The sequence below is a fragment of the Salmonella sp. 741265116_PST genome, from assembly GCF_046567715.1.
In the GTDB taxonomy this organism is placed as follows: domain Bacteria; phylum Pseudomonadota; class Gammaproteobacteria; order Enterobacterales; family Enterobacteriaceae; genus Salmonella; species Salmonella enterica.
Map to the genome: position 1 here is coordinate 1 of NZ_JBKFPH010000020.1, position 57,671 is coordinate 57,671.

Here is a 57,671-nt window from a genome sequence, read left to right on the forward strand (position 1 = left end):
AGCACAACCAGTAGATCACAAAACTCTATGCCCGTCCTTTTTTACCCGCCCATTACTGGGGATTCCTCAGCGCCGGGGCGGGGTTTTTCTTCAACTTCCAGGCGATTACGCGCGAACGAAGTCGATGTGAGTCAGCTTCGGTTTGTAAGCGTGACGCTGTACAGCCTGAGCTTTAACTTTAACTTCTTTACCGTCAACAACGAGGGTCAGAACTTCGCTGTAGAATTCAGCTTTAGCTTGCATGTTCATAACTGCATCGTGATCCAGTTCGATAGCAATCGGGGCTTCTACACCACCGTAGATGATTGCCGGGAACTTGTTAGCGGCACGCAGGCGGCGGCTCGCACCCTTACCCTGCTCTTTACGTACTTCAGCGTTGATAGTAAACATTTAAATCTCTCTTTAATAATTCCTGCTACAGGCGACCCAGCAACAGGTAAGTGATCTGCTTTGCGTATGCAAAAGCGGGCGAGATTCTATACTCAAACGGCTGGTACATCAATCAAAAGTACGATTAACCGCGTAATTCATGTGCCCGACGAAAGCGTCCTTCATAATCGAAGACCTTTTCACGGACCTGCCAGTACTGGCCTTTCATCCGCGCGATCACAAAATCGGGATGCCGCAACAGCGCCTGCTGCGCGACAATATCCGCCGCCGTGATCCAGCGTAAAGGAACGCCGGGCGTGCGGGTATGCGGGCGAATAAATAGCTGTTCAAAAGCGGTACGCTGGGCGGGCGTGTGCAAGCGGAAGCGCTCACTGACATCCGCGCCGTCCTCGTCATAGTAAGTGATTTTCAGCCATTCGCCTTTCTCATCCTGCCCATGCTGCATCGTCATTCCGCTACAGCGCAGGACTAACGCATCCTTGAGCCTGAGCGCCGCTTTTAACATATCGTCCGGGTCGACCAGAATGGCGTCACATTCCCGGCAGCGTCGGGCGGCAATATCGTTTTCGGCATTACACTGCGGGCAGTTTTTGAAGCGAAAGCGAAAATCGCACTGCTCGCGATGGCCGTCGTCATCCTCAAACCAGCCCTGGCAGCGACGGCCAAAGTGTTCAATCAGCGTGCCGTCGGCAGTGGTTTTCCCCCAGAAGGTGTTGGCAAAGCCGCAGGCCGGGCAAAATACCTGGACAGGGACGTTATCGCTTTTTCCCTTCGGGCTACCGACCTCCGGGGCATACAGGTCGTGCGGGTTGCCTGCGTAATCAAGAATCAGGCAATCGGTCTTTCCCGGCGCAAGGCGCAGACCACGCCCGACAATTTGTTGGTAAAGACTAACTGACTCCGTGGGACGTAGAATCGCGATGAGATCAACGTGTGGGGCGTCAAAGCCGGTGGTCAGCACCGAGACGTTAACCAGATAGCGAAAACGCTGCGCCTTGAAATTATCAATCAGCGCGTCGCGCTCGGGCCCTGGCGTATCGCCGGTAATCAGCGCCGCGTCGTCCGCCGGAAGCAGACCGACAATCTCTTTCGCATGTTCGACCGTGGCGGCGAAAATCATCACGCCTTTGCGCGTTTGCGCAAATTCCATAATCTGGCTGATGATGTGCGGCGTAATCCGCTGCTGCTTTTTCAGCTCGCGGTTCAGATCGGCTTCGCTGAACAGCCCATTGCTTTGGGCCTGCAGGCGGCTGAAATCGTATTGGACCACTGGCATATCAAGCCGCTCAGGCGGCGTCAGATAGCCGTGTTTAATCATATAGCGCAGCGGCAGTTCATAAATACAGTCGCGAAACAGAGCGTTGTCGTTGCCGCGCACCATACCGTGATAATGAAATTGATAAATCCAGCCTTTTCCGAGGCGGAAGGGCGTGGCGGTGAGCCCAAGCAGACGTAAGTGAGGATTAACTTTACTCAGGTGAGTGAGGATTTGCTGATACTGACTATCTTCATCGTCACCGATGCGGTGGCATTCATCGACAATCAACAGCGAAAACTCCTCCTGGAAGGCGTCAAGATTACGCGCCACCGACTGTACGCTGCCGAACACGACTTTGCCCTGACTCTCTTTACGTTTGAGTCCGGCGGCGAAAATATCCGCTTCCAGCCCCAGCGCGCAATATTTGGCGTGGTTCTGCGCGACCAGCTCTTTCACATGCGCCAGCACCAGTACCCGTCCGCGGGCGACGCGCGCCAGTTCGGCGATCACCAGGCTTTTACCTGCGCCGGTCGGCAGAACAATCACGGCGGGCGTACGGTGGCGGCGAAAGTGGCTGAGCGTGGCGTCTACGGCTTCTTGCTGGTAGGGGCGGAGTGTAAAAATCATGGTCTCACTACGTTAAACGGTTCCGGGAATAGTATGCCATGAATCATTTCCCTTGAGGGATATAGTTAGCCCGCTATACTGAGCGGATAGCAATTCCCTTTTTTCGGGTAGAATGCCCGATTTCCGTATTATTACAGGCTAAATCACACACATGCGACTTGATAAATTTATCGCTCAGCAGCTTGGCGTCAGCCGCGCTATTGCCGGGCGTGAAATTCGTGGTAACCGCGTTACCGTCGATGGCGACATCATTAAAAATGCGGCCTTCAAACTGCTCCCGGAACATGCGGTTGCGTATGACGGCAATCCCTTAGCGCAGCAACACGGGCCACGCTATTTTATGCTTAACAAGCCGCAGGGATACGTTTGTTCAACCGATGATCCCGATCATCCAACGGTACTGTATTTCCTGGATGAGCCGGTGGCGTATAAGCTGCATGCCGCAGGACGTCTGGATATCGATACTACCGGTCTGGTGTTAATGACAGATGACGGTCAGTGGTCGCACCGCATTACGTCGCCGCGCCATCACTGTGAAAAAACCTATCTGGTGACCCTGGAGTCGCCGGTGGCCGACGATACGGCAGCGCAATTTGCGAAAGGCGTGCAGTTGCATAATGAAAAAGATCTCACTAAACCCGCTACGCTGGAGGTGATAACGCCTGTGCAGGTCCGTTTGACCATCAGCGAAGGCCGTTATCATCAGGTGAAGCGGATGTTTGCCGCAGTAGGCAATCGCGTTGTGGAACTGCACCGCGAACGGATTGGCGCCATTACGCTGGATGAGAATCTGGCTCCCGGCGAGTACCGCCCGTTGACTGAAGAAGAAATCGCCAGCGTCGGCTAACTATCTCGTTAAATTCAGGAGTTCGATGTGACCACCCGGCAGCACTCTTCCTTTGCCATTGTCTTTATCCTTGGCCTGTTGGCCATGTTAATGCCGCTGTCGATTGATATGTATCTTCCAGCGCTGCCGGTGATTTCTGCGCAATTCGGCGTGCCTGCCGGTAGCGCGCAGATGACGCTCAGCACCTATATTCTGGGGTTTGCGCTGGGGCAGCTTATCTATGGACCGATGGCGGATAGCCTCGGGCGTAAGCCGGTCATCCTGGGCGGGACGCTGGTATTTGCCGCTGCGGCGGTCGCCTGTGCGTTGGCGCAGACTATCGATCAACTGATCGTGATGCGTTTTTTCCACGGTTTAGCGGCCGCGGCGGCAAGCGTCGTCATCAATGCGCTGATGCGGGATATTTATCCAAAGGAAGAGTTTTCGCGCATGATGTCATTTGTCATGCTGGTCACTACGATAGCGCCGTTAATGGCGCCCATTGTCGGCGGCTGGGTGTTGGTATGGTTAAGCTGGCACTATATCTTCTGGATACTGGCCATTGCGGCGATTCTGGCGTCAGTCATGATCTTTGCTTTGATTAAAGAGACGCTGCCTGTTGAGCGGCGTCAGCCTTTTCATATTCGTACCACAATAGGTAACTTTGCCGCGTTGTTTCGCCACAAACGCGTACTGAGCTATATGCTGGCGAGCGGGTTTAGTTTTGCCGGTATGTTCTCTTTTTTGAGCGCGGGGCCGTTTGTCTATATCGAAATTAATCATGTTCCGCCGCAGGATTTCGGCTACTACTTCGCGTTGAACATCGTATTTCTGTTTGTGATGACGATTATCAACAGCCGTTTTGTCAGACGGGTAGGGGCGCTAAACATGTTTCGGGCCGGGCTATGGATTCAGTTTGCGATGGCGGTGTGGATGGTTTTCAGCGCGCTGATGGGCATTGGATTCTGGGCGCTGGTGGTCGGCGTTGCGGCGTTTGTCGGCTGTGTGTCGATGGTTTCGTCCAATGCGATGGCGGTCATTTTGGATGAGTTTCCGCATATGGCCGGAACGGCGTCTTCGTTGGCGGGCACTTTCCGCTTTGGTATTGGCGCTATCGTCGGCGCGTTGCTGTCGCTGGCTACCTTTACCAGTGCGTGGCCGATGATTTGGTCGATTGCGCTTTGCGCCGCCTGTTCCATTCTGTTTTATCTCTACGCCAGCCGTCCCAAAAAACGGTGACGGGCGCGCTGTCCCTCAATGGTGCCGAAGAATGCGCAGGCGGCGTTGGGGGACGCTATCCGCTACACGATGGCAAAGCCAAACGACTTTCATAGTTGATGTATATCAATTACCAATTCATCATTTTCCTCCTTTATGTTTATTTTATGTAAAATCCATTTATGTAAAAAGTCACATCATTGTAGTTAAAAAGGTTGAGTTAGATCGCAGAAACGGGTACATATAGCCCGCCGCTATCTCCGCGTCGGTAAAACTATTTTAACTCCCGCTTGCTGTAGAGCCACTGACGGAGAGAAGGGCGTTAGCAATCTGTTTAAGGACGGGTTGTCAATGATGTGTTAATATAAATGTAAGTAAATTGTGAAGTAATTGTGCTTCCGGGGAAAGAAAGTGAATACATTACAGCTCTCAATTGTTCACCGTCTGCCGCAAAACTATCGCTGGTCGGCGGGTTTTGCGGGGTCAAAGGTTGAACCGATTCCGCAAAACGGGCAGAGCACCGAGAATAGTCTGGTGGCGCTTAAACTGTTGAGTCCGGCAGGCGATAGCGCGTGGTCAGTGATGCATAAGCTCAGCCAGGCGCTAAGCGATATTGAAGTTCCTTGCTCCGTGCTGGAATGCGAAGGGGAACCGTGCCTGTTCGTTAATCGTCAGGATGAGTTTGCCGCCACCTGTCGGCTGAAAAATTTCGGCGTGGCGATAGCGGAACCTTTTTCTAACAATAATCCTTTTTAGGCGTCAGCTTAACGCGAGTAGCTGACGCGTATAGGCCTGTTGCGGTGCGGTAAACACGCGCTCGCATTGCCCCTGTTCAACCACCTCCCCCTGCCGCAGCACGATAACCTGATGGCACAGCGCGCGTACTACATGCAGATCGTGGCTAATGAAGATATAGGCCAGACGGTGCTTTTGCTGTAGCGATTTCAGGAGGGCAAGAATCTGAGCCTGAACGGTTTTATCCAGCGATGAGGTCGGTTCATCCAGAATAATAAGCGACGGCTTTAAAATCAGCGCCCTGGCGACGGCGATACGTTGACGCTGGCCGCCGGAAAACTCAGCGGGGTAACGATGCCGCGTTTCCGGGTCCAGGCCGACTTCCATCATGACCGCTTTCACCTGCTGTTCGCGCTGCGCGCCTGAAAGCGTAGGCTGGTGGACGCGCAGGCCTTCTTCGATAATTTGCAAGACGTTTAAACGCGGGTTTAGCGATGAGTTCGGGTCCTGGAATACGACCTGGATACGGTGGCGAACAGGTAAAAGCTGGCGGCGGTTTAACGTATCCAGCGATTGACCGTCAAATACGATGCGGCCTTCGGAGCGGATAAGCCGTAACAGCGCCAGACCGGTGGTGCTTTTTCCCGATCCTGACTCGCCGACCAGACCCAGCGTTTCGCCTGGATGCAGGGTGAAACTGATATTGTTAACCACCACATTATGATCCACGACGCGCTTCAGAATACCTTTGCGGATCGGGAAGGCGACGCGCAGCCTGTCCACTTCCAGCAACGGCGTCTGCCCGGCGGGGAGCGGAACCGGATCGCCTGTGGGTTCGCTGTTGAGTAGTTTTTGCGTGTACGGATGGGTCGGCGCGGAGAGCAGCGTGTCGGCGCGTTGGTTCTCTACGCACTTGCCGTGTTGCATTACCGCCACTGAATCCGCCAGTTTTTTTACAATGCTGAGGTTATGGGTGATAAACAGCAATCCCATATTGAGCTCGCGCTGGAGTTCCCGCAGTAGAGATAAAATCTGCGCCTGTACGGAGACGTCGAGGGCGGTGGTCGGCTCATCGGCGATCAGTAATTCCGGCCGTGTTAACAGCGCCATGGCTATCATGACGCGCTGGCGTTCGCCGCCGGAAAGCTGATGAGGATAATCGCGCAGACGCTGGCTCGCCTGGCGGATACCGACCCGATCCAGACAACCGATCATCTCCGCCCTTGCCGCCTCCCGACGCATTCCCCGATGGAGCGACAGCACTTCATAGAGCTGTTTTTCCAGCGTATGCAGCGGGTTAAGTGAAACCATCGGTTCCTGAAAAATCATGGCGATTTTATTGCCGCGTACGCCGCGTAGCGTCTGCTCGCTGGCATGAAGCAATGATTCGCCGTGAAAGCGAATATCGCCGGAGAGGTAGACGGCGGGAGGGGTAGGCAAAAGACGCAGAATGGAAAGCGCCGTCACGCTTTTTCCTGACCCTGACTCGCCGACCAGCGCCAGCGTTTCCCCGGCGTTCACCTGTAACGAAATGGCGTTAACGACAGGGCGCACGTGCTGTTGCTGACGGAAACCTACCGATAAATTTTCAATCGCAAGCAATGGAGATGTCATCTTATACCGCCTTAGCAGGATCAAAGGCGTCGCGTACCGCTTCGCCGATAAAAATCAGCAGCGATAGCAGAATGGCGACAGACAGAAAGGCGGCGATCCCCAGCCAGGGAGCCTGTAAGTTGTTTTTCCCCTGTAAAAGAAGTTCGCCGAGAGAAGGGGAGCCAAGCGGCAGACCAAATCCCAGAAAATCCAGCGACGTCAGGGTGGTGATGGAGCTACATAAAATGAACGGTAAAAATGTCAGGGTAGCGACCATCGCATTAGGCAACATATGGCGCAGGATAATGTCACGATCGCTGACGCCAAGCGCCTGCGCGGCGCGGATATAGTCAAAATTGCGGGTCCGTAAAAACTCGGCGCGCACCACGCCCACCAGACTCATCCAGCCAAACAGTACGGTTATGGCCAGTAGCCACCAGAAGTTAGGCTGCACTACGCTGGAAAGTAAAATAATCAGAAACAGGGTCGGCATCCCTGACCAGACTTCGATGAGACGTTGTCCCCATAAATCGACTTTGCCGCCATAATAGCCCTGTAGCGCGCCCGCCAGTACACCCATGACGCTGGAGCAAATTGTTAACATCAGGCCGAATAAAATAGAAATGCGGGTGCCGTACAGGATGCGGGCGAAAACGTCGCCGCCATTCGCATCGGTGCCCAGCCAGTTTTTCGCCGAAGGCGGGGAGGGGAAAGGCTGCGTGGTGGCAAAATTAATGGTATTGGCACCAAAGCGTACGGGGGCCCACAACACCCAGCCCCGATTCTCAAGCTGCCGTTGTAGCCAGGGGTCCTGATAATCTGCCGTTGTCGCCAGCGGGCCGCCGAAATCGCGCTCGCTGTAATTTTTTACCAGCGGAAAATACCACTGGCCTTCATAGCGCACCAGCAATGGCTTATCGTTAGCAATCAGTTCCGCGCATAAGCTCAGGCTGAACACGACCAGGAAAATCCATAGTGACCAGTAGCCCCGGCGATTATGGCGGAAACGCGCCCAGCGGGCCTGATTGACCGGGCTTAATCGCGGCATTATCGTCCCTCAAAATCAATGCGTGGATCGACCAGCGTATAGCTGATATCGCTCAGGATATTCAGTAATAAGCCAATCAGGGTAAAGATATAAAGCGTGCCGAACATCACCGGATAGTCGCGCGAAACAGTTGCTTCATAACCCAGCAGCCCCAGGCCGTTGAGCGAGAACATGACTTCAATTAGCAGCGAGCCGGTGAAAAACATACTGATAAAAGTGGCGGGAAACCCGGCGATCACCAGCAGCATGGCGTTACGAAAAACATGTTTCCAGAGAATGTTTTTTTCACTCACGCCTTTAGCGCGAGCGGTAACGACATACTGTTTACGCACCTCGTCGAGAAACGAATTTTTCGTCAGCATTGTCAGGGCGGCAAAACCGCCGATGACGGTCGCCAACACCGGTAGCGTAATATGCCACAAATAATCGGTGATTTTCTGGTACCACGGTAACGTGTCAAAGTTGGCGGAGACCAGGCCACGTAGCGGAAAGATATCGTAGTAGCTGCCGCCGGCAAAAAAGACGATTAATAAAATAGCGAACAGAAAGGCGGGGATCGCATAACCAATAATGATAAACGCACTGCTCCACACATCAAAGCGACTGCCGTTATGGACGGCTTTGCGAATCCCCAGCGGGATAGACACCAGATAAATAATCAGCGTGCTCCATAATCCCAGGGTAATGGAGACGGGAAGGCTATCTTTGATCAGCGTTAGTACGGATGCGCTGCGAAACAGACTGTCGCCGAAGTCAAAAGAGAGATAGTCCCGTAGCATCTTGAAATAACGCTCATGCAGCGGTTTGTCGAAGCCGTAGCGATGGGTGATCTCCGCGATCACCTCCGGATCGAGTCCCCGGCCGCCGCGATAATGGCTGTCGCTGATATTGCCGACGCCGGTTTGCGCATGACTGGCGCGAACGCCTTCGCCGCTGGCGCCGGGCAACGCGCCGCCCTGGCCAAATTCAATCGCGGCAATAGCCTGATCGACAGGGCCGCCGGGAGCGATCTGCACGATAAAAAAGTTAATGGTAATAATGGCCCATAGCGTGGGGATCACCAGTAACAGACGGCGGATAAGATAGGCGCCCATTGATTCTTACTACCTCCTGGCTGCCGGTAGTTTGGCGGCTTTGTTGACATCATACCACCAGGTATCTAACCCGATGGTATATACCGGGCGAATCGCCGGATGGGAGAATTTATCCCACCAGGCGAGCCTGTCTTGCGCCATATACCACATCGGCAGCATGTAATAGTTCCAGGTCAGCACGCGATCCAGCGCCCGTCCCAGCGGCACCAGTTTCGCTTTATCACCCTGCGCTGCGATAATTTGCGCGATCAGTTTATCCACCACCGGGCTTTGTACGCCGGGAGCGTTATAACTGGAGTCAATGTATTCCGACGCCCATGAGATTTGTAGATCGGAGCTGGGCCAGGGCATCGCCCGCCATAGCCTCGGCATCATGTCATAGTCGCGGCTGCGCATCCGGTTGGTGAGTTGAGAATTATCAACCTGACGGATAGTCATCGTAATGCCCAGACGCTGAAGATTATGCTGGAAGGGCAGGACCCACTGGCTATTACTGCTGGCAGGAAGGAGAAGTTCAAACGTCAGAGGCTTACCGGTGACGCTATTGACCCGTTGCTGTCCGTTGATCACCCATCCGGCCTGCGTCAACAAGGCGTCAGCTTTAAGAAGATTTTCGCGATCGTAGCCGTCGCCGTTAGAGACCGGCGGCTGATAGATCTGAGTGAAGACTTCAGGAGGAAGATCTTTTTTCATCGGCGCGAGTAATACCAGCTCATTGGCGTCAGGGTAATTTCTGGCGGCGTACTCGGTATTCTGGAAGTAACTGTTGGTTCGGCTCCAGGCATTATAGAACAGCGCTTTATTCATCCACTCAAAATCGAAGGCCAGGGTGACGGCTTCACGTACCCGCCGGTCTTTAAATACCGGGCGCTGAATGTTAAAGGCCAGCCAGCGTGTGTCCTGCGCCGACTCGTTTTTCTGCTCTTCTTTAATGATGTAATGATTATCGAAATTTTTACCGATGTAGCGCGTTGCCCAGTTTTTAGCGTCGTTTTCCAGCCGTAGATCAAATGCGCCCGCTTTAAACGCCTCGAAAGCGACATTGTCATCAAGGTAGTAATCGTAGCGGATAGTGTCGAGGTTAAAACGTCCACGATTGACCGGCAGATTAGCCGCCCAGTAGTTTTTGACGCGTGAATAGACAATGTACTGGCCCATTTTCCACTGAGTAATCCGGTATGGCCCGCTGGCTAAGGGCGGCGTTGAAAGCGGATCGCTGAGTTTGTGATTTTTCCAGAATTTTTCGGGCATGATCGGTAGTGAAAACAGGCTAAGCATGTCTTCTTTACCAGGCTTCGCCAGTTCAATTCGCACGGTTAAAGGCGCAATCGCCTTCACGGTAGTACCTTTATAGACCAGACGGAATTGCGGTACGCCTTCGGTCATAAACTTATGAAAGGTAAAGGCCACATCGCGGGCGGTAATGGGCGTGCCATCGTGAAAACGAGCGCGGGGATTAATCGAGATTTCCACCCAGGAATAATCGGCGGCATAGCGGGCATGGTCGGCAATCAGCGGGTAATAGCTTCCGGGTTCATCATCCGAGGTGGTAAAGAGCGTATCGTAAAGGGCTTCGGTACGTACGCCGGGATTGCCGCGCAGTGAATAGCGATTGAAATTATCGAACGTACCAATGGCGGAAAGCGTCATCTGACCGCCTTTCGGCGCAGCAGGATTCACATAATCAAAGTGATCAAAGTTAAAAGCATACTTAGGTTCGCCGAGTACGGCGAAAGCGTAGCTTTCTTTGATTTCCTGGGCCTGGGCGCCAGCGCTAACCAGTGCGACAAGCAGAAGCATTACGCGCGCAATCATCTGAAGGCGGTTTCCTTATCGTATTGCCCGCTGCAAACCGGCAGGCGTTTCGCTGAATAATAAGTGACGTTGCGTCTGATGTGAATCCGTTAAAACCGTAAGGGGACTACCATTCAGGCACAGAAGGCGCCGACATCCACAGCACGAAATCTTTAAGGGGTAAAGGACGGCTAATCCAGTACCCCTGCAAGTAATTAACACCGTGATCGCGTAGCCAACGGGCCTGCTCCGGCGTTTCAACGCCCTCGGCCACCGTCAGCATATTCAGGCGTCTGGAGAGCGTCAGCACGGTATCCAGAACCGGCGACGTGACGGTTTCCGTGCCGATCGCCTGGATAAAGCCGCGATCGATTTTCAGATAATCTAAAGTAAATCGCTCCAGATAAATCAGGGCGCTATGGCCTGTACCGAAATCATCTATAGCGATTTCAAACCCGGCGGAATGCAGCCATTCGAACAGTTTGGCCGCTTCATACTGCTGAAGCATATCGCGTTCAGTGATTTCCAGCACGATATGAAAATGGTGCGCGGGCAGGGCGTCCCTGAGCCGGTGCATATCCTCTTTAAAACTGTCGCTGTGCAGATGTTCCGGCGCGATGTTAATGCCAAATTTGGCACCGACGGGCATCACCTTCTGTAGCGTGGGCGCGTCGCGGGCGATCAGCTCGAACAGATGCTGCGTTAACGGTACGATAAGTTGCTGCGCTTCGGCATAGTGGATAAAGGCATCCGGCGGAATCTCGCCTGCCGTAGGGTGACGCCAGCGCAGTAAGACTTCAAGCCCGGTGACGCTCAGCGTACGAGTATCGACGACGGGCTGATAAACCACATAAAACTGCTCGTGTTTGATCGCCATTAAAATCTCTTTGCCCGGTCGCGTCCGGAGGGCATAGATAAAGTAACAGATAAACCCCGCTACGATGCCGCTAATGCAGCCCAGCATCAACGCATACCACAAGTCATTGTAGGTCCAGCTATCGGCATAAAGCTGTATTTTAAGCGGCAGGCTGTTGATAGTTGCCTGTCGTGATGGCGTGCCCGGCAGCTCCGCGACGGTCAGCAGACGCGAAGAAAAGGTCGACAGCGCGGTATTGCCGACAATCAGCGCGATGCCGTTAAAATCGTCCTGGCGCGTGGTATAGAGTAAGTAGGGCGTCAGGTTAATATTCAGCGATGTGAATACGCCGCTGTCATTTAATAATGGGTTCCGATACCAAATCACCATTGTCGGTTTGTTGGGCATCATTGGCGTGCCGGGCAGAATCGCCATAGCAACGTCTTTGCGGATATCTATATCCGGTACCAGTTGCTGAAGCGGCATATTCATGGCGCCAGTGGCGGAAGAGCAGAACACTTTTTTATCTTTAATTAATAAGAAGGCGCGGACATTAAGGCTAAAAGCGGCTCTTGAGGTGAGTTCTGCGCCAACCTGCTGACAGGTGTTGATCGTCAACGGCTGAAGAATATCGGTGGTGGCTTTCAGGTCGGCGAAATAGCTGACCAGGTAATGTTGTACATCAGAAAGGAGCGTATTGTATTTAACATCCCGTTTATGCCATGACAGGAAAAATTGCAGGCTACCAATAAGTAATGCTGCCGCCATCCCCGTAATGATACAGGTAAGCAGGATTTTCCGACCGGAAGAGGAGTCGCGTGTAAGCATAATTCCTGGTGTGACCTGAAAAGGCGGATGCCGGTTAAACTGGTTGATTTATAAGACTATAGCCTGGAATACCCCGGATAGTCATGCTTTTCTGTGATGCACAGGAAAGCGTATTGTCGCAGTAACCGTTGGGGGAAACGACCTGAATGTCTGATAGCGCTATGTTTATCAGGTCTACGTTCGTGTGTTGTAGGCTGGATAAGAGGCGACACGTCGCCATTCGGCACATTGCCGCCTGACGGCTATTCTGTCAGGCCGGATACGCTATTTGGCAAAACGGGTTCAGAAGGGATAATAAGCAAAAGCACTGCCGAAGCAGTGCTTTTTATGTCGTCTCATCAAGTAAGCCAAGGGAGGTGCTGCCTGATGAAGATTAACTGCGGCTCAGAACTCGACGCGCTTCATTGTAGCGTTTTTTCCAGTACGGTTCGTTCATACTGGAGATAATGACGCCACTACTGGTAGACGCATGGACAAACTGGTTATTGCCGATATAAATACCGACATGACGACCAGTGGAACCGGCGCGGAACAGAACCAGATCGCCCGTACGCAGGTTATTGCGTGAAACCGCTTTGCCCATTTCCTGCTGTTCATAGGTTGAACGCGGAAGCTCTAAACCAAACTGTTCACGGAAAGTGCGCTGTACAAAGCTGGAACAGTCGACGCCTTTCTTAGTGCTGCCGCCCAGGCGGTAACGCACGCCTTTCCAGTCAGCATACTGATCCATAATCCGCGACTTAACGTCGAGGTTACGCACCATATTTTCAAATTCATCCTGAGAGGCTTGCAGTGAAGAGCTATCGCTATTGCCCACAGCATGCGTCTCAGAATGCATATTCTTTGCGGTATTGGTGGTTGTGCTACAAGCAGAAAGCAGAACCGCAACTGCAATCGCAGGAATCCCGCGCAAGATATATCTCAAAATCGGTTGAGATTTGACCATGTTGTTTGTTTTCCCTTGAAGTCCTTAACGATAAATATCGTTATAAAAATGCCAAACGTGATGAGACTAATCACCTGCACAGCTTGAGACAATTCTTTGAGCACAAATCTGTGGCGGAACGCACAAATTTATTCGCAATGAGAATAATTATCTGGCGAGGCAAAACGAGTTTGAGATTACCCGATTGTTGTTGTCATTGCGAGCGATTTCGCGTGATTTTTTATAAGAATTTATGATACGAAAAGTGAACTATCAGCACGGGTCAAATTAAGCGCAAATCGTTTAAAAATCGGGCAAGCTGTTCATTTTGCAGAGGAATAATATGACCGAAAAATGATGGGTTGGGGGAATATCATCATAAATTACCTTCAACGATGTAAAACTATCGCTGAAGGTAATGTTAATTACATGGGTTATTTGTTTGGAATTTGTTTGTTTCCGCCCGGAAGATAATTCTCAAAAAGCGCTATCGCCCGGTCGCTGAGCGGGGTCATCAGCCACCAGGGGAGGCCAATCAAAATAACCGTGAGCGACCCGACCACAATATCGGTGAACCAGTGAGCGCCAATCATAACGCGCGGAAACGCGAAAACCACAAATATAATAAGGGCGATAATCCCCGCCGTTTTGCCGAAATAACGCAGCATAAAGGCGGAAAATATCAGCAGCATCATACCGTGATCGCCTGGGAAACTGTCTTTTGACGCGTCTTTTGTCGGGATGTGCAGCAACTCGCTGACGCGATAAATATGCTCAAAAGAGAGCGTTGGGCTGGCGCGCTTGACGGGGATCAGCGCCTGACCGAGTTGGTTAAGCACCACCGCTGTTAGCAGCATGACCAATCCGATTATCACAATGCGCCGCCGGCCCGATGCGTTTTCTTTTAGCCAGAAACTGAGCATCAGTCCCCCCATCGCCAGCAGCGAACAGCCGTCAAACGCCCGATTATTGGTAATAGCGACCCACCAGAGGAACGCGTGGCTTTCCACCAGTTTCTGGTTAAAGAAGTGGAATATGCCGGAATCAATGGTGAACCAGAAGCCGTGATTGACGGGAAGATACCATGACAAAAACAGCGCCAGACCGGCGGCATTAAGCAGAATTATCAAGGAATAGCGGGTTTTCATCGTTATTTCGCCATAGTTTTTAAACGGTGGCAACCTTACGCGTGCGTCGCTAAACGAAGCTTCAACAAGGCCGTCTGTAACGTATTCCAGTCGGTTTCTGTGTTTGAGATAAGTTCAACCCGGCTATCCGGCGGCGCGACACTCTGTGTTTCGATGTGCAGGTCATCGCCCTGGCGATTGATGCGTACCAGCCCCTCTTGTATGCGCATAACGCCTTTCACCCGGCCCACCGGCGCCAGACGAGCCCATTCGAGGAGGCCAATGGTGTCAAACACGGTATCGGCATCGAAAATCCAGCCGCAGGCCTGATGACCCTGTCCGCTATTGAGGCTGCGTCGCCAGCGCTGCTGGGCGGGCAGATTTAGCGCGGCGAGTCCTTTTTTACTGGCATGAGTGTGAGAGTGCGCGGCGCTGGCCGGCAGTTCCGCCAGATTTTGTCGTGGTAAATCCAGAAGCTTACCGTCTATCTGTCCATGTTCGGCATGAATCAGTTGACGATCGCCACCGTACTGTCGCCACCACTGTTGCAGGGCGGCATCGCTCTGCGCCGTGGCGCGATCGGTTTTATTGGCGATGATAATATCGGCTGAGGCGAGCTGATCGCGGAAATTTTCATTGGCGACGCTCTGTTGGTCCAGTAGCAGACGAGGGTCCAGGATGCAGAGCGTAGCGCGTAAATCAATCCACGGCTCATAAACTGGCGCAGTTAATAAATCCAGAATCTGTTTTGGGTGCCCCAGTCCGGTTGGTTCAATCAGCAACCGGTCAGGTTTGCCCTGGCGTAGCAGCGTGTTGAGCCCCACCTGCATAGGCAATCCGTTGACGCAGCACATGCAGCCGCCGGGGATCTCTTTTAGCAGTGCGCCGCTGTCGGCAAGCAGTGCGCCGTCAATACCCACTTCGCCAAATTCATTGACCAGGACGGCCCACTTTTCAGCCGGATCTTTATGGGCTAATAAATGAAGGATAGAGGTGGTTTTTCCGCTACCGAGAAATCCAGTAATAAGATTGGTTTTGGTCACGTCAGCTCCAGAATATTGATACAACATAACAACTTTAATAATCCTGGCGAATAAACGTGAAAAAGAGAAGCGCTGAGTTGACGAAGTTGTGCCTCTGTTATCTTAAGAGCAGGAAATGTTAAATTTTTAACGTTTCTCTTTCCTGGTGCAGAACAGTTAATAAAGAAAAGGGCCAGACTGCGCCCTGGGGCGCAGCCGAAAAATGCGAAACTTAATCCGCGCGCCCCATATAACGGCGCTCTTCGATATGAATGCGGATTTTCTCACCTGCGCTCAGGTATTCGGGAACCTGAATCACCAGACCGGTGCTTAATGTCGCGGGTTTGTTACGTGCGCTGGCGGACGCTCCTTTAATACCCGGCGCGGTTTCGACGATTTCCAGATCCACGGTCTGCGGAAGCTCTAGCGCCAGCAGTTGGCCGTCCCAGGTCAGAACCTGCATATCCGGCATTCCGCCTTCAGGCATAAACAGCAACTCTTCTTCAATCTGATCTTTGGTGAAGGTATACGGCGTATAGTCTTCTTTATCCATGAACACATATTCGTTGCCATCGACATAAGAAAAGTCAACGCCGCGACGGCTCAGGGTGACGGTATCAACGATATCGTCGCCTTTGAAACGTTCTTCCACTTTCAGACCGGTGCGGACATCGGAAAAACGCATTTTATACAGTGTGGCGGCGCCACGGGCGGTAGGTGACTGAATGTCGATATCTTTCACAATCAGCAATTTGCCGTTGTAGTTCAGTACCATACCTTTTTTGATTTCGTTCGCTCTTGGCATCGAGGAGATCCTGTTGTAGAGATTATCTAAAATATCGCGTAAAACTACTCGCGCCGGGCCGTCCAGGCAAGTGGAATTGTCACTTTTGCTGGTGCAAAAAAGGTGATACTGTTCGCCCGCTTTCCGCTCCGCGTTCAACGAGAATACGCGATGGCATGTCGCCCGGAGGGGGAAAGTGTGCTGTGTTGTCCCTTCTGTTTCCAGCCTTGTCTTCGGAATGTCTGAGGGCAGGACTGATCATGATGACGTCCACATTTTAAATCTGGATTTTTCTTTGGACAAATTCTGTTATCTTTCATTTGGTTATAAATAGAGGGCTGAGCATGGACTGTCGTAGCGGTTGTGGCGCTTGCTGTATTGCGCCTTCAATTTCGTCGCCGATACCCGGAATGCCGAATGGCAAGCCGATGAATACCAGATGCGTGCAGCTTTCGGAAGATAACTTGTGCCTTATCTTTGGCTCGCCTTTACGCCCAAAAGTGTGCTCTGGTTTGCAACCGACAGGGGACATGTGTTTAACGACCCGGGAAGAGGCCATTATTTATTTGCTGGAACTCGAGCAGAAAACCTTACCATGAGCTAAGCCGTTTTTGATAAACGTGCAGGGGCTTACGTTATATCCCGAAATAGTCTGCAAAAGCTGCGCCTCAAATTACCTCCTTTTACCATTAAATAGCGTAATACATGCTTCCCTTATTTCGTGGCTTCTGAAGCGGTAGATGTCGCCACTCAACCCCGTTGGTGCCTGAACGTGTACCGAATAAACCGTCACATAAAACAAAAACGATCAATTTTATTTATATGATAGTTTTTATCTATTAAAAAGAGGAATTTTGATCAATTTTAATTATTTATAACGATCGATATCATGAATTTGATAGTTTATATCTATCATTGATGTATTTACCGATCGATATAACCAGTGTGAATGTGTTGTTATTTTCCTTTAAAATACTCGAATTCTTATGTGTGGGTTTTATCTTATGAAGAAATATACGTTCGCAGCCAGGGCGTTTATTTTTACGCTGGTGTTGCTTTTTGTTATTTCAGTATTCGGGTTGACTATTAGCGTTTTAAAAGGGATGTGAAATGCGGGGAGAAAATAGTGAAATTGATTTAGTCGACGTTTCCTTATTCCTTATAAGAAAATGGCTAAGTATCGTGATCGCTACCTTTATTTTTGTCGCCATTGGCTATGTTTTTGTGAGCGTGCAGCATGATACAAAGGTTGTGAGTATGACAATCAAACCTAATCTGGATACGCCTGCTACCTATGCGTTATGTGGCTATACTAATGATATTCAATGTAAAACAACGGTTATCCTTAACCAGTTTAGCCGTTTCTTGCCTGCGAACTATAAAAATAAAATAAGTTTTGACGCGAAAAAACAGCTTGTTCTTTTTAAGGCGCAGGGGAGGGAAGAAAGGGTCAATAATATTATTTCCACCCTGAAAAATAGTGTCGATAAAATGGCAGCATGGTATATCGATGACGGTGACATTAAACGTTATAGCGTGCATAAAAATATGTTACAAACGGAAACATATGCAAAGCTATCATTGTTGTCGGAGGCGGTTAAAAATAATGCTAACATTGAAGTGATAGATGTTGCTGTTACACCAAAATATAAGATGCGGCTGGTGCTGGTCCTTTGCGGGCTGATGGGCGTAATTTTCTCAATAACCGGTCTTTTATGTAGGAGGGCGCTTACAGAATATCGTATTGAGAAAAAGACAATGAATGACCGTGCATGAACATTGCGCAGAGATAAACTCTGCGCTGAAATGTGTCGAAGAGTAAAAGTATCAGGCTTGCAAGTTAAACATCTTTAATACGCGCCAGGCAGAACATGGTGGCGACAATCATGACTAACGCAAACCAGAAGACCGCATGGTAATTCCAGATTTCTGCGGCGATTCCCGCCAACGAACCGGCAATGATCCAGCCGACGCGAATGGTATTGGTATACAGCGTGGTGGCTGAACCCGCCTGGCCTGGCATCAGATCCTGAAAATAGAGCATGCCAATCCCGCCAAGAATGCCGATGTAAATCGCGTTCAGCAACTGCAAGCCGAGCAACGTTGCCGGCGCGTGCGCCAGCAACATACCCGCATAAAAGCACAGTCCGGCGACAACGGCGATGCACATTAACAGGCGTTTTCCCAACCGTTTAGCGAAGTAACCTGCAATCAGCATTGTGGGAATCTCCAGCCCGGCGGCGGTGCCCATCATCACGCCTGCAAGTTTTTCCGGAAGATGCAGCTCATTGATGATAAACAGCGGCATATTAATGATATACAGGCTGTTAGTTCCCCACATTAACGTACAGATGACAAACAACAACAGCGTATCGCGGCGATTACGACGCGGTGCTTCCAGCGTACCGGTTGCCAGCGGCGCATCTTTGCGCATTGACGGTAAAAAGAACCACACCATGACGCCGCAGACGATAAAAGCTACCGCCGCGCTCAAATACATCACCGTAAAGCTAAAACCCATCGCCAGCGCATAGGCCAGCGGCGGCCCAATGACCCAAGCCAATGAGACCTGGGCGCGGAGGATTGAGCTGAACATCACCGCTTCACGACCTGTACGATCGGCATGTTCACGGGCCAGCGCAAACATCTGCGGGTTGGCGGTAGAGCCGAAGCTACTGAGAAAGACGCCGATGAACAGCAAAATAAAGTAGTTGCGGTTCCAGGCAAACAACACGCAGGCCAACATGCCCAGCACGCAACAGAAAACGATCAGTTTTTTGCGATCGCCTTTTTTATCTGAGCGACCCGCCAGAAACTGGCTCACAATAATGCCGATAACCGCGCTGCCGGTAAAAAAGAATCCCACCATGCCGGGGCGGGCGTGAACCTCATCCGTCAGAAAAATACTGAGCGTCGGCGTCTGTAACGCACCGGCAATACCGGTGAGAAAGGCCACGATCAAAAAGGCGGTAGACGTCAGGTCAAACGATTTGGGCGCAGCGGCGGCGGGACTGTTGTGCATGTTTCTATATCAGTGGTGTGAAGAGAGGCGGAGTTTACGCTGCCCGTCAGAAAATAAACAGGCGTCTGAATCAAAATCGACACGAAAAATCAAAATAGCATTCCAGTTTGTTACCAGGGTGTGCTGACGCAAGCTGAAAGAAAAAATTGAAGCCTTTTATGCGTCAGCTATTGAGGGTCTGTTGGAGAAAAAATGTGCTTTACCTCAAAAAATCGCTACAAAACCGGTAACTTTTCTTGCGTGCTGAAGCAGAAAGATCCAGACTTCTTGAAACGTTTCAGCGCGATCTTGTTTTTTAGACCAACCAGATTGGCGCTTTTTTTCTCATAGTGGCTGAATCGTTTCAATTCAGCAGGAGAGGAGACACATGTTCCAGTTATCGGTTCAGGACATCCATCCGGGCGAGCAGGCCGGAAATAAAGAAGAGGCCATTCGGCAAATCGCCGCCGCGTTAGCGCAGGCGGGGAATGTGGCGGGCGGCTATGTTGACGGTATGCTGGCGCGCGAACAGCAAACCTCGACCTTTCTTGGCAATGGTATTGCGATTCCCCATGGCACAACAGACACGCGCGATCAGGTGCTGAAAACCGGCGTCCAGGTTTTTCAATTCCCGCAGGGCGTTACCTGGGGAGAAGGCCAGGTCGCCTACGTGGCGATTGGTATTGCCGCCAGTTCGGACGAACACCTCGGCCTGCTGCGTCAGTTGACGCATGTGCTGAGTGATGACTCCGTGGCTGAACAGCTGAAATCCGCGACAACGGCGGAAGAGCTGCGCGCATTGCTGATGGGCGAGAAGCAAAGTGAACAATTAAAACTTGATAACGAGACGATGACGCTGGATGTCATCGCCAGCTCGCTGGTCACATTGCAGGCGCTAAATGCGGCGCGTCTGAAAGAGGCGGGAGCGGTTGATGCGGCATTCGTCGCAAAAACGATTAACGACAGTCCGATGAATCTGGGACAAGGCATCTGGCTGAACGACAGCGCGGAAGGCAATTTGCGCAGCGCTGTTGCGGTAAGCCGTGCGACACAGGCGTTTGACGTAGAGGGTGAAAAAGCAGCCTTATTAGTCACTGTCGCGATGAACGACGAGCAGCCGATTGCCGTGCTAAAACGCCTCAGCGACCTGTTGCTGAACAATAAAGCCGATCGTCTGCTGAGCGCCGACGCCGCGACGCTGCTGGCGTTGCTGACCAGTGATGATGCGCTGACGGATGACGTACTGAGCGCGGAATTTGTAGTGCGTAATGAGCATGGTCTCCATGCCCGTCCGGGCACCATGCTGGTGAATACGATTAAACAATTTAACAGTGAAATTACCGTGACAAACCTTGATGGAACCGGCAAACCGGCAAACGGACGTAGTCTGATGAAAGTGGTGGCGTTAGGCGTGAAGAAAGGCCATCGTCTGCGCTTTACCGCGCAGGGTGAAGATGCTGAACAGGCGCTGAAAGCGATTGGCGATGCGATCGCCGCCGGTCTCGGGGAGGGCGCATAATGAGCAGGCGTGTCGCCACCATTACCCTTAATCCGGCTTATGATCTGGTTGGGTTTTGCCCTGAAATCGAACGCGGCGAAGTGAACCTGGTGAAAACCACAGGTCTGCACGCGGCGGGCAAAGGCATTAACGTTGCCAAAGTGCTGAAAGACTTAGGCATCGACGTCACTGTCGGCGGTTTTCTCGGTAAAGATAACCAGGACGGTTTTCAGCAATTGTTCAGCGAACTGGGTATCGCTAACCGCTTTCAGGTGGTTCAGGGCCGGACCCGCATCAACGTGAAGCTGACGGAAAAAGATGGCGAAGTGACCGACTTCAACTTTTCCGGCTTTGACGTGACTCCCGCAGACTGGGAACGCTTTGTTAACGACTCCCTGAGCTGGCTGGGTCAGTTCGATATGGTCTGCGTCAGCGGTAGCTTACCGGCTGGCGTGAGTCCGGAAGCGTTCACCGACTGGATGACGCGTCTGCGCAGCCAGTGTCCATGCATTATCTTTGATAGTAGCCGTGAAGCGTTAGTCGCCGGTCTTAAAGCTGCGCCGTGGCTGGTGAAACCGAATCGCCGCGAACTGGAAATTTGGGCGGGTCGTAAGCTCCCGGAAATGAAAGATGTGATTGATGCGGCGCACGCGTTACGCGAACAGGGTATCGCCCATGTGGTGATTTCGCTGGGGGCGGAAGGCGCGCTGTGGGTTAACGCCTCAGGAGAATGGATCGCTAAACCACCGGCGGTTGACGTGGTAAGTACCGTCGGCGCAGGCGATTCCATGGTTGGCGGATTGATTTACGGCCTGCTGATGCGCGAGTCCAGCGAACATACGCTGCGTCTGGCGACGGCGGTTGCCGCGCTGGCGGTCAGCCAGAGCAATGTGGGTATTACCGATCGTCCTCAGTTGGCCGCAATGATGGCGCGTGTCGACTTACAACCGTTTAACTGACAGCAGGAGAGGCATAATGAAAACGCTGCTGATAATTGACGCTAATCTCGGCCAGGCTCGCGCTTACATGGCGAAAACCCTGCTTGGAGCGGCGGCGCATAAAGCAAATCTGGAAATTATCGACAATCCGAATGATGCTGAGCTGGCGATCGTGCTGGGCGAATCTCTGCCGAACGACAATGCTCTGAACGGCAAAAAGGTTTGGCTGGGGGATATTGGTCGCGCCGTCGCGCATCCGGAACTGTTTCTGAGTGAAGCCAAAAGCCATGCGACCCCTTACAGCGCCCCTGCTGCGGCTGCTCCTGCGGCGAGCGGCGGTCCGAAACGCGTGGTCGCGGTAACGGCCTGCCCGACCGGCGTCGCTCATACTTTTATGGCGGCTGAAGCCATTGAAACAGAAGCGAAAAAACGCGGCTGGTGGGTAAAAGTCGAAACGCGCGGCTCCGTGGGGGCCGGCAATGCCATCACCCCGGAAGAGGTGGCGGAAGCGGATTTAGTGATTGTGGCGGCGGATATCGAAGTGGATCTGGCGAAGTTTGCTGGTCTCCCGATGTATCGCACGTCGACCGGCCTGGCGCTGAAAAAGACGGCGCAGGAGCTGGATAAAGCCGTAGCGGAAGCGACGCCGTATCAACCGGCGGGTAAAGCATCGCAAGCGGCGACCGAAGGGAAGAAAGAGAGCGCTGGCGCATACCGGCATCTGTTGACGGGCGTTTCTTACATGCTGCCTATGGTGGTTGCCGGGGGACTGTGTATTGCGCTTTCCTTCGCCTTTGGTATTGAAGCCTTTAAGGTGCCGGACACGCTGGCGGCGGCGCTGATGCAGATTGGCGGCGGTTCGGCGTTTGCGCTGATGGTGCCGGTACTGGCGGGTTATATCGCTTTCTCCATCGCGGATCGCCCAGGCCTTACGCCAGGTCTGATTGGCGGTATGCTGGCGGTTAGCACCGGTTCCGGTTTTATCGGCGGGATCATTGCCGGCTTCCTTGCCGGGTATATGGCGAAGCTTATCAGTACCAAACTGAAACTTCCGCAAAGTATGGAAGCGCTGAAGCCAATCCTGATCATCCCGTTAATTTCCAGTCTCGTGGTGGGGCTGGCGATGATTTACCTGATCGGTAAACCGGTTGCCGGGATTCTGGAAGGGCTCACCCACTGGCTGCAAACGATGGGGACGGCAAACGCGGTGCTGCTGGGCGCGATTCTCGGCGGGATGATGTGTACCGACATGGGCGGCCCGGTGAACAAAGCGGCATATGCGTTTGGCGTTGGTCTGCTGAGTACGCAAACTTACGCGCCGATGGCGGCGATCATGGCCGCAGGTATGGTACCGCCGTTAGCGCTGGGTCTGGCAACGATGGTGGCGCGTCGTAAGTTCGACAAAGCGCAGCAGGAAGGCGGTAAAGCGGCGTTGGTGCTGGGGCTGTGCTTTATCACTGAAGGCGCTATTCCGTTTGCGGCACGCGACCCGATGCGTGTACTGCCGTGCTGTATCGTTGGCGGCGCGTTGACCGGGGCTATTTCTATGGCGGTAGGCGCAAAATTGATGGCGCCGCATGGCGGTCTGTTTGTTCTGCTTATCCCAGGCGCAATTACGCCGGTATTGGGATACCTGCTGGCAATTGTGGCCGGTACGCTGGTGGCAGGACTGGCTTATGCCGTCCTGAAACGTCCGGAGACGGAAGTCGCGGCAAAAGCGGCGTAAGAGAAACACGCTAAAAAAGGCAGAGCGCGCTCTGCCTTTTTTATTGCCTGAAGAATATTGAGCGTCAGGCCATCGCTTCGGCAATTTGCTGGGCTTTTAACCACGCAATCTCTTCCGCCCAGATATCAGGATTGATGGTCTCCAGTATCAGCGGAATACCGTCAAAACGTGCATCCTGCATAATCCAACGAAACGCATCATGGCCGATATTGCCTTCACCCAGACTGTGATGGCGGTCAACGCGGCTACCGAAGGCGCTTTTGGCGTCGTTAAGGTGCATTCCGCGCAAATACTGAAATCCGACAATTTTCCCGAATTCGGCGAACGTTTTTTCGCATGCCTCTGGCGTACGCAGATCGTATCCGGCGGCAAAGGCATGGCAGGTATCGATACAGACGCCAACGCGCGACTTATCTTCCACGCCGTCGATGATGGCGGCTAACTGTTCAAACTCAAACCCCAGATTACTGCCCTGACCGGCTGTATTTTCGATAACCGCCGTAACGCCCTCGGTCTGCGCGAGGGCAATATTGATAGATTCCGCGATCCGCGCCAGGCAATCCTCCTGTGCAATCTGCATCAGATGGCTACCGGGATGAAAATTAAGCAAGGTTAAGCCGAGTTGCTCACAGCGCTGCATTTCATCGAGAAAGGCATCGCGTGATTTTTCCAGCGCTTCACTGACCGGATGGCCCAGATTAATCAGGTAACTATCGTGGGGAAGGATTTGCGCCGCCGAGAAATGATACTTTTCACAGGCGATTTTAAAGTCATTAATGACCTGGGGAGTAAGGGGGGCGGCACGCCACTGACGCTGGTTTTTTGTGAAAAGCGCAAAGGCCGTTGCGCCAATTTCAGCCGCGCGGGCAGGGGCGTTAGCCAGACCGCCAGCAGCGCTGACGTGCGCTCCGATGTATTTCATAAAAGACTCCTGTTAAACCCGCTAACGGTTCATTACGAACGCTATGATAACGGGTTAACAGGCGTGAAACGTAATAATTTATGCGATAAGGCTATGGATTAGGACGTTAATGGCGCCACCGCCAATAATCAGCCAGGCGAATAGTGCCAGCGCCATCAGCAGCGGTTTCGCCCCCGCTTTTTTCAATGCGCTAACGTGAGTGGTCAGACCCAACGCCGCCATTGCCATCGCCAGCAGCACCGTGTCCAGCGTCACCAGCATATCCACCACGGCTTTTGGCAGCAGGTGGAAAGAGTTGAAGATCGCCACTACGATGAAGAAAATAGCAAACCACGGAATGGTAATTTTGCTTTTTTCCGCGCCGGTCGCCGGTGAAAGCTGTTTAACGCGTGCCGCCAGAATGATCAGGAACGGCGCCAGCATCATGACACGCAGCATCTTAGCGATAACTGCCGCATTTTCCGCATCCGGGCTAACGGCATGACCCGCTGCGACCACTTGCGCGACTTCATGCATGGTTGAGCCGATATAGATGCCGTAAGTTTCCGGGCTGAACCAGTGCGCCAGCAGCGGATACATTGCCGGGTAAAGGAAAATAGCGATGGTGCCGAAAATAACGACAGTCGCGACGGCTACAGTAACCTTACTGGCTTCCGCTTTTACCACCGGTTCTGTCGCCAGTACCGCCGCCGCGCCGCAGATACTGCTACCGGCGCCAATCAGCCAGCTGGTGTGCCTGTCCAGACCAAAGACTTTTTGGCCTAAGAAGCAGGCCAGCATGAACGTGCTAGAAAGCGTTAATACGTCAATCACAATACCGCTAATACCCACATCGGCGATTTGTGAAAAGGTAAGGCGGAAGCCGTAAAGGATAATCCCTAAACGCAGTAAATGTTGTTTTGCAAACAGCACGCCGCCGTCGCATTGTTTCCATATTTGTGGATAGACGGTATTCCCGATAACCATACCCAGCAGGATAGCCAGGGTCAGGGCGCTGAACCCCGCGCCTGCAACGGCAGGGATAGCGCCGCCCCACAGGGCGACTCCTGTAATGACGGCGCTCAGAGCGAGCCCCGGTATAAAATGCCACATTGTACGACGATGATTCTGCAAGGTGAGTTCTGTCATAACCTTCTCCTGTATATGGACAATAAGGTTACGGTGATCTGGTTTAAAAATAAAATTGATTATATATTTATAATTAATCTTTATAAGTGGTAAGTGAAACGCTATCGGTGGGATACGACTATGCATATTACGCTACGACAACTTGAAGTGTTTGCTGAAGTACTGAAAAGCGGTTCAACAACCCAGGCGTCGGTCATGCTGTCATTATCGCAGTCCGCCGTTAGCGCCGCGCTCACCGATCTGGAAGGTCAGCTCGGCGTACAGTTGTTTGATCGGGTGGGGAAACGGCTGGTGGTCAACGAACATGGGCGCTTGTTATATCCGCGCGCGCTGGCATTGCTGGAGCAAGCGGTAGAAATTGAGCAGCTATTTCGTGAGGATAACGGCGCGATACGGGTTTATGCCAGTAGCACCATCGGCAATTACATTTTACCCGCCATGATTGCCCGCTATCGCCAGCATTATCCGGCCTTACCGCTGGAACTCAGCGTGGGAAACAGCCAGGACGTGATTAACGCGGTGCTGGATTTTCGGGTTGATATCGGCCTGATTGAAGGACCATGTCACAGTACAGAGATTATTTCTGAGCCGTGGCTGGAAGATGAGCTGGTGGTCTTTGCCGCGCCGTCCTCGCCGCTGACGCAGGGGCCGGTGACGCTGGAACAGCTTGCGGCATCCCCATGGATTTTACGCGAGCGCGGTTCCGGTACGCGGGAAATTGTCGATTATTTGCTGTTGTCGCATTTGCCGCGCTTTCATATGGCGATGGAGTTGGGGAATTCAGAAGCGATCAAACATGCGGTGCGTCATGGACTGGGGATAAGCTGTTTATCGCGCCGGGTGATTGCTGAACAACTCCAGGCGGGAACCCTGGGCGAAGTCGCGGTGCCGTTACCGCGCCTGGTGCGCACGTTGTGGCGTGTTCATCATCGGCAGAAACATCTTTCTAACGCGTTGCAGCGTTTTTTGAGTTACTGTGAATAAAGGTGAAGAGGAGGGCTGCCCGGGCGGCATCGCCATTTTTAGTATCCGCTTACGTATACGTTATTCTCTGCTTTACTTATAATCCGTGGCCGGTCATGAAGGTCTCTTATAACCGCGCATTTGTGTCGGAAGGATAGTATTTCGTCTGTTACAATCGCGCCTCATTTTTTGGATGGATAGCATTTTCACATGGGTTCCAAAACTAAAACCACAGAAGCGCCCGCGCTACGTCGCGAATTAAAGGCGCGTCACCTGACGATGATTGCCATTGGCGGCTCCATCGGGACAGGTCTTTTCGTTGCATCTGGTGCGACAATTTCTCAGGCGGGGCCAGGCGGCGCGCTGTTTTCTTATATTCTGATTGGTTTGATGGTCTACTTCCTGATGACCAGCCTTGGCGAGCTGGCGGCCTATATGCCAGTATCTGGCTCGTTTGCGACATATGGTCAGAACTATGTGGAAGAAGGCTTTGGTTTCGCGCTGGGCTGGAACTACTGGTACAACTGGGCGGTGACTATCGCTGTTGACCTGGTTGCCGCGCAATTGGTGATGGGCTGGTGGTTCCCGGACACGCCGGGCTGGATCTGGAGCGCGCTATTCCTCTGCGTCATTTTCTTGCTGAACTACATTTCCGTGCGCGGTTTTGGCGAAGCGGAGTACTGGTTCTCGTTAATTAAAGTCGCGACCGTTATTATCTTCATCATCGTTGGCGTAGCGATGATTATCGGCATCTTTAAAGGTGTCGAGCCGGTCGGCTGGAGCAACTGGACGACGGGCGATGCACCTTTCGCTGGCGGTTTTGCGGCAATGATTGGCGTCGCGATGATCGTGGGCTTCTCTTTCCAGGGAACTGAGCTGATTGGTATTGCCGCCGGGGAATCTGAAAACCCGGAGAAGAATATTCCGCGCGCGGTGCGTCAGGTGTTCTGGCGTATTCTGCTGTTTTATGTTTTCGCGATTTTGATTATCAGCCTGATCATTCCTTATACCGATCCAAACCTGCTGCGTAACGACGTCAAAGACATTAGCGTCAGTCCGTTTACCTTAGTGTTCCAGCATGCGGGCTTGTTGTCTGCGGCGGCGATAATGAATGCGGTTATCCTGACTGCAGTACTGTCTGCGGGTAACTCCGGGATGTATGCCTCGACCCGTATGCTCTACACCCTGGCCTGTGACGGTAAGGCCCCGCGTATTTTTGCGAAATTGTCCCGCGGCGGCGTACCGCGCAATGCGCTTTATGCCACCACCGTGATTGCCGGTCTTTGCTTTTTGACCTCAATGTTCGGCAACCAGACGGTCTATCTGTGGCTGTTGAACACCTCCGGTATGACGGGCTTCATCGCCTGGCTGGGGATTGCCATTAGCCATTATCGCTTCCGTCGCGGTTACGTGATACAAGGGTATGATGTGAATGATTTGCCGTACCGTTCCGGGTTCTTCCCGCTGGGGCCGATTTTCGCCTTTGTACTGTGCCTGATTATTACGTTGGGGCAGAACTATGAAGCGTTCCTGAAAGATACCATCGACTGGGGCGGCGTCGCGGCGACCTATATCGGTATTCCGCTGTTCCTGATTATCTGGTTCGGCTACAAGCTGATAAAAGGTACGCATTTCGTGCGCTATAGCGAAATGCACTTCCCGGAACGCGTTAAAAAGTAACGCGGTATTCTCGTCATAGGCCAGATAGGCTTTATGCCGCTATCCGGCACGGACTGCCTGAACCTGACCCTTCTAACCCTCTCATTCGAGAGGGTTTTTTGTTTTTTCTTCATGATTGGTTCAAATGACATAATTATTAACAATTAAATTGATAATTATTATCGTTTGCTTTATCGTTACGCTTGAAATCAGAAAGGATGAAGATTCGGGCGCGACCGTCACTCATGAGCCCGACTCGCCTGCATAAAAAGAGTTCGCCGTGATAACCGTTATCGCAGGCGAAACGTAATGCGTTGTGAGCGATAACCGATTTTTTTTGTCGTATTTACCTCATGGAGAAATGGAATGTTTAGGTTTAACCCTTTCGTTCGGGTAGGGCTTTGTATGTCCGCAGTTACGTTGGCCTGGCCGGTTGCCGCGGCAACGGATGATGGTGAAACCATGGTCGTTACCGCGTCCGCCATCGAACAAAATCTGAAAGATGCGCCAGCAAGTATCAGCGTCATTACCCAGCAAGATTTACAGCGCAGGCCCGTGCAAAACCTGAAAGATGTCCTGAAAGAGGTGCCGGGCGTACAGCTCACTAACGAAGGGGATAACCGTAAAGGCGTGAGTATTCGTGGTCTGGACAGCAGTTATACGCTGATCCTGATCGACGGTAAGCGCGTTAACTCCCGTAACGCGGTCTTCCGCCATAATGATTTTGATCTGAACTGGATACCGGTTGACGCTATCGAACGCATTGAAGTGGTGCGTGGCCCCATGTCCTCGCTGTATGGCTCCGATGCGCTGGGCGGCGTGGTCAACATTATCACCAAAAAGATTGGTCAGAAATGGCATGGCAGCGTCACGGTTGACTCCACTATTCAGGAACATCGCGACCGTGGCGATACCTATAACGGTCAGTTCTTTACCAGCGGTCCGCTGATCGACGGCGTGCTGGGAATGAAAGCCTACGGTAGCCTGGCGAAACGCGAAAAAGACGAGCAGCAGAGTTCCGCCACCACTGCTACGGGTGAAACGCCGCGCATTGAAGGATTTACCAGCCGGGATGGAAACGTCGAGTTTGCCTGGACACCAAACGAAAATCATGACGTTACCGCAGGCTACGGTTTTGATCGCCAGGACCGGGACTCCGACTCGCTGGATAAAAACCGTCTGGAACGGCAAAACTACGCGTTGAGCCATAACGGACGTTGGGATCTCGGCAACAGCGAGCTCAAGTTCTACGGCGAAAAAGTGGAAAACAAAAACCCCGGCAACAGTAGCCCTATCACGTCAGAAAGCAATTCGATTGACGGGAAATACGTTCTGCCGTTAGCGCCTGTCAACCAGTTCCTCACCTTCGGCGGCGAATGGCGTCACGATAAACTGAGCGATGCGGTGAACCTGACCGGCGGTTCCAGTACTAAAACCTCCGCCAGCCAGTATGCTCTGTTCCTTGAAGATGAGTGGCGCATCTTCGAACCGCTGGCGCTGACCACCGGTATTCGTATGGATGACCATGAAACCTATGGCGATCACTGGAGCCCGCGTGCTTATCTGGTCTATAACGCAACGGATACCCTGACGGTGAAAGGTGGGTGGGCCACGGCCTTTAAAGCGCCGTCGCTATTGCAATTAAGTCCGGACTGGACGACCAACTCCTGCCGTGGCGGATGCCGCATTGTCGGTAGCCCGGATCTGAAACCTGAAACCAGTGAAAGCTGGGAGCTCGGCCTTTATTACCGGGGTGAAGAGGGCATACTGGAGGGCGTGGAAGCGAGCGTTACCACGTTCCGTAACGATGTAGACGATCGCATCAGCATTAGCCGTACCGCTGACGTTAACGCCGCGCCCGGCTATTCCAACTTTGTCGGTTTCGAAACCAACAGTCGGGGACAGCGCGTTCCGGTCTTCCGTTATTACAACGTGAATAAAGCGCGTATTCAGGGCGTGGAAACCGAGTTGAAAGTTCCGTTTAACGAGGCGTGGAAACTGTCGTTGAATTACACCTATAACGACGGACGCGACGTCAGTAATGGCGGGAACAAGCCGCTTTCCGATCTGCCGTTCCACACCGCGAACGGTACGCTGGACTGGAAACCGACGCAGCTCGAAGACTGGTCATTCTACGTATCAGGGAATTATACCGGGCGTAAGCGGGCCGACAGCGCAACGGCGAAAACGCCGGGTGGGTACGTGGTCTGGGATACCGGCGCGGCATGGCAGGCGACGAAAAACGTTAAACTGCGTGCGGGCGTTCTGAACGTGGGCGATAAAGATCTCAAACGCGACGACTACGGTTATACCGAAGACGGACGTCGTTACTTTATGGCGGTGGATTACCGTTTCTGACAGAGACTGGCGACAGCCGCGTTTTGCCGCTGTCGCCAGAATGTTATAACCGATGCAGCCTGGAGAGCAGCGCCAGCGACAGAGTCGTTAGCAGAATGGCGATTAACGCATAGATATAAACGCCCGACCACGCCCAGCTATTTTTCACCATAATTACCGGCACACCGGCCATTGCCGCGCCGACATAGCTGAACAATCCCCGAAAGCCGGTAATCGATCCCGCCGCATCCTTATGGGTCACATCCAGACAGCCGACGGCAAAAAGCATATGCGGTCCGTATAAGGCGAAGCCCATGATGGTGAACAGAATCGCGGTGAGGGTGTAAGAGGTATCCTGAACCAGCGGCACCAGTACGATGCATATGCACAGCGCTAACGCGAAGATTAACCCGGTCATCCAGCGGTTACTTTTGAACATAAAGTCAGACAAGTAGCCTGCCAGCAACCCACCTGCCAGTCCGCCCGCCTCAAACCAGGAAATAATCGAGTTCGCTTTTATCAGGCTCCAGCCGTGAACCTGCGAATAGTAAATCTGCGGCCAGTCGTTAAGGATGGTGCGCGCAATATAAACCGACATATCACCGATAATAATGATCCATACCAGTGGATTGGTCAGGATATATTTCACAAAAATCTGCCAGAAGCTCAGGTTGACCGGGCTGGCCTTGACCTGGGCCAGTTCCGTCGGGTCGTTACGCCACTGCCCCACGTTGGGCAAACCTAACGTACCGGGACGATCTTTAATGGTAAATAGCGCCACTATTCCCATCAGCAGCGAAATGGCGCCGGGAACATAAAACCCCATTTTCCAGCTACCGCTAAAGGCGATAGCAAAGCTGGTCAGCAGCGGCGCGAGGCTGCCGCCGATATTGTGCGCCGCTTCAACGATAGCCCACCAGCGTCCCCGTTCGTTTTTCGAAAACCACGAGGCCATAATTTTCGCCATCGGCGGAAAGCTGGTGCCCTGTAAGATCGCGTTGAGACTGTACAACACGTAGAATGCCGCCACGCTATCGGAAAAGCCGAACAGAATATTTACAATCCCCACGCCAATCAGCACCGGGCCGGTCATGGCTTTCGGGTTAATTTTATCGACCAGCATCCCGCCGACAAACTTCATCGCGCCATAAAGAATGTAAAAAATAGAAGACATAATGGCGAAGTCTTCTGCGGTCAGTGACGTTTCCGTCAGCATGGCCGGCATCGCGGCGGAGAAGTTTTTACGGGTAAGATAAAAGACGGCATAAGAGATAAAGACCGAGGCGATAATCTCAAGACGAAATTTTTTATAGGTCTGGTCTATCTCTTTTTTCTCTTTTACAATCGGCTTATCGGGCTGGCTGAAAATAAATGTTTTTATACTCATTTTAAAATTCCCTTCCGGCGAGGTGAGTCGCGTTATAATTCATCTTCAATAAGAAAAAGAAGCAATTCGAAACCGTGATGATTAATCTGATGGTGGATTTTTTCCCGTACAACCGGCTTCGCCTTCCAGGCAATACCGGTGCCAGCATGTTCTAACATCGGCAGATCGTTGGCACCATCGCCGCAGGCAATAATATTCTCCGTGGCAATATTTAACCGGGCAGCCAGGTCAACCAGAGTCTGTTTTTTGTTTGCGGCATTCATAATCGGCAAGGTAATGTTATCCGTCAGAACGTTATCGCGTATTTCAACCGTATTCGAAAAGGCATAATCCAGTTGATACCGTTCTTTTAGACGCTGGGTGAATATATCCAGTCCCCCGGAGATAATCGCGGTTTTAAATCCTTTGGCCTTGATGACTGGCAGAATAGTTAACAGGCCTGGCGAAAGGGTCATGCGATCGCATACGGCGTTCAGCACTGCTTTCGGTGTGCCTTTCAACATTCCGATACGTCGGGTAAAACTGGCGTTAAAATCAAGCTTGCCCTCCATCGCCTGTTGGGTAATGGCGGTGATTTGCGTCGACATGCCAAGCTCGCGGGCAATTTCATCCACGCCTTCTTCCGCAATAAATGTCGAGTCCATATCAAACGCGATAATACCGTTAGCAGGCAGTGGCTGCGGCTTAATAAAAAAATCAAACTGCCATTGCAATGAGAGTTCGCGTAAATAGCGATAAAATTCAGGCGTCAGACATTCCGCTGGCAGCGTAAGCTTTAAATAAGCGGTATTGATAAGCGCGGCATAACGTTTATCAAATAATAGCGGAAACGGCATGGTGACGGCATCAAATAACGTTTCCTGTAATTTTTTCTGAAACGTATCGATATCCTGTGTGGTAATAAAATAAATAATGCTCATATGATAACTCCCTTAATTTACGGGTATTATAATGACTCTTTTGCGGCGTGGAATCTCGTGCTATCACAGATATCACCGCCAGAAAAGGGCTAAAAAAGCGTTGTTTTTGATACCAGGTAAAGTTCAGACACAAAAGGTATCACTTTTGATATGCCAACTGTGCGAGGATGTTATTTATTACTGAACGCGAATGAGACTGAAAGGATTGATATAACGATGGAGAGTTGCCTTGATATATTCAAAATAGTAATAGGTCCATCCAGCTCACGTACCGTAGGGCCGATGCGCGCCGCCTGTCACTTTATTTCATTGCTCAGAGAACAAGAGACGTTGCCGCTAATTCGGGAAGTTGAAATCGAGCTGTATGGCGCGTTATCGTTAAGCCGCAAGTGCCACAATGTGGATACCGCCCTTTATCTTGGGCTGCTGGGTTGCCAGCCGGAGAATGTCGATCTCCGTTCGCATATGGCGGTGATTAAGCGTGCGGAAAATGAAAACAAAATCGAACTCCCGCTCTCCGAGGCGGGCGGAATCACGATAAAAGTCAAGATTATCGCCAATCACCAGGCGCATCCAGGCCATCCTTATGCCATGACGTTTCGCGCCAGAGATGATTATTTCACGGTGTATGAAGAGACCTGGTTTTCGACCGGCGCCGGACAGGTTCGCAAACATGGCGAGCCGCTGACGCCATCGCTTCCTTTGCGTACAGTGTCGCCCTTTGAATTTAGTCATGCCGCGCAGTTGCTGGCGCTGTGTCGGCATAACGGCCTGTCCGTGGCGGCGCTGATGATGAAAAATGAGCTGTGCCGCCACTCGCCACAGACATTGCAGAATTATCTGGCGCAAATATGGGACGTGATGCAGCAGGCGGTTTATCGCGGTCTGCATACTGAGGGGGTATTACCCGGTCCCTATCAGGTACCGCGGCGCGCCTGTGCGTTACATAAGACGTTACAGGCTAACCGTTCCGCCAGCGATTTTTTAACCGCGCTGAACTGGGTCAATGCCTTCGCGATTGCGGTAAGCGAAGAAAATGCCAGCGGCGGACAGATTGTTACCGCGCCAACCAATGGCGCGTGCGGCATCATTCCGGCAGCGCTCTGCTGGTATGATAAATTTGTCACGCCGCTGGAGCCCGGTGCTCTGACCCGTTTCTTCCTGACCGCCGCCGCTATCGCGATGTTGTTTAAACAAAACGCCTCTATTCTGGGATCTGAAGTTGGCTGTCAGGGGGAAATCGGCGTGGCGTGCTCAATGGCGGCGGCGGGCCTGGCTGAACTGATGGGAGCATCCGTGGAGCAAACGCTGAGCGCCGCTGAAATTGCCATGGAACATCATCTGGGATTGACCTGCGATCCGCTGGGCGGACAGGTACAAATTCCCTGCATAGAGAGAAATGCCATCTCTGCCGTGAAAGCGATAAACGCGGCGACGATGGCGATGAGTCGTGTAAGCGAACCCTGTATTTCGCTCGATGAGATCATTGCTGCGATGTACGAGACCGGTAAAGACATGAGCGCTAAATACCGTGAAACGTATCATGGTTCGCTGGGGAAAATTCAGCCGCGCAAGAGAGGGTAACAGCGTGAAATACAATACGATGAATAACGACGAGATTATCCTGTCGTTGTGCGCCCGCTTAAAGGAGACGCGTCTGTCTCTTTCGATGACCCAGCAGCAGCTTGCCGATCGCGCGCACGTTGGCATTGCCACCATCAAGCGTATCGAGAAGGGGGGAGGGCTCAATCTTGATACGTTAATTTCTCTCCTGCGGGCGCTGGATAAGTTGCATAATCTTGATGCGGTGCTGTTTGAATCCGAGCTGCGTAATTTTCACGAAAGTTATGAAGGCGGAGAGGGCAGCGGCCGCCTTCAGGTACGCCAGCAGGCCGCGGATTTAAATAATAAATCTTCCGCGCCGCAGTCGGAGGAGGTGAATTACAGCGCGGCGCTGGAAAATTCATTATGTTGGTGACGTCTCACGCTCGTCCCGTAAATACCGGGCATGAAAGCGCAGATGGTCCTCGATGAAGGACGCAATAAAATAATAGCTATGATCGTAACCGGGCTGGATTCGTAGCGTCATCGGCCAGGCGGTTTGCCGCGCGGCTTCCGCCAGTACGGCGGGCTGAAGTTGATCGGCGAGGAATTGATCGCTGTCGCCCTGATCGATGAGCACAGGAATGGCGTCCTGCGGCTGGCTGGCCAGCATTAATTCGCAGCTATCCCACTCAGTCCACGCTGATTCATCGTCGCCGAGATAAGCGGTAAGCGCTTTGATTCCCCACGGCACGCGGCTGGGGTTGACGATGGGCGCAAAAGCAGAGACGCTGGTGTATTTGCCCGGATTTTTCAGCGCCATGATTAACGCGCCGTGGCCGCCCATCGAGTGCCCGCTGATGGCGCAACGGTCGCTGACGTTAAACTGTGTCTGGATAAGCGCCGGAAGCTCATCGCGCAGGTAATCGTACATACGATAATGGCTGGCCCAGGGCGGCTGTGTGGCATTGAGATAAAACCCGGCGCCGTGGCCTAAATCGTATCCGCTATCGTTGGCGACCTGTTCACCGCGTGGACTGGTATCCGGCATCACCAATACAATGCCCAGTTCTGCTGCGATACGCTGCGCGCCTGCTTTGGTGGTAAAATTCTCATCATTGCAGGTCAATCCGGACAACCAGTACAGTACCGGAGGCGGTTCATTATCCTGAGTCGGCGGAAGAAAAATGCTGAATGTCATGGCGCAGTTTAGCGTGGCGGCATGATGACGCCAGCGCTGCTGCCAGCCGCCAAAACATCGGTGCTCTTCGAGCATTTCCATGCGGGGGCTCCTTTTATGGTGAACCTGATAAGGTATGCAGATTCTTCATAATACAGATTATTCACCGCGTTGTGAGTAACTTTCACTTCCGTAATACATAAACATGCTTCATCATTTAAATAACGTTGCGTTAACAAATATGCCCTTTGTCCTGCCAGCATTCTCGCACCGGAAAAGATGTCATGAAAGGCAGCGACAATTTCAACAATTATGGGCGTGAATACTGGATTATGTGCGCTACCTCACGCACAATAATCACACTGTCACAATATTGACAAACTTTGCCCCATGTAGGGCAGAGGCGCCACACCTGCAGGAGAACACGATTAATGCCATCACTCAGTAAAGAAGCGGCCCTGGTTCATGACGCGCTGGTTGCCCGGGGGCTGGAAACGCCGCTGCGCCCGCCTATGGATGAACTGGATAATAAAACGCGAAAAAGCCTTATCGCAGGGCATATGACTGAGATTATGCAGTTGTTGAATCTCGATTTGAGCGATGACAGTCTGATGGAAACGCCGCATCGTATCGCTAAGATGTATGTTGACGAGATTTTCGCCGGCCTCGACTATGCCAATTTCCCGAAAATTACCCTCATTGAAAATAAAATGAAGGTGGATGAAATGGTCACCGTCCGCGATATCACGCTGACCAGCACCTGTGAACATCACTTTGTGACCATTGATGGCAAAGCGACCGTCGCGTATATCCCCAAAGATTCCGTGATCGGCCTGTCGAAAATTAACCGCATCGTGCAATTCTTCGCCCAGCGTCCGCAGGTTCAGGAACGTTTGACCCAACAAATTCTGACGGCGCTGCAAACCTTGCTCGGCACCAATAATGTAGCGGTATCGATTGATGCGGTGCATTACTGCGTGAAAGCGCGCGGTATTCGTGACGCAACCAGCGCCACGACGACGACGTCGCTGGGCGGATTGTTTAAGTCCAGCCAGAATACGCGCCAGGAGTTTCTGCGTGCCGTTCGCCATCATCCATGATTAAGGCGGAGACGATGGAGCGTAATGTCACGCTGGATTTTGTACGTGGCGTCGCTATCCTCGGTATCCTGCTTCTTAACATTAGCGCCTTTGGATTGCCGAAGGCGGCTTATCTCAATCCCGCCTGGTATGGCGCGATCGTTCCCGAAGACGCCTGGTCCTGGGCGATTCTCGATATTGTGGCGCAGGCTAAGTTTCTTACGCTGTTCGCGTTGTTGTTTGGCGCGGGGCTACAAATGCTGCTTCCGCGTGGTAAACAGTGGATTCAGTCGCGCTTAACGCTATTGGTACTGTTAGGTTTTATCCATGCGTTATTCTTTTGGGACGGCGACATTCTGCTGGCCTACGGTCTGGTCGGGTTAATTTGCTGGCGACTGGTACGCGACGCGCCTTCGGTAAAAAGCCTGTTCAATACCGGCATACTCCTTTATCTGGTCGGGATTGGCGTGCTACTGCTGCTGGGCGTGGTATCGAGTAGCGAAACCAGCCGCGCCTGGACGCCGGATGCGTCGGCAATATTGTATGAAAAATACTGGAAGCTGAACGGCGGCATGGAGGCTATCAGCAACCGGGCAGAGATGCTGTCGAATAGTTTACTGGCGCTCGGCGCGCAGTATGGCTGGCAACTGGCGGGTATGATGCTGCTGGGCGCCGCGCTAATGCGTAGCGGCTGGCTGAAAGGTCAGTACAGTCTGCGGCACTATCGCCGTACCGGGGTTCTGCTGGTGGCGTTAGGGCTAATGATCAACCTGCCTGCGGTCATCTTACAATGGCGGCTGGACTGGGCGTACCGCTGGTGCGCCTTCTTATTGCAGGCGCCGCGCGAACTGAGCGCGCCGTTGCAAACGCTGGGCTATGCCGCGCTGATGTTTGGCTTCTGGCCGCAGCTTAGCCGATGCAGACTGACGCTTGCCATTGCCTGCGTAGGGCGAATGGCGCTGACCAATTATCTGCTGCAGACGATCATCTGTACCACGCTGTTTTATCAGTTTGGCTTATTTATGGAATTCAATCGACTGGAACTCTTGTTCTTTGTCGTTCCGGTATGGGCAATAAACCTTCTCTTTTCCGTCATCTGGCTACGTTTCTGGCGACAGGGACCGGTCGAGTGGTTATGGCGTCAACTCACGTTGCGCGCGTCAGGATCGCTCAGATAACGATCTGGATCACATTCATTAACAAAATGGCTGTAACCGTTTCCATCCCTGTGATGTTTCTCACGCAGCCCTGGGCAGGGTGCTGACAAAATAGCCGCCTGCTAACGGGGCATTTGTGAGCATTTTTGAACTCAAACAGGGCTGTGAATATGATCACCATTCGTGATGTAGCGCGCCAGGCTGGCGTGTCTGTAGCGACCGTTTCCCGCGTACTGAATAACAGCGCGTTGGTCAGTCCCGACACCCGTGACGCCGTTATGCAGGCCGTCACCCTGCTGGGATATCGGCCAAATGCGAATGCGCAAGCGCTGGCCACCCAGGTGAGCGACACCATCGGCGTCGTGGTCATGGATGTTTCCGATGCCTTTTTCGGCGCTCTGGTGAAAGCCGTAGATCTGGTCGCGCAGCAGCACCAGAAATATGTTCTCATTGGCAACAGTTATCATGAGGCGGAAAAAGAGCGCCATGCGATTGAAGTCTTGATCCGTCAGCGTTGTAACGCATTGATTGTTCACTCAAAAGCCTTAACCGATCGCGAGCTGAGCGACTTTATGGATCAGATCCCCGGTATGGTGCTGATTAACCGTATCGTGCCGGGTTATGCGCATCGTTGTGTCTGTCTCGACAATGTGAGCGGCGCCAGAATGGCGACCCGAATGTTGCTGAATAATGGACATCAACGCATCGGCTACCTGGCCTCCAGCCACCGTATTGAAGATGACGCGATGCGCAGAGAAGGGTGGTTACACGCGCTGCAAGAGCAGGGGGTTGCTGCGTCGGAGAGCTGGATTGGCACCGGTACGCCGGATATGCAGGGCGGCGAGTCGGCAATGGTTGAGTTGCTGGGACGCAATCTGCAACTGACGGCGGTATTTGCCTATAACGATAACATGGCGGCGGGCGCGCTGACGGCGTTAAAAGATAACGGCATCGCCATTCCCTTGCATCTGTCTGTCATCGGTTTCGATGATATCCCTATTGCTCGTTATACCGATCCTCAGTTGACTACCGTGCGCTATCCTATTGCTTCTATGGCGAAAATCGCGACCGAGCTGGCGTTACAGGGGGCCGCAGGCACGCTGGATATCACGGCGACGCACTGCTTTATGCCGACGCTGGTGCGGCGCCATTCGGTGGCGTGGCGACAGAATGCGGTACTGATCACTAACTGATTACGCCCCGCATGTAACCGTTTTCAATCTGTGAGTAAATTCACGGTTTATTAACATTGTGATAGCTATGATGACAACGTTTGTCGCACTGTAACCAATGTGTAACAGTTAGTTGTCAGTTTTGCTGGGGTATTTCGCTTATAAAAACCGTTATCACAATATCCCGCGACTACCGGACAAAAATAAAGAGTTGAATAAGAGCTTATCCCATTAGGGCTATTTTACTTGCCATTTTGGACCTGGGCAGTGCTCGCCAAAACGCGTTAGCGTTTTGAACGCCGCTAGCGGCGGCCCGAAGGGCGAGCGTAGCGAGTCAAACCTCACGTACTACGTGTACGCTCCGGTTTTTGCGCGCTGTCCGTGTCCAAACTGGCTGCGCCAATAACGCCTGGTGGGATAGGCTCTAAATACGCTTCGGCGTTCAGTAACATGCGTTAACGTGCTGAACAGCCGGGCATTTTTTTACGCTATACCCTACATAATAAAACCGGAGCTACCATGAATAAGAAGGTACTGACCCTTTCTGCCGTGATGGCAAGTCTGTTATTCGGCGCGCACGCGCACGCGGCTGATACTCGTATTGGCGTGACGATTTATAAATATGACGATAACTTTATGTCCGTGGTGCGTAAGGCTATTGAAAAAGATGGCAAATCCGCGCCGGATGTTCAGCTACTGATGAATGACTCGCAAAACGATCAGTCCAAACAGAATGATCAAATTGACGTTTTATTGGCGAAAGGGGTTAAAGCTCTGGCGATTAACCTGGTCGACCCGGCAGCCGCCGGTACGGTGATTGAGAAAGCGCGCGGGCAAAATGTGCCGGTGGTGTTCTTTAACAAAGAGCCTTCCCGCAAAGCGCTGGACAGCTATGACAAGGCGTATTATGTCGGGACTGACTCTAAAGAATCCGGTGTGATTCAGGGCGACTTGATTGCCAAACACTGGCAGGCGAATCAGGGTTGGGATCTGAATAAAGACGGTAAAATTCAGTATGTTCTGCTGAAAGGCGAGCCGGGGCACCCGGATGCTGAAGCCCGTACGACGTATGTGGTGAAAGAGTTAAATGATAAAGGTATTCAGACCGAGCAACTGGCGTTAGACACCGCCATGTGGGATACCGCGCAGGCAAAAGATAAGATGGATGCCTGGCTGTCTGGCCCGAACGCTAACAAGATTGAAGTGGTTATCGCGAATAACGATGCGATGGCGATGGGCGCGGTAGAGGCGCTGAAAGCGCATAATAAATCGTCGATTCCGGTCTTTGGCGTCGATGCGTTACCGGAAGCGCTGGCGCTGGTGAAATCAGGCGCGATGGCCGGTACGGTACTGAATGACGCTAACAATCAGGCGAAAGCGACATTCGATCTGGCGAAAAACCTCGCCGAAGGCAAGGGCGCGGCTGACGGCACCAACTGGAAGATTGAGAATAAAATCGTGCGCGTGCCTTATGTCGGCGTGGACAAAGACAATCTGAGCGAATTTACCCAAAAATAACTTTTCCGTCTGTGGGCGCAATTTTGTTGCGCCCTGAAACCGTGGAAGGGTGACGCGCCGCAGACCGGATAACGTATTTCTTTTGCCATCCGGCGCGGATAGTCATAATTAAAAAGGCCGACAGGGTATCATTATGGGCAGCACGATCTCTCCGCCGTCGGGTGAATATTTGTTGGAAATGCGTGGCATTAACAAATCATTTCCCGGCGTGAAAGCGCTTGATAATGTCAACTTAAACGTTCGTCCGCACTCTATTCATGCATTAATGGGCGAAAACGGCGCAGGCAAATCAACATTATTAAAATGTCTTTTCGGTATTTATCAAAAAGACTCCGGCAGCATTGTATTTCAGGGAAAAGAAGTGGACTTCCATTCGGCGAAAGAAGCGCTGGAGAATGGGATTTCGATGGTACACCAGGAGTTAAACCTGGTATTACAACGTTCGGTCATGGATAACATGTGGCTGGGACGTTATCCCACCAAAGGTATGTTTGTCGACCAGGATAAAATGTACCAGGATACCAAAGCGATATTTGATGAACTGGATATCGATATTGACCCACGCGCGCGCGTAGGAACGTTATCCGTTTCGCAAATGCAGATGATCGAAATTGCGAAGGCGTTTTCCTATAACGCTAAGATCGTTATTATGGATGAACCGACCTCATCGTTAACTGAGAAAGAGGTTAATCATCTGTTCACCATTATTCGCAAGCTGAAAGAACGCGGCTGCGGCATTGTTTATATCTCGCATAAAATGGAAGAAATTTTTCAATTGTGCGATGAAATTACTATCTTGCGCGACGGTCAGTGGATTGCCACCCAGCCGCTGGAAGGGCTGGATATGGATAAGATCATTGCGATGATGGTCGGGCGTTCCCTGAACCAGCGCTTTCCGGATAAAGAAAATAAGCCGGGCGATGTGATTCTGGAGGTTCGTCACCTGACCTCGCTGCGCCAGCCTTCCATTCGCGATGTCTCCTTTGATTTGCACAAGGGCGAAATTCTGGGCATTGCCGGTCTGGTTGGGGCAAAGCGTACCGATATCGTCGAAACGCTGTTTGGCATTCGTGAGAAGTCGTCCGGGACAATCACTTTACATGGCAAGAAAATTAATAATCACACTGCGAACGAAGCGATTAACCACGGTTTTGCGCTGGTGACGGAAGAGCGTCGTTCCACCGGAATTTACGCCTATCTGGATATCGGATTTAACTCATTAATTTCGAATATCCGTAATTATAAAAATAAAGTGGGCTTACTGGATAATTCCCGGATGAAAAGCGACACCCAATGGGTCATTGATTCCATGCGGGTAAAAACGCCGGGGCATCGCACGCAAATTGGTTCGCTTTCCGGCGGCAATCAGCAAAAGGTGATCATTGGTCGCTGGCTATTAACGCAGCCGGAAATACTAATGCTGGACGAACCGACCCGCGGCATTGATGTCGGCGCAAAATTTGAAATTTATCAGCTTATTGCGGAACTGGCGAAAAAAGGCAAGGGGATCATCATTATCTCTTCTGAAATGCCGGAGCTGTTAGGGATTACCGATCGTATCCTGGTGATGAGTAACGGTCTCGTTTCCGGCATTGTCGATACTAAAACAACAACGCAAAACGAAATTTTGCGTCTTGCTTCTTTGCACCTTTAAGATCAGGGGCTCCTTATGAGTGCGTTAAACAAGAAAAGCTTTTTGACCTGGCTGAAAGAGGGCGGAATTTACGTCGTTCTTTTAGTGTTGCTGGCGATTATTATTTTCCAGGACCCGACTTTTTTAAGTTTGCTGAATTTAAGTAATATTCTGACGCAATCTTCGGTACGTATTATTATCGCGCTGGGCGTGGCGGGACTCATCGTCACCCAGGGGACAGATCTGTCGGCGGGGCGTCAGGTAGGGCTGGCGGCGGTCGTGGCGGCAACATTACTGCAATCAATGGAAAACGCCAATAAAGTGTTTCCGGAAATGGCGACCATGCCGATTGCGCTGGTCATCCTGATTGTCTGCGCGATTGGCGCGGTGATTGGCCTGGTGAACGGCATCATCATTGCTTACCTGAATGTGACGCCGTTTATTACCACGCTTGGCACGATGATTATCGTTTATGGGATCAACTCCCTTTATTATGACTTTGTCGGCGCTTCGCCCATTTCCGGCTTTGACAGCGGCTTTTCCACCTTTGCGCAGGGCTTTGTGGCGATGGGCAGTTTCCGGCTCTCCTACATCACCTTTTACGCCCTGATTGCGGTAGCGTTTGTCTGGGTGCTGTGGAATAAGACCCGTTTTGGTAAAAACATTTTTGCTATTGGCGGCAACCCGGAAGCGGCAAAAGTTTCTGGCGTAAACGTGGCGCTGAACCTGCTGATGATTTATGCGCTCTCCGGCGTGTTTTATGCCTTCGGCGGCTTACTGGAAGCAGGGCGTATTGGTTCTGCCACCAACAACCTCGGCTTTATGTATGAACTGGATGCGATTGCCGCGTGCGTGGTCGGGGGCGTATCGTTTAGCGGCGGAGTGGGGACGGTCTTCGGCGTGGTGACCGGCGTCATTATCTTTACCGTCATCAACTACGGCCTGACCTATATCGGGGTAAACCCGTACTGGCAGTACATTATCAAAGGCGGCATTATCATTTTCGCCGTGGCGCTGGACTCGCTGAAATACGCGCGTAAGAAGTAGTTCTCCAGACCTATTGCTTTGCTTATCAGATAACCCGGCGCAGCGAAACTGCGCGCCGGGCTTCATACCGTGAGCTACAGCGTTAACGCGTGTTCTTTTTCGCCTTTTTTAAATTTGACCTCGCCTAAATCAATACAGGCGACCGGGCAGACATGACCGCACAGCAGACAACCGACGCATTTTTCCGTATTGCAATGCGGCGTGCGGCTGTGTTCATCCCACTCCATCGCCTGATGACCGCCGTCATAGCAGGAGATATAGCAACGTCCGCAGCCGACGCATTTCTCCTGATTAATCCGCGGATAGACGATATAGCTGCGATCCAGCTCTTCCGCCGGGATAATATTGCCATTCGCCAGCCCGATCATCTCCTGTAATGAGGCAAATCCCTGATCGGCCAGATAGTGGCTGAGGCCGCTCGCCATATCTTCTACAATGCGGTAACCGTATTGCATAATGCCTGTCGTCACCTGTAGGGTCGCTGCGCCCAGCAGCAGAAATTCGGCAGCGTCTTCCCAGGTTTCAATGCCGCCGATACCGCTAATCGGGAAATCGCGCAGTTCAGGGTGCATTCGCAACTGCTGGATAAAACGCAGCGCAATGGGTTTCACCGCTTTTCCTGAATAACCGGAGATGCTGGATTTACCGTTAACCACCGGCATCCCGATTTTGCGGTTCAGGTCGATGTTAGTAATGGATTTCACGGTGTTGATGGTGGCGATACCGTCGGCTCCGCCGCGTTTGGCGGCCAGCGCGACTTCACACATATCGCCAATATTCGGCGTCATTTTCGCCAGCATTGGCAAAGATGAACCGCGTTTTACGGCGCGGCAGTATTTTTCAACCAGCTCCGGGCTTTGCCCTACATCGCTTCCCATGGCGTGTGAGGTCATCTGCGGGCAAGAGAAGTTACACTCAATCATATCCGCGCCGGCTTCCTCAACCAGACGCGCCAGTTCCTGCCACTGCTGCTCATTTTCCCCCATGATAGAAGCAATCAGCACCTTGTCCGGATAATCCTGTTTTAGCCGTCGAATGGCGGCCAGATTCTCTTCCAGCGGATGTTCAGCAATTTGCTCCATGTTTTTGAAACCAATAAAACCGGTATCTTCTTTGGTCAGGTGATCAAAACGTGGAGAGACTTCGTTGGCAATAAAAAAACCAATGGTTTTAAAAACGATCCCGCCCCAGCCGGTATCATAGGCTTTGGCGCACATCTCATAACAGTTGCCTACCGGAGAAGAAGAGAGACAAAACGGATTGGGAAACTTAACGCCGCAAAAGGTAACAGACAAATCTTTTGTTAACATGAGCAGGCCTCCTCTAAATAATGATGAATAGCCTGAGCGGCTTCTTTTCCGGTTTTTACCGCATAAACGACGGTCTTATCGCCTTTAACAATATCGCCAGCGGCAAAGATCGCCGGGTCGTCGGTTTGATAATTGTGCGTGTCGATAATATTATGCTGCGCTTTTATCTCCGCAAAGTTATCCAGTCGCGCGTGCTGCCCCACGGCCAAAATAATATTTTCCGCTTCCAGCGTCAGTTCTCCTGAGTGGCGTACATGGTGGAAGGTCACTTTATTTCCGCTGACGGCGACAGGCGTAAAGCCATCAATAATCGATACGCCTAATGCCTGCGTGCTGGTAAATTCTTTTTCGCTGGCGGGGAATTCGGCTAATTCTTCCCGCGCCACGCAGGTGACGGAAGGGCAGCCGAGAATTTTTAACGTACTGGCGACATCCATCGCTACGTCGCCGCCGCCAATAATTAATGCGCTACGCGGAACGCTAATATCGCCGTCGGCCTGACGGGTGCGCTGTAAAAAATCAACGGCAATCTCTACGTGACTGGCTTGCTCAAATAACGGTAAACCAGAGCCACAGGACATCCCGACGGTCATCAGCACGGCGCGATATTCGGCTTTGAGTTGCGCAAGCGATAGCGACCCGCCCACCTCACAATTACAGTTAATATTGACGCCCATTTCTACAATGCGGGCAATTTCCTGATCGAGTACGCTTTGCGGCAGACGAAATGCCGGGATGCCGTGACGCAGCCATCCGCCGGGCTGCGGCTGTTTTTCGTAAATGGTGACGTCATAGCCTAAATGCGTGAGCGTCATGCTTGCCTGTAAACCTGCCGGGCCCGCGCCAATAATTGCGACTTTCCCGCGTGTTTTACTCCCGGGCTGATAAATCTGCATGGCAGTCTGCTGTTCAAAATCGGTAATAAAACGTTGCAGGCGTGCAATATCAATAGGTTTATCTATTCCGGAACGTGTACATCCGCGCTGGCATAATTTTTCCGTCGGACAGACTCTGGCGCAGACGGCGCCAAGCGCGTTATTTTCCCGGATAGTTTCCGCTGCGCCTTTAAAATTGCGAAAGTAAATAGAACGAATAAATTTCCCCGGATCGGTTTGCGCCGGGCAAGCCTGACTACAGGGCGCATCGTGACATAATAAACAACGTGAAGCCTCTTTTATTGCCAGTAATGGCGTAAAACCAGGCGTGAGTTCATCCAGATAATTTTGTTGCGGCATATAATCTTCCTTAATGCTTGAATAAATTAAGGCGAAACGCAAATAACGCGTTTTAATGATCCAAAATCTACCGCCAGCCTAAGCATTGAAAGAAGGGTATTCTGTGAAAGAATTCACAAAAAAATGAAACCAGAATGCAAAACAGCATTTGTTCCTTATATCATAATAATAACTATTCTCAATTTTAAAGGGATAATAAATAGATTAACGATAAAAAAGAAGATAAATAATCATTCCAGTAAATAAAAAACCGCAACCGGTATAAAGAAAAAGATAAGACCAATATTGTACGGGATCGGCATGGCGATAGACATAAACCGGTTTTCGCGCATTTTTGACAACTTTATCTACCGCGCCGGTTCGCCAGCCTTTCCAGGCCTCACGGAAGCAAAAAAGCGGGAGTAGCAGAAAGGCTAATATGACAAATATCGTCTGTACATCCATGATCATTTCCCTTTTTTCTTTTCCAGTTCAAGCAATTGTTCCGGCGTAACGGCCGGATACCCCTGGGCGTCATTCGGCACCTGATGCTGCGTGGGAATAGGTACCAGCGGGCCTAAAAAACGCGGTTCGCGTTTAAAAATATAGAGATCCGCCAGCGCGCTAAAGCGGGCGCCAAATTCGCGCAGGCGCACTGTCAGCATATTTTTGGGCGAAGGTACCGCGTAACACTGCGCCTGAATGCCCATATGCAGCGCAATAAACAAGGCGCGTTCGCAGTGGAAGCGCTGAGTGATGATAATAAAGTCGTTGGTATCAAACACTTTGCGGGTACGCACAATGGAGTCAAGCGTACGGAAGCCAGCGTAATCAAGCACAATGTCCGCAGGATCGACGCCCGCCGCGATAAGGTCTTTGCGCATGGTCATCGGTTCGTTATAGCTTTGCAGGGCATTGTCGCCGCTGAGCAGCAGGTAATTAACTTTACCGCTATTGTAAGCGTTTAACGCGCCCTGGATACGGTAACGATAGTACTGATTAATGACACCCTTGCGATAGTATTTGGCGGTCCCTAACACGACGCCAACCTGGCGGTAGGGGAGATCCTGTAGCTCGTCATAGATATAGGGCGCTGTTTTCCAGCTCATCCACCGATCGAGGCCAAGCACCGTCAACAGCAGCAAGCCTACCAGGACCAACAGGCTGTAAAACACGCGCTTTAACATGCAGGAAACTCGATACCAGGATGAAAGTACGATCAGGCTACTGTACCCGAAGGCGTAGCGCAAGAAACCGCCGTCTGATTGCGGAGATTTTCAGCATCATAGTCAGGTGCCAGAGTATACATGTTCTGGCCAGAGATGTGCGTCTATGAAAAATAAGAGCGCGTTGCGTCATAAAAAATGATGTTCTCAGGTATTCTCAAGCAAAACGGTTTCGCGGAAGGAAAGCACTTTTATGAGCGCCGCAATGATTTTTTCGTTTACCTCGTTGCCCAGACTCAGGCATGACGCATCTCTTTTTCGTAACGTATTTAAGTAAGTAAGGAAAACAGTAAATTCTTCGGGTAGGCCTTCTAATAAAGCGGGATTAAAATCACCATTATAGATGTGGTCTATCGCTGTCAGGCACCTCTGTTTATCCGTTTCTTGTAAAATAGCGCGGTGTCCGCGCGAACAAGCACTAATAACCTCTTTTAATATATGCACTTGATCCTTTGGACGTGTTCTTCGAAGATTTATCATGTAAACGAGCCTGTCTGAACAGTTAAATAATCGCTGGGTAATGGCCCCCGTACTCTTAAGATCTACCAGCAAGGCTATCGTTTGCACAGTAGTCGCCTCATTGCCAGTCAGGTAGGCCGCCCTTTTTAATGCTTTTGCGCCGACTGACGTACCTTCGTATGGATTTTGGTGCAGAAAAAGATTCAATGTATTTATAATAAACATTAACATCATTTCTGGAGCTGTTCCTTTACCTATGCTTCGCATAATTGAGCCAGATAAAGATGAGAATAAACTTAACCCCTGACTTAGAACCCGTTGTGTTGTCTTGAACGTTGCTTCTTGAGCGATAAACTTCTGCGCCGCTTTTTCGTTTCCTGATGAGCCATATTTGTATGCTTGATACCAGCTTTCACCTAATACAGTTAAGACGATAGGGATATCTATATAGCTGATACCTCTTCCTACATGTCGAAGTATTGTTCCTGCCTGCATTGCACCACTTAGCATTACAAGTGGTGCGATCGCTAATAGCGTGCTTGCCAGGCACAACGTGAGTCTGGCAACCACGGAACCCGTCACAGTACGTTTCTCTATGCACTGATTTATTTCATCTCTTAACTTAGGATACTGGTAAAAAATACTTGGGAAATGGAAGAGTAATGCAGATATAATGTCGCCAAAGAGTTTAACTTGCGATAAGTTTAATGAGAGGACGCTATTAAAGAAAGCGTCCGGTTTCATAGTTATTGGCGCGGTAGGTTCTGGTGTTATACTTTCGCGTTTTAAGTCCGCATTATCATATTTTCCATCAAAAAAAAGCGCCTGTATCAAAAGATGAAAACTAATATTCCCACCCGCTCTGAAAGAATAGGGTAATAAATTTTCCACACATTTATGCAATGACATATATGCTTTGTAAAAACAGCCAGATTTCTCATAAACGAGTCTGTATTGTTCAGCGTACATTCTCATGATTTGGCGGACTTTTTCGGCGTTATCACTCTCTGCCGGCATGATATCACCAACGATAGCATCTAATTGATACTGATAACGACACGTTAAAATCTTCAGAATTTTAGCATCAAGTTCAAGGCATACATCATTGGTGGCGACTTCAGTCCGAAGAGAGAGCATTTCTTCGGGGATCGTGACACAGGTATTCCTGGCTTCGATGTATTTAACTTCGTCGTTGACAGCGGGTGTCCTGTCATGAGGGATTTTTATTATACAATCACCGTATTGATTGGCAGCCGTTTCTGAAACAGCCGCTTCTGTTCCCATTGCGTCCAGAAGGTCATTTAATGAGAATTGGGAACCCATTTGTCGGTGATGAACAGTGAGTTCGTTGCCAGCGGCGCTATCAAGAAGGTTATTTAACGTTAACGTAGAACTATTCCGCGTTATTAAGCCTAAACCGTCTGAATTAACCGGTTGGAAGAGGCGGTTTTTGGTGCTATCGAGAGTATCATTCAGTGTTAACGTCGAACTGCTTCGACTCGATGCATCCCGATACTCCGAACTAAAAGATTGGAGAGATCGGTTTTCTGCGCGATCCAGGAGATCATTTAAGGTTGAAGTTGAACTACTGTGACCTATTAATGGCAGATCCGCTGAATTTATCATCTGGAAAGATCGGTTATTTACATTGACTGCCTTTTGAACAGTTTCATCCTGCATGAAGGACATATCAATCATCACATACTCTTTATTTCCAACTGGCCTCGGCATGTCTTATTCCCCGGTCGTTAGTGGTCGTATGTCGCTCAGTGTCACCCGTAACTGCACAGGGTCTCGCTGGAGGTAAGGACCTTATTTTCTTTCGTTTGTGGGCGCTAAGCGTGATGAGAGCCGTGATATTATTACGTTTATTTAAGATAGCCCCCTTGCCTTGTTGAGTATTAGAGGACATGCTATTTTTCGGTTTACAGCGGTTGTATTAATGTAGATGGGGGCTGGCGTAGGCGCCATCAGTTTTTTACCTGACGGCGTTATTTGACGAGAGAAAGAGTTAGAGCCTATCCCACCAGGCGTTATTGGCGCAGCCAGTTTGGACGCGGACAGCGCGCAAAAACCGGAGCGTACACGTAGTACGTGAGGATTTTGAGCACTGCCCAGGACAAAAATGGCAAGTAAAATAGCCCTAATGGGATAGGCTCTTAGCCGAGAAGCACGCGGTCAATATTATGGCAACCTAACGCTTTCAGCGTTGCGGCGGTGGCATCCCATTGAATTAATGCCGCATCGCCTTTTTCCGCCAGAATCGCACGCTGAATATCCGTATAGTCATAGCCATTGAGACTCAGCAGATTTAGCGCGCCTTGCAGCGGGGGAAGCGTAGGGTTAAAGGCGGCGTTTTCCGCATAGCTGCCGGTGAAAATACGGCCATCTTTACATTCCAGCGCCACGCCGCTCGGTGAGTGGCTATAAGGCATATGGCTCTTATTGGCTGCCGTAATCGCCGCTTGCGTTAGCGTATCGCCCGTTAACGTAAAGCCATGATCCTGCTCGTCCATCAGCAGCGTTTTGATCTCCAGATCTTTTGGCCCGAAAGCGTCAGGCAGATAATCGCGTAACGTATGTGGCGCGCGGCCCGGCAGATGAATGCGCAGATCCAGACCGCTGTTCAGCTCGTTCATAAACTGGCGACAGTGGCCGCAAGGCGTGTAGTTAACGGTGACGGCGGCGAGCCCTTTTTCGCCGCGTAGCCAGGCGTGGCTAATCGCGCTTTGTTCAGCATGCACAGTTTGTTGCATGGTGGCACCCAGGAACTCCATATTCGCACCGAAATACCAGTTGCCGCTAACGCCGCGCGCAATCGCGCCGACGTTAAAATGGGACAAATCGGTACGGGCGCAGGCCGCCGCCAGAGGTAACAGTGCGAAAGCCAGCGCGTCTTCGTCCAGTCCCGCCGTATTTTTAAGCGTCGAGACCTGCTCTGCGGTCAGCATGGCGGGAAAATGGTGGTCCGCCAGGATAGGGGCCAGCGCTGATTGCAAATTATCCGCAAGCTGGGCAAAAGCAGTTTGAAAACGTGGATGCATGGCGTTGCCTCATAACAATGTAATGGAACCGTAGTTTACGGGCCTGTTATGTCTTAATATGTGATCTAAATCTCATTGCTTATGCAACTTGTGAAACTTAAATGAAAAATGCGCGACGTATCGCAAATTTTAACCCGGTCTTTTGTCCCGTCGTTAGCGCATTACCGCCAGAATGAGCGGAAACAAAAAGGGCGCTACCAGCGAGGTAATAATGCCGCAGATCACCAGCGCCAGGGAGCTAAACGCGCCTTCCTGGTAATCCAGCTCGGCGCAGCGCGCAGTACCGAGCGCATGTGAGGCGGTCCCCATTGCCAGCCCGCGTGCGGCTTTAGTACGGATGTGCATCGCGTTTAACAGCGTGTGGCCAAACACCGCGCCCAGAATACCGACAAAAATTACGCATACCGCGCTGATCGCGGGGATGCCGCCGATGCTGCCGCCCACCGCCATCGCGATAGGCGTAGTCACGGATTTAGGCAGTACCGATGCCGCGATTTCAGGCGTTGCGCCCATCAGCAAGGCAACGGATGTTCCGGTAATCATCGCTACCAGACTGCCGACAAAACAGATGCTAATAATGGATTTCCAACGCGCGCGAATCTGGTGCAATTGTTCATAAAGGGGATAGGCCAGCGCCACCACCGCCGGTTGCAGCAGATCGTTAAGGACTTCGCTGCCTTTGAAGTAGTGCTCGTAGGGAATACCGGTCAGCAACAGAAAAGGAATAATGACTACCATTGCCACCAGCAGCGGATTCAGCAACGGCATTTTAAAATGCGCCGCCAGTCTGCGGGCGGCGAAAAATACCGCCAGCGTCAGCGGTAACGACCACCAGATATATGTCATCATTTTTTCGTTCCCTTCTGCCCAACCACTTTACGCTCACCGTGTATCAGATGTGAACTCCAGCTTACGACCACAAAAACGACCAGCGTACTGATAGCGCAAGAGACCACCACCGGGCCGAATTGCGCGCGCAGTAAGTCAAAATATTGCATGACCCCAACGCCAATCGGCACAAACAGCAACGCCATATAACGAATCAGCACATAACAGCCGGGGTTAACCCACTTTGCCGGCAGAATTTGCAGCGCCAGCAATACAAACAGAATTAACATCCCGATAATGCTGCCGGGTATAGTGATAGGAAGCAGTGATGCAAGAAAAATGCCTGCGTACAAACAGGCATAAATCAATACAAAAGCGCGTATATATTGCCAGATAATATTCAGTGACTTACTCATGTTTAAAGCCCTTGATGAGATGGATTCATCATACAATTAAACGTTAAAACGTGCTACCGATCACATCATGAATTCTTAGCATAGTGGGTATAGACAGCAGGAACATCGGGCAATGCCCCTGGTCGGCGGCGCTAAACCTGGGCTAAAAAATACAAAAAGCGACTCAGGGCCAAAGACGGCGTCTCATTCTTACGCCAGAACATCCCTACGCTGCCTTTTTGCTCAATTTTTGGCAAGTTTAAAATCGCCAGTTGCCCCTGGCTGGCATAGCGTTGCGCCAGCCGTAAAGAAAGAATAGAGATCATATCGCTGCTTTGCAGCAAATTGGTGCTGACGTTCATTGACGCCGATTCAATGGTGTTTTCCGGAAGCATGACGCCGTTATCGACGAGGGCGTTGTCAATACTGATGCGAATAGGGGTGCCGGTTGGCCAGACTATCCACCGCCAGTGCGCCAGATCGCTCCAGGCGATCTGTGCTCGCGCGGCCAGCGGATGGTGCGGACGCGCCACAAAGCAGACCGGCTCGGTATAAAGTACCTGATAATTAAGCGGCAGTTGCAGGGCGCGTCCGCCGACACGTCCTACCACCACATCCACCTGACCGGCAAGCAAATCGTGCAGCAGCGGCGTCATTACCTTCTCTTCAATATTCAGATGCAGCGTCGGCATTTCGTTAAGCAGGCTCAGAATCGCCTGTGATACGCAGTCAGTCGCCACGGGTGAACAGCCGATCTTCAGGCTGCCAACCAGGCCGCCCTGCTTGAAACGGGCGATTTCATACTGTGAACGCTCCAGATCGTTAATTAGGCGCTGGGCGTGCTGGAGCAGTAATTTACCGCCTTCCGAGGGGCGTAGCCCTTTACTGTGGCGCTCAAAAAGTGTGATGCCTATCTCATCTTCGAGTTGAGATAACCACTTCGATAGCGCCGGCTGGGAGATATTCATCATCCGGGCGACGTGCGTCAGGTTGCCCTGTTCGCCCAGCGCAACCAGCGTTTGCAGGTGATGTAATTTCAATTTCTGCGCCCAGTTCGCCATTCGCTATAACCTCCAGGTTATGTCTCTGCCTGAAAAGCCATTGTACATTTTATCGCTCACTCTACAAACTCGTAACATAGCAAACATAAAAACAACATCTATCTCCCTGCACTGAGGCATTAACTATGACTCAACGACGTGATCTACAAGCCCTTATTGATGCCGCGCCCGTCGGCAAAATGCAGTGGCGCGTTATCATCTGCTGTTTTCTGGTGGTTATGCTCGACGGTTTCGACACCGCCGCGATTGGCTTCATCGCCCCGGATATTCGTACCCACTGGCAGCTAAGCGCCAGCGAACTTGCGCCGCTGTTTGGCGCAGGGCTGCTGGGGCTTACGGCTGGCGCGCTGCTATGCGGGCCGCTGGCGGATCGCTTTGGCCGCAAGCGGGTCATTGAGCTTTGCGTGGCACTATTCGGCGCATTGAGCCTGCTTTCCGCTTTCTCTCCGGATATAGAAACTCTGGTGTTGCTGCGCTTCTTAACCGGCCTGGGACTGGGCGGAGCGATGCCGAATACCATCACCATGACGTCGGAATACCTTCCCGCTCGTCGACGCGGAGCGCTGGTCACGCTGATGTTCTGCGGTTTTACCCTGGGGTCGGCGATGGGCGGGATTGTGAGCGCGCAACTGGTGCCGCTGATTGGCTGGCACGGAATTCTGGCATTAGGCGGCATCTTGCCTTTGCTGCTGTTTTTCGGCCTGCTGTTCGCGCTGCCGGAATCTCCCCGCTGGCAGGTACGTCGCCAACTACCGCAAGCCGTTGTCGCCCGGACGGTCAGCGTCATTACCGGCGAGCGCTATCACGATACGCACTTCTTTCTGCATGAGGCGGCAGCCGTCGCCAAAGGCAGTATTCGCCAGCTTTTTGCCGGGCGACAGCTTGTCATTACCCTGATGTTATGGGTGGTGTTCTTTATGAGCCTGCTCATTATCTATCTGCTTTCCAGTTGGATGCCGACGTTACTTAACCATCGCGGTATTGATCTGCAACAGGCGTCGTGGGTGACTGCCGCATTCCAGGTTGGCGGCACGCTTGGCGCGCTGTTACTCGGCGTGTTGATGGACCGGCTTAACCCGTTCCGGGTACTGGCGGTGAGCTATGCGCTGGGCGCGGTTTGCATTGTCATGATAGGCCTGAGCGAAAACGGCCTTTGGCTGATGGCGCTGGCGATTTTTGGTACCGGCATCGGTATTAGCGGTTCCCAGGTAGGGCTGAATGCTCTGACGGCAACGCTGTACCCCACCCAAAGCCGGGCGACGGGCGTGAGCTGGTCGAACGCCATTGGACGCTGCGGGGCGATTGTCGGTTCGCTCTCCGGCGGCATGATGATGGCCCTCAATTTCTCTTTCGATACGTTGTTTTTTGTCATTGCTATTCCGGCGGCTATCAGCGCGGTAATGCTTACCCTGCTGACGGTGGTTGTCCGCCTTTCGATTTCTGTACCTGACGACCTGCCGCGTGCCAGCGTCGTAAACGAATAAGGAGAATCTCCATGTCTGCAATAAATCAGAACGTAAAAGATAGCCGTCAACAGTATTACCAGCATATTTCCGGGCAGAATCTGACGCCGCTGTGGGAATCGTTACATCACCTGGTACCGCAGACGCCAAACGCCAACTGCGCGCCGGCCTACTGGAATTATCAGGAAATTCGTCCGCTACTGATGGAAAGCGGCAATGTCATTGGCGCGAAAGAGGCGATCCGCCGGGTGCTGGTGCTGGAAAATCCGGCATTGCGCGGTCAGTCGTCGATCACGGCGACCTTATATGCTGGTTTACAGCTGATCCTGCCCGGCGAAGTCGCGCCGAGTCATCGCCATAACCAGTCGGCGCTGCGTTTTATCGTCGAAGGTAAAGGCGCATTTACCGCGGTGGACGGCGAGCGCACGCCAATGCATACCGGCGATTTTATCCTGACGCCGCAGTGGCGCTGGCACGATCATGGTAATCCGGGGTCAGAGCCGGTGGTATGGCTGGATGGTCTGGATCTGCCGTTAGTCAACCTCCTGGGCTGTGGTTTTGCGGAAGACTATCCCGAAGATCAGCAGCCGGTGACGCGAAAAGAGGGCGATTATCTGCCGCGCTATGCAGCGAATATGCTGCCGCTGCGCCACCAGCGCGGGAACTCGTCGCCGATTTTCAACTACCGTTACGACCGCAGTCGCGAGGCGTTGCACGATCTGACCCGTATGGGCGATCCGGATGAGTGGGAAGGTTACAAGCTGCGTTACGTTAATCCCGTCACCGGCGGTTATCCGATGCCGTCGATGGGCGCGTTCCTGCAACTGCTGCCAAAAGGCTTTGCCTCGCGTGTGGCGCGGAGCACCGACAGCACTATTTACCACGTCGTTGAAGGGGCAGGGCAGGTCACTATCGGCAACGAAACTTTTCATTTTTCCGCAAAAGACATTTTTGTGGCGCCGACCTGGCATGAGGTGTCGTTTCGCAGCAGCGAAGACACGGTGTTATTCAGCTTTTCGGACAAGCCGGTTCAGGAAGCCCTGGGGCTGTTCCGCGAAGCACGTTATTAATTAGGGAGAGAGAACATGACCAAATATGTATTCCAGCCGCAGGCCCCGATGACAGTACCAGTGGCGGGCAGTGATGAGCAGTTTCCGGTACGTCGCGTTTACTGCGTGGGTCGCAACTATGCCGCCCATGCCCGTGAAATGGGCTTTGATCCCGATCGCGAACCGCCGTTCTTCTTTTGTAAACCAGCGGACGCTGTCGTCCCGGTAGCGGCGGGGGATACCCTGGAACTGCCGTATCCGGCGCAGACCGATAACTACCATTATGAAATTGAGCTGGTGGTGGCGATTGGTAAAAAGGGGAGCGATATCCCGCTGGAAAAAGCCCATGAATATGTATGGGGATACGCCACCGGTCTGGACATGACGCGTCGCGACCGTCAGATGGAAATGCGCCAGATGGGACGCCCGTGGGAAATTGGCAAAGCGTTCGATCTCTCCGCGCCCATTGCGCCATTACACAAAGCCGCTGAAACGCATAATGTGGATAACGCCCCTATTTGGCTACAGGTTAACGGCGAAGACCATCAGCGCAGCGATATTCGTCATCTGATTTGGTCGGTGAATGAAACCATCAGCTATTTGTCCGGCTTTTTTGAATTGCAGCCAGGCGATTTGATTTTCACCGGTACGCCAGAGGGGGTGGGCGCAGTGGTGAAAGGGGATGTCATCACCGGGAACGTAGAAGGTCTGACGCCGATTGCTGTGAAAATTGTCTGAGGTGAACGATGAAGCTGTACAGTTTCTTTAATAGTTCGGCGTCTTATCGTGTACGTATTGCGCTGGCGTTAAAGGGGATTGATTACCAGACAGTGGGCGTCAATATTCGTATCGGCCAGCAGAATGCGCTGGCCTACCGACGGATGAATCCGGTAGGCCTGGTGCCGACGCTGGTCACTGATGACGGCGAATCGTTGGGGCAATCGCTGGCCATCGTCGACTGGCTGGACCGACATTTTCCGCAAACGCCGTTGCTGCCGACGAGCGACCCGGCGCGTAGCCAGGCGCTGGAAATTGTCTACGCTATCGCCTGCGATATACACCCAATCAATAACATGCGCGTGTTGCGCTACCTGACCGATGAGCTGAAGGTTAGCGAAGAGGATAAAAAACGCTGGTACGCCCACTGGATACAGCAAGGGTTAAGCGCGGTAGAGCAGCTATTGCGTAAAAGTCAGTCCGGACGATTCTGCGTGGGCGACACGCCAGGCCTTGCGGACTGCTGCCTGATTCCTCAGTGGGCGAATGCGCTCAGGATGGGCTGCGATTTATCAGGCTATCCGCGCTGTAAAGCCGTTTATGACGCTTGCGTACAGCTACCGGCGTTTATTGCCGCCGCGCCGGAAAATCAACAAGATAAAATCCCGGCCTGAAAAGGAGAATGACCATGACTCACGTGACAAGCGCAATTATTGTAGGTGGCGGAATCGGCGGCGCGGCGACCGCGCTGTCGCTGGCGCGCCAGGGAATAAAAGTCATGCTGTTGGAAAAAGCGCACGAAATTGGCGAGATTGGCGCGGGTATTCAGCTTGGGCCGAACGCTTTTTCGGCGCTGGATAGTCTCGGGGTGGGCGATGTTGCCCGCCAGCGTGCGGTGTTTACCGATCACATTACCATGATGGATGCCGTGAATGCCGAAGAAGTGGTATGCATTGAAACCGGACAGGCGTTCCGTGACCATTTTGGCGGGCCGTATGCGGTAATTCACCGGGTAGATATTCATGCAACGGTATGGGAAGCGGCGCTGACGCACCCTGGCGTGGAGTATCGTACCTCGACCCATATTGTCGATATCCGCCAGACGCCGGATGACGTTACGGTGTTTGATGAGCATGGAAATAGCTGGACGGCGGATATTCTCGTGGGTTGCGACGGCGTTAAATCGGTCGTGCGGCAAAGTTTACTCGGCGATGCGCCGCGCGTAACGGGGCATGTAGTTTATCGGGCGGTGATTGATTGCGACGATATGCCGGACGATTTACGTATTAACGCACCGGTGCTGTGGGCAGGCCCGCATTGTCACCTGGTCCATTATCCGCTCCGTGGAGGTCAACAGTACAATCTGGTGGTGACATTCCATAGCCGCCAGCAAGAAGAGTGGGGCGTGAAAGACGGCAGTAAAGAAGAGGTGCTCTCTTATTTTGCCGGTATTCATCCCCGCCCGCGTCAGATGTTGGATAAGCCGACCTCCTGGCGCCGCTGGTCGACCGCCGATCGCGAGCCGGTCGCGAAATGGGGAACCGAGCGTATCACTCTGGTGGGCGACGCCGCGCATCCGGTGGCGCAATATATGGCCCAGGGGGCCTGTATGGCGCTGGAAGACGCCGTCACGCTGGGCAAAGCGCTGGAACGCTGCGACGGCGACGCGCAGCAGGCATTTGCGCTGTATGAGTCGGTGCGTATTCCCCGCACGGCGCGTATCGTCTGGTCTACCCGCGAGATGGGGCGTCTCTATCACGCCGCCGGGGTGGAGCGTCAGGTACGTAATCTGTTGTGGAAAGGAAAATCGCAGGAGGCGTTTTATCGCGGTATCGAATGGCTGTACGGCTGGAAAGAAGATAACTGTCTTGAGCCGCGTTGAGCACTTTACGTGACGTAGCGTGGCGTTTGCGCCGCCACCCGGCAAAAAGTTTTGCTCATCGCAGAGAGGCGTTATGATAGCGCCTCTTTTT

Annotated in this window: 51 protein-coding genes; 25 read left to right on the top strand and 26 right to left on the bottom strand. The window is 52.0% G+C overall.

Features of this window, described 5'->3' with window-relative positions; all coding sequences use genetic code 11:
• Positions 1 to 105 precede the first annotated feature (105 nt).
• Together rplY and ACLD11_RS14740 are read right to left on the bottom strand one after the other, a co-directional pair.
• Complete coding sequence (gene rplY, locus ACLD11_RS14735; protein WP_411015056.1) at positions 106 to 390, bottom strand: 50S ribosomal protein L25; 285 nt, start codon at positions 388 to 390, stop codon at positions 106 to 108.
• Positions 391 to 514: 124 nt separating this feature from the next.
• Positions 515 to 2,275, bottom strand: a complete 1,761-nt coding sequence (locus tag ACLD11_RS14740) for a DEAD/DEAH box helicase (protein ID WP_411015057.1) — start codon at positions 2,273 to 2,275, stop codon at positions 515 to 517.
• 151 nt (positions 2,276 to 2,426) lie between these two features.
• On the opposite strand from ACLD11_RS14740, the gene rsuA reads away from it, so the two are divergent.
• The 3 genes from rsuA (at position 2,427) to ACLD11_RS14755 (ending at position 5,075) form a co-directional block, all read left to right on the top strand.
• Positions 2,427 to 3,122, top strand: coding sequence for a 16S rRNA pseudouridine(516) synthase RsuA (gene rsuA / locus ACLD11_RS14745; protein WP_001234836.1), 696 nt, complete (start codon positions 2,427 to 2,429; stop codon positions 3,120 to 3,122).
• 27 nt (positions 3,123 to 3,149) lie between these two features.
• Positions 3,150 to 4,340 (top strand): Bcr/CflA family multidrug efflux MFS transporter, encoded by a 1,191-nt coding sequence (locus ACLD11_RS14750; RefSeq protein WP_000213349.1) that lies wholly within the window; start codon positions 3,150 to 3,152, stop codon positions 4,338 to 4,340.
• A 390-nt stretch (positions 4,341 to 4,730) separates the two neighbouring features.
• Positions 4,731 to 5,075: a YejG family protein gene (locus ACLD11_RS14755; RefSeq protein ID WP_001094639.1), complete on the top strand. Its 345-nt coding sequence runs from the start codon at positions 4,731 to 4,733 to the stop codon at positions 5,073 to 5,075.
• A gap of 3 nt (positions 5,076 to 5,078) precedes the next feature.
• Here the strand turns inward: ACLD11_RS14755 and yejF are convergent, their stop codons facing one another.
• The 9 genes from yejF to yeiP form a co-directional block, all read right to left on the bottom strand.
• Positions 5,079 to 6,668 carry a microcin C ABC transporter ATP-binding protein YejF gene (yejF, locus tag ACLD11_RS14760; RefSeq protein WP_000203619.1) on the bottom strand — a complete coding sequence of 530 codons (1,590 nt, stop codon included), beginning with the start codon at positions 6,666 to 6,668 and terminating at the stop codon, positions 5,079 to 5,081.
• A 1-nt stretch (position 6,669) separates the two neighbouring features.
• Positions 6,670 to 7,695: an ABC transporter permease gene (locus ACLD11_RS14765; RefSeq protein WP_001137761.1), complete on the bottom strand. Its 1,026-nt coding sequence runs from the start codon at positions 7,693 to 7,695 to the stop codon at positions 6,670 to 6,672.
• On the bottom strand, positions 7,695 to 8,789 hold the full coding sequence (locus ACLD11_RS14770) for a microcin C ABC transporter permease YejB (RefSeq protein ID WP_000501623.1): 1,095 nt from the start codon (positions 8,787 to 8,789) through the stop codon (positions 7,695 to 7,697). Before ACLD11_RS14770 ends, ACLD11_RS14765 begins: the two co-directional genes overlap by 1 nt.
• Before the next feature lie 9 nt (positions 8,790 to 8,798).
• The gene (locus ACLD11_RS14775; RefSeq protein WP_411015058.1) at positions 8,799 to 10,604 is read right to left on the bottom strand and encodes an extracellular solute-binding protein; all 1,806 of its coding nucleotides are present in this window, start codon (positions 10,602 to 10,604) and stop codon (positions 8,799 to 8,801) included.
• A gap of 106 nt (positions 10,605 to 10,710) precedes the next feature.
• Complete coding sequence (locus tag ACLD11_RS14780; RefSeq protein WP_411015059.1) at positions 10,711 to 12,267, bottom strand: cyclic di-GMP phosphodiesterase; 1,557 nt, start codon at positions 12,265 to 12,267, stop codon at positions 10,711 to 10,713.
• A gap of 373 nt (positions 12,268 to 12,640) precedes the next feature.
• Positions 12,641 to 13,213, bottom strand: coding sequence for a bifunctional murein DD-endopeptidase/murein LD-carboxypeptidase (gene mepS, locus ACLD11_RS14785; protein WP_000241015.1), 573 nt, complete (start codon positions 13,211 to 13,213; stop codon positions 12,641 to 12,643).
• Positions 13,214 to 13,626: 413 nt separating this feature from the next.
• A complete protein-coding gene (locus ACLD11_RS14790; protein WP_411011770.1) occupies positions 13,627 to 14,346 on the bottom strand; it encodes a phosphatase PAP2 family protein in 720 nt (239 codons plus the stop codon).
• 29 nt (positions 14,347 to 14,375) lie between these two features.
• The gene (locus tag ACLD11_RS14795) at positions 14,376 to 15,362 is read right to left on the bottom strand and encodes a CobW family GTP-binding protein (RefSeq protein WP_000169350.1); all 987 of its coding nucleotides are present in this window, start codon (positions 15,360 to 15,362) and stop codon (positions 14,376 to 14,378) included.
• Between the two features lie 211 nt (positions 15,363 to 15,573).
• On the bottom strand, positions 15,574 to 16,146 hold the full coding sequence (gene yeiP / locus ACLD11_RS14800) for an elongation factor P-like protein YeiP (RefSeq protein ID WP_001136822.1): 573 nt from the start codon (positions 16,144 to 16,146) through the stop codon (positions 15,574 to 15,576).
• A 323-nt stretch (positions 16,147 to 16,469) separates the two neighbouring features.
• Between yeiP and ACLD11_RS14805 the strand changes: the two genes are divergently transcribed.
• The 3 genes from ACLD11_RS14805 (at position 16,470) to ACLD11_RS14815 (ending at position 17,901) form a co-directional block, all read left to right on the top strand.
• Entirely contained in the window at positions 16,470 to 16,724 is a 255-nt protein-coding gene (locus ACLD11_RS14805) for a YkgJ family cysteine cluster protein (RefSeq protein ID WP_001523448.1), read from the top strand.
• A 387-nt stretch (positions 16,725 to 17,111) separates the two neighbouring features.
• On the top strand, positions 17,112 to 17,234 hold the full coding sequence (locus ACLD11_RS14810; RefSeq protein WP_001519564.1) for a membrane protein: 123 nt from the start codon (positions 17,112 to 17,114) through the stop codon (positions 17,232 to 17,234).
• A 1-nt stretch (position 17,235) separates the two neighbouring features.
• Positions 17,236 to 17,901 (top strand): GNVR domain-containing protein, encoded by a 666-nt coding sequence (locus ACLD11_RS14815; RefSeq protein ID WP_080232490.1) that lies wholly within the window; start codon positions 17,236 to 17,238, stop codon positions 17,899 to 17,901.
• Positions 17,902 to 17,965: 64 nt separating this feature from the next.
• Here ACLD11_RS14815 and setB read toward each other — a convergent pair whose 3' ends face one another.
• Positions 17,966 to 19,147 (bottom strand): sugar efflux transporter SetB, encoded by a 1,182-nt coding sequence (gene setB / locus ACLD11_RS14820; RefSeq protein WP_000551934.1) that lies wholly within the window; start codon positions 19,145 to 19,147, stop codon positions 17,966 to 17,968.
• A gap of 367 nt (positions 19,148 to 19,514) precedes the next feature.
• Here setB and fruB point away from each other — a divergent pair, with 367 nt between their 5' ends.
• The 3 genes from fruB to fruA are packed head-to-tail and all read left to right on the top strand — an operon-like array spanning position 19,515 to position 23,288.
• Positions 19,515 to 20,645: a fused PTS fructose transporter subunit IIA/HPr protein gene (gene fruB, locus ACLD11_RS14825; protein WP_411015060.1), complete on the top strand. Its 1,131-nt coding sequence runs from the start codon at positions 19,515 to 19,517 to the stop codon at positions 20,643 to 20,645.
• Positions 20,645 to 21,583, top strand: coding sequence for a 1-phosphofructokinase (gene fruK / locus ACLD11_RS14830; RefSeq protein ID WP_000091249.1), 939 nt, complete (start codon positions 20,645 to 20,647; stop codon positions 21,581 to 21,583). Before fruB ends, fruK begins: the two co-directional genes overlap by 1 nt.
• A gap of 16 nt (positions 21,584 to 21,599) precedes the next feature.
• The gene (gene fruA / locus ACLD11_RS14835; protein WP_000854408.1) at positions 21,600 to 23,288 is read left to right on the top strand and encodes a PTS fructose transporter subunit IIBC; all 1,689 of its coding nucleotides are present in this window, start codon (positions 21,600 to 21,602) and stop codon (positions 23,286 to 23,288) included.
• Between the two features lie 64 nt (positions 23,289 to 23,352).
• Here the strand turns inward: fruA and nfo are convergent, their stop codons facing one another.
• The gene (gene nfo, locus ACLD11_RS14840) at positions 23,353 to 24,210 is read right to left on the bottom strand and encodes a deoxyribonuclease IV (RefSeq protein ID WP_411015061.1); all 858 of its coding nucleotides are present in this window, start codon (positions 24,208 to 24,210) and stop codon (positions 23,353 to 23,355) included.
• A gap of 78 nt (positions 24,211 to 24,288) precedes the next feature.
• Positions 24,289 to 25,338, bottom strand: coding sequence for a YeiH family protein (locus ACLD11_RS14845; protein WP_000137966.1), 1,050 nt, complete (start codon positions 25,336 to 25,338; stop codon positions 24,289 to 24,291).
• Positions 25,339 to 25,458: 120 nt separating this feature from the next.
• Between ACLD11_RS14845 and yieE the strand changes: the two genes are divergently transcribed.
• The 3 genes from yieE (at position 25,459) to cirA (ending at position 30,318) form a co-directional block, all read left to right on the top strand.
• Entirely contained in the window at positions 25,459 to 26,322 is an 864-nt protein-coding gene (gene yieE / locus ACLD11_RS14850; protein ID WP_000548316.1) for a DNA-binding transcriptional regulator YeiE, read from the top strand.
• A gap of 189 nt (positions 26,323 to 26,511) precedes the next feature.
• Positions 26,512 to 27,981 carry a lysine-specific permease gene (lysP, locus tag ACLD11_RS14855; protein WP_175067230.1) on the top strand — a complete coding sequence of 490 codons (1,470 nt, stop codon included), beginning with the start codon at positions 26,512 to 26,514 and terminating at the stop codon, positions 27,979 to 27,981.
• Between the two features lie 345 nt (positions 27,982 to 28,326).
• Positions 28,327 to 30,318, top strand: a complete 1,992-nt coding sequence (cirA, locus tag ACLD11_RS14860; protein ID WP_411011761.1) for a catecholate siderophore receptor CirA — start codon at positions 28,327 to 28,329, stop codon at positions 30,316 to 30,318.
• Positions 30,319 to 30,361: 43 nt separating this feature from the next.
• On the opposite strand, the gene ACLD11_RS14865 is transcribed toward cirA, so the two are convergent.
• Together ACLD11_RS14865 and serB are read right to left on the bottom strand one after the other, a co-directional pair.
• Complete coding sequence (locus ACLD11_RS14865) at positions 30,362 to 31,684, bottom strand: MFS transporter (protein WP_079790450.1); 1,323 nt, start codon at positions 31,682 to 31,684, stop codon at positions 30,362 to 30,364.
• A 32-nt stretch (positions 31,685 to 31,716) separates the two neighbouring features.
• A complete protein-coding gene (gene serB, locus ACLD11_RS14870; RefSeq protein ID WP_411015062.1) occupies positions 31,717 to 32,604 on the bottom strand; it encodes a phosphoserine phosphatase SerB in 888 nt (295 codons plus the stop codon).
• 216 nt (positions 32,605 to 32,820) lie between these two features.
• On the opposite strand from serB, the gene ACLD11_RS14875 reads away from it, so the two are divergent.
• Together ACLD11_RS14875 and ACLD11_RS14880 are read left to right on the top strand one after the other, a co-directional pair.
• A complete protein-coding gene (locus ACLD11_RS14875; RefSeq protein WP_411015063.1) occupies positions 32,821 to 34,188 on the top strand; it encodes an L-serine ammonia-lyase in 1,368 nt (455 codons plus the stop codon).
• Positions 34,189 to 34,192: 4 nt separating this feature from the next.
• Positions 34,193 to 34,582: a helix-turn-helix domain-containing protein gene (locus ACLD11_RS14880; protein ID WP_000876817.1), complete on the top strand. Its 390-nt coding sequence runs from the start codon at positions 34,193 to 34,195 to the stop codon at positions 34,580 to 34,582.
• On the opposite strand, the gene fghA is transcribed toward ACLD11_RS14880, so the two are convergent.
• Positions 34,571 to 35,428 (bottom strand): S-formylglutathione hydrolase, encoded by an 858-nt coding sequence (gene fghA / locus ACLD11_RS14885; RefSeq protein ID WP_411011758.1) that lies wholly within the window; start codon positions 35,426 to 35,428, stop codon positions 34,571 to 34,573. The genes ACLD11_RS14880 and fghA overlap by 12 nt on opposite strands.
• A gap of 329 nt (positions 35,429 to 35,757) precedes the next feature.
• Between fghA and folE the strand changes: the two genes are divergently transcribed.
• From folE to mglC, 6 genes are all read left to right on the top strand, one after another.
• Positions 35,758 to 36,426, top strand: coding sequence for a GTP cyclohydrolase I FolE (gene folE, locus ACLD11_RS14890; protein WP_183059265.1), 669 nt, complete (start codon positions 35,758 to 35,760; stop codon positions 36,424 to 36,426).
• A 14-nt stretch (positions 36,427 to 36,440) separates the two neighbouring features.
• Complete coding sequence (gene yeiB, locus ACLD11_RS14895; protein ID WP_079969447.1) at positions 36,441 to 37,583, top strand: DUF418 domain-containing protein YeiB; 1,143 nt, start codon at positions 36,441 to 36,443, stop codon at positions 37,581 to 37,583.
• A 149-nt stretch (positions 37,584 to 37,732) separates the two neighbouring features.
• On the top strand, positions 37,733 to 38,755 hold the full coding sequence (gene galS / locus ACLD11_RS14900) for an HTH-type transcriptional regulator GalS (protein ID WP_000628634.1): 1,023 nt from the start codon (positions 37,733 to 37,735) through the stop codon (positions 38,753 to 38,755).
• A 498-nt stretch (positions 38,756 to 39,253) separates the two neighbouring features.
• The gene (gene mglB, locus ACLD11_RS14905; RefSeq protein WP_001036942.1) at positions 39,254 to 40,252 is read left to right on the top strand and encodes a galactose/glucose ABC transporter substrate-binding protein MglB; all 999 of its coding nucleotides are present in this window, start codon (positions 39,254 to 39,256) and stop codon (positions 40,250 to 40,252) included.
• 133 nt (positions 40,253 to 40,385) lie between these two features.
• Positions 40,386 to 41,906: a galactose/methyl galactoside ABC transporter ATP-binding protein MglA gene (gene mglA / locus ACLD11_RS14910; RefSeq protein ID WP_000535907.1), complete on the top strand. Its 1,521-nt coding sequence runs from the start codon at positions 40,386 to 40,388 to the stop codon at positions 41,904 to 41,906.
• A 15-nt stretch (positions 41,907 to 41,921) separates the two neighbouring features.
• On the top strand, positions 41,922 to 42,932 hold the full coding sequence (gene mglC, locus ACLD11_RS14915; protein ID WP_001275101.1) for a galactose/methyl galactoside ABC transporter permease MglC: 1,011 nt from the start codon (positions 41,922 to 41,924) through the stop codon (positions 42,930 to 42,932).
• Positions 42,933 to 43,006: 74 nt separating this feature from the next.
• On the opposite strand, the gene preA is transcribed toward mglC, so the two are convergent.
• The 9 genes from preA to ACLD11_RS14960 form a co-directional block, all read right to left on the bottom strand.
• Positions 43,007 to 44,242, bottom strand: coding sequence for an NAD-dependent dihydropyrimidine dehydrogenase subunit PreA (preA, locus tag ACLD11_RS14920; RefSeq protein ID WP_000956097.1), 1,236 nt, complete (start codon positions 44,240 to 44,242; stop codon positions 43,007 to 43,009).
• On the bottom strand, positions 44,236 to 45,477 hold the full coding sequence (locus ACLD11_RS14925; RefSeq protein WP_411015064.1) for an NAD(P)-dependent oxidoreductase: 1,242 nt from the start codon (positions 45,475 to 45,477) through the stop codon (positions 44,236 to 44,238). Before ACLD11_RS14925 ends, preA begins: the two co-directional genes overlap by 7 nt.
• Positions 45,478 to 45,681: 204 nt before the next feature.
• The gene (locus ACLD11_RS14930; RefSeq protein WP_000605187.1) at positions 45,682 to 45,927 is read right to left on the bottom strand and encodes a DUF2542 family protein; all 246 of its coding nucleotides are present in this window, start codon (positions 45,925 to 45,927) and stop codon (positions 45,682 to 45,684) included.
• A complete protein-coding gene (sanA, locus tag ACLD11_RS14935) occupies positions 45,924 to 46,643 on the bottom strand; it encodes an outer membrane permeability protein SanA (RefSeq protein WP_000920081.1) in 720 nt (239 codons plus the stop codon). The genes ACLD11_RS14930 and sanA overlap by 4 nt, the downstream gene beginning before the upstream one ends.
• 186 nt (positions 46,644 to 46,829) lie before the next feature.
• On the bottom strand, positions 46,830 to 48,872 hold the full coding sequence (locus ACLD11_RS14940; protein WP_411015065.1) for a hypothetical protein: 2,043 nt from the start codon (positions 48,870 to 48,872) through the stop codon (positions 46,830 to 46,832).
• Between the two features lie 428 nt (positions 48,873 to 49,300).
• Positions 49,301 to 50,185: a cytidine deaminase gene (cdd, locus tag ACLD11_RS14945; RefSeq protein WP_411015066.1), complete on the bottom strand. Its 885-nt coding sequence runs from the start codon at positions 50,183 to 50,185 to the stop codon at positions 49,301 to 49,303.
• 153 nt (positions 50,186 to 50,338) lie between these two features.
• The gene (locus tag ACLD11_RS14950; RefSeq protein ID WP_000989296.1) at positions 50,339 to 51,034 is read right to left on the bottom strand and encodes a CidB/LrgB family autolysis modulator; all 696 of its coding nucleotides are present in this window, start codon (positions 51,032 to 51,034) and stop codon (positions 50,339 to 50,341) included.
• Positions 51,031 to 51,429, bottom strand: coding sequence for a CidA/LrgA family protein (locus ACLD11_RS14955; protein ID WP_000045719.1), 399 nt, complete (start codon positions 51,427 to 51,429; stop codon positions 51,031 to 51,033). The genes ACLD11_RS14950 and ACLD11_RS14955 overlap by 4 nt, the downstream gene beginning before the upstream one ends.
• Before the next feature lie 131 nt (positions 51,430 to 51,560).
• Complete coding sequence (locus ACLD11_RS14960) at positions 51,561 to 52,469, bottom strand: LysR substrate-binding domain-containing protein (protein ID WP_000024658.1); 909 nt, start codon at positions 52,467 to 52,469, stop codon at positions 51,561 to 51,563.
• Between the two features lie 125 nt (positions 52,470 to 52,594).
• On the opposite strand from ACLD11_RS14960, the gene ACLD11_RS14965 reads away from it, so the two are divergent.
• Genes ACLD11_RS14965 through ACLD11_RS14985 form a run of 5 tightly spaced genes read left to right on the top strand, consistent with a single transcriptional unit; the run spans position 52,595 to position 57,580 of the window.
• A complete protein-coding gene (locus tag ACLD11_RS14965) occupies positions 52,595 to 53,953 on the top strand; it encodes an MFS transporter (RefSeq protein ID WP_183059270.1) in 1,359 nt (452 codons plus the stop codon).
• Between the two features lie 11 nt (positions 53,954 to 53,964).
• Complete coding sequence (gene gtdA, locus ACLD11_RS14970) at positions 53,965 to 55,002, top strand: gentisate 1,2-dioxygenase (protein ID WP_183059271.1); 1,038 nt, start codon at positions 53,965 to 53,967, stop codon at positions 55,000 to 55,002.
• A 15-nt stretch (positions 55,003 to 55,017) separates the two neighbouring features.
• Positions 55,018 to 55,719 carry a fumarylacetoacetate hydrolase family protein gene (locus tag ACLD11_RS14975; protein WP_411015067.1) on the top strand — a complete coding sequence of 234 codons (702 nt, stop codon included), beginning with the start codon at positions 55,018 to 55,020 and terminating at the stop codon, positions 55,717 to 55,719.
• Between the two features lie 8 nt (positions 55,720 to 55,727).
• The gene (maiA, locus tag ACLD11_RS14980; protein ID WP_000781187.1) at positions 55,728 to 56,372 is read left to right on the top strand and encodes a maleylacetoacetate isomerase; all 645 of its coding nucleotides are present in this window, start codon (positions 55,728 to 55,730) and stop codon (positions 56,370 to 56,372) included.
• Positions 56,373 to 56,386: 14 nt separating this feature from the next.
• The gene (locus tag ACLD11_RS14985) at positions 56,387 to 57,580 is read left to right on the top strand and encodes a 3-hydroxybenzoate 6-monooxygenase (RefSeq protein WP_411011754.1); all 1,194 of its coding nucleotides are present in this window, start codon (positions 56,387 to 56,389) and stop codon (positions 57,578 to 57,580) included.
• The last annotated feature ends 91 nt before the right edge of the window (positions 57,581 to 57,671 follow it).

Bases quoted from the DNA above. Each gene is read 5' to 3' on its own strand.
- fruB (WP_411015060.1), top strand. From the start codon at position 19,515: ATGTTCCAGTTATCGGTTCAGGACATCCATCCGGGCGAGCAGGCCGGA.
- mepS (WP_000241015.1), bottom strand. From the start codon at position 13,213: ATGGTCAAATCTCAACCGATTTTGAGATATATCTTGCGCGGGATTCCT.
- rplY (WP_411015056.1), bottom strand. From the start codon at position 390: ATGTTTACTATCAACGCTGAAGTACGTAAAGAGCAGGGTAAGGGTGCG.
- ACLD11_RS14940 (WP_411015065.1), bottom strand. From the start codon at position 48,872: ATGCCGAGGCCAGTTGGAAATAAAGAGTATGTGATGATTGATATGTCC.
- ACLD11_RS14875 (WP_411015063.1), top strand. From the start codon at position 32,821: ATGGAGAGTTGCCTTGATATATTCAAAATAGTAATAGGTCCATCCAGC.
- cirA (WP_411011761.1), top strand. From the start codon at position 28,327: ATGTTTAGGTTTAACCCTTTCGTTCGGGTAGGGCTTTGTATGTCCGCA.
- ACLD11_RS14950 (WP_000989296.1), bottom strand. From the start codon at position 51,034: ATGATGACATATATCTGGTGGTCGTTACCGCTGACGCTGGCGGTATTT.
- sanA (WP_000920081.1), bottom strand. From the start codon at position 46,643: ATGTTAAAGCGCGTGTTTTACAGCCTGTTGGTCCTGGTAGGCTTGCTG.
- ACLD11_RS14955 (WP_000045719.1), bottom strand. From the start codon at position 51,429: ATGAGTAAGTCACTGAATATTATCTGGCAATATATACGCGCTTTTGTA.
- ACLD11_RS14740 (WP_411015057.1), bottom strand. From the start codon at position 2,275: ATGATTTTTACACTCCGCCCCTACCAGCAAGAAGCCGTAGACGCCACG.
- ACLD11_RS14805 (WP_001523448.1), top strand. From the start codon at position 16,470: ATGGACTGTCGTAGCGGTTGTGGCGCTTGCTGTATTGCGCCTTCAATT.
- gtdA (WP_183059271.1), top strand. From the start codon at position 53,965: ATGTCTGCAATAAATCAGAACGTAAAAGATAGCCGTCAACAGTATTAC.
- galS (WP_000628634.1), top strand. From the start codon at position 37,733: ATGATCACCATTCGTGATGTAGCGCGCCAGGCTGGCGTGTCTGTAGCG.
- ACLD11_RS14925 (WP_411015064.1), bottom strand. From the start codon at position 45,477: ATGCCGCAACAAAATTATCTGGATGAACTCACGCCTGGTTTTACGCCA.
- serB (WP_411015062.1), bottom strand. From the start codon at position 32,604: ATGAGCATTATTTATTTTATTACCACACAGGATATCGATACGTTTCAG.
- ACLD11_RS14815 (WP_080232490.1), top strand. From the start codon at position 17,236: ATGCGGGGAGAAAATAGTGAAATTGATTTAGTCGACGTTTCCTTATTC.
- cdd (WP_411015066.1), bottom strand. From the start codon at position 50,185: ATGCATCCACGTTTTCAAACTGCTTTTGCCCAGCTTGCGGATAATTTG.
- preA (WP_000956097.1), bottom strand. From the start codon at position 44,242: ATGTTAACAAAAGATTTGTCTGTTACCTTTTGCGGCGTTAAGTTTCCC.
- yeiB (WP_079969447.1), top strand. From the start codon at position 36,441: ATGGAGCGTAATGTCACGCTGGATTTTGTACGTGGCGTCGCTATCCTC.
- ACLD11_RS14965 (WP_183059270.1), top strand. From the start codon at position 52,595: ATGACTCAACGACGTGATCTACAAGCCCTTATTGATGCCGCGCCCGTC.
- ACLD11_RS14865 (WP_079790450.1), bottom strand. From the start codon at position 31,684: ATGAGTATAAAAACATTTATTTTCAGCCAGCCCGATAAGCCGATTGTA.
- yejF (WP_000203619.1), bottom strand. From the start codon at position 6,668: ATGACATCTCCATTGCTTGCGATTGAAAATTTATCGGTAGGTTTCCGT.
- yieE (WP_000548316.1), top strand. From the start codon at position 25,459: ATGCATATTACGCTACGACAACTTGAAGTGTTTGCTGAAGTACTGAAA.
- ACLD11_RS14845 (WP_000137966.1), bottom strand. From the start codon at position 25,338: ATGACAGAACTCACCTTGCAGAATCATCGTCGTACAATGTGGCATTTT.
- rsuA (WP_001234836.1), top strand. From the start codon at position 2,427: ATGCGACTTGATAAATTTATCGCTCAGCAGCTTGGCGTCAGCCGCGCT.
- ACLD11_RS14930 (WP_000605187.1), bottom strand. From the start codon at position 45,927: ATGATCATGGATGTACAGACGATATTTGTCATATTAGCCTTTCTGCTA.
- ACLD11_RS14960 (WP_000024658.1), bottom strand. From the start codon at position 52,469: ATGGCGAACTGGGCGCAGAAATTGAAATTACATCACCTGCAAACGCTG.
- yeiP (WP_001136822.1), bottom strand. From the start codon at position 16,146: ATGCCAAGAGCGAACGAAATCAAAAAAGGTATGGTACTGAACTACAAC.
- fruA (WP_000854408.1), top strand. From the start codon at position 21,600: ATGAAAACGCTGCTGATAATTGACGCTAATCTCGGCCAGGCTCGCGCT.
- folE (WP_183059265.1), top strand. From the start codon at position 35,758: ATGCCATCACTCAGTAAAGAAGCGGCCCTGGTTCATGACGCGCTGGTT.
- fruK (WP_000091249.1), top strand. From the start codon at position 20,645: ATGAGCAGGCGTGTCGCCACCATTACCCTTAATCCGGCTTATGATCTG.
- setB (WP_000551934.1), bottom strand. From the start codon at position 19,147: ATGCACAACAGTCCCGCCGCCGCTGCGCCCAAATCGTTTGACCTGACG.
- lysP (WP_175067230.1), top strand. From the start codon at position 26,512: ATGGGTTCCAAAACTAAAACCACAGAAGCGCCCGCGCTACGTCGCGAA.
- ACLD11_RS14810 (WP_001519564.1), top strand. From the start codon at position 17,112: ATGTGTGGGTTTTATCTTATGAAGAAATATACGTTCGCAGCCAGGGCG.
- ACLD11_RS14770 (WP_000501623.1), bottom strand. From the start codon at position 8,789: ATGGGCGCCTATCTTATCCGCCGTCTGTTACTGGTGATCCCCACGCTA.
- mglB (WP_001036942.1), top strand. From the start codon at position 39,254: ATGAATAAGAAGGTACTGACCCTTTCTGCCGTGATGGCAAGTCTGTTA.
- ACLD11_RS14780 (WP_411015059.1), bottom strand. From the start codon at position 12,267: ATGCTTACACGCGACTCCTCTTCCGGTCGGAAAATCCTGCTTACCTGT.
- ACLD11_RS14975 (WP_411015067.1), top strand. From the start codon at position 55,018: ATGACCAAATATGTATTCCAGCCGCAGGCCCCGATGACAGTACCAGTG.
- maiA (WP_000781187.1), top strand. From the start codon at position 55,728: ATGAAGCTGTACAGTTTCTTTAATAGTTCGGCGTCTTATCGTGTACGT.
- fghA (WP_411011758.1), bottom strand. From the start codon at position 35,428: ATGGAAATGCTCGAAGAGCACCGATGTTTTGGCGGCTGGCAGCAGCGC.
- mglC (WP_001275101.1), top strand. From the start codon at position 41,922: ATGAGTGCGTTAAACAAGAAAAGCTTTTTGACCTGGCTGAAAGAGGGC.
- nfo (WP_411015061.1), bottom strand. From the start codon at position 24,210: ATGAAATACATCGGAGCGCACGTCAGCGCTGCTGGCGGTCTGGCTAAC.
- ACLD11_RS14775 (WP_411015058.1), bottom strand. From the start codon at position 10,604: ATGATTGCGCGCGTAATGCTTCTGCTTGTCGCACTGGTTAGCGCTGGC.
- ACLD11_RS14985 (WP_411011754.1), top strand. From the start codon at position 56,387: ATGACTCACGTGACAAGCGCAATTATTGTAGGTGGCGGAATCGGCGGC.
- ACLD11_RS14765 (WP_001137761.1), bottom strand. From the start codon at position 7,695: ATGCCGCGATTAAGCCCGGTCAATCAGGCCCGCTGGGCGCGTTTCCGC.
- mglA (WP_000535907.1), top strand. From the start codon at position 40,386: ATGGGCAGCACGATCTCTCCGCCGTCGGGTGAATATTTGTTGGAAATG.